Raw genomic sequence first — 44,981 nt, 5'->3', positions numbered from 1 at the left:
TACGGCGGCCGGCACGAGCTCGTCGAGGCCGTGCGCAAGATGCTGACGGCCTCGGACGGCGCGACGGTGGCCGAGATCGCCGAGCGGCTCTCGCCCGAGATCATCGCCCAGCACCTGTCGACCGCGGGGCAGCCGGACCCGGACCTCGTCATCCGCACTTCGGGCGAGCAGCGGCTCTCCGACTTCATGCTGTGGCAGAGCGCGCACAGCGAGTTCTACTTCGTGGTGGCGCTCGGCCCCGACCTGCGCGAGGTCGACTTCCTCCGCGCGCTGCGCTCCTACGGGCAGCGCCACCGCCGCTTCGGCAGCTGAGCAACCCCCCGCGGACGGCGCGCGACGCGCCGTAGGCTTGCCGACGCTATGACGACCATCGAGGAGTTCGCCGCTGGGTTCGACGAGGAGCCGGGCTACCTCGACTACGCCGCGTTCGGACCGTTCTCCCGCGCCGTTGCGGTGGAGACGGACTGGCAGCGCGAGGTCCTCACGCGCGCCCGCTTCGGCTCGACCGGCGCGGTCCTCGAGCAGGCGCCGCGTGCCCGCGCCGCCGTCGCCGACCTGCTCGGCTTCCGGGCGGATCAGATCGTCCTGCAGCCGGACACCAGTACCGCACTGATGCACGCCGTGTTCGGGCTCACCGGCGGGGTGCTGATGTCGCCGGGCGAGTACCCGAGCCTGTCCTTCGCTGCGGTCCGGGCGGAGCAGTCGCTCAGCGTCACCGCGCCTATCTGGCTCGAGACCGACCACGGCCGGGTGACGCCCGGCCTCGTCCGCGAGCAGCTGACGAGCACCACGACCGCGGTCGCCGTCTCGGCCGTCGACGCCCGCACCGGCTTCGTCGCCGACCTCGAGGGCCTCCGGCAGGTGATCGGCGACCGGCTGCTGATCGTCGACGCCGTGCAGGCGCTCGGCGCGGTGGACCTGCCCTGGACCGCGGCCGACGTCGTCGCGTGCGGCGGCCAGAAGTGGCTGCGGGCCGGGTACGGCACGGGGTTCCTGGCCGTGTCGGACCGGGCGGCGAACCGGCTCACCCCGGTCCTGTCGGGCACGGGCGGGTTCCCGGAGGGACTCGTCTGGGACGCGGTGCCCGAGCCCGCCGAAGGTGCCGCCGGGCTGCAGCTCGGCAGCGCGGACCAGTCGGCGGCCGGCCGGCTCGCCGCCGCCCTCGAGGATCTCGCCGAGGCGGGCGTCCCCGCCGTCGCAGCCCGCATCGCCGGCCACGTGTCCCGCATCATCGAGCTCGCGGACGAGGTCGCCGCGCCCGTCGTCTCGCCGCGCACGCGGGCCGAGCGCGCCGGCATCGTCGTGCTCGGGCCCCGGCCCGACCAGCTCACGGCGCTCACCGCCGCGCTGTTCAACCACGGCGTCTCCGTGACGATCCGCGGCGGCGCCGTGCGGATCGCCCCCCACGCCGGCACCACGGAGGAGACCCTCGGGCTGCTCCGCTCCGCCCTGCTCGCGTACGCGACCGCCCTCCGCCCGGTCGGCCGCTAGTCCGCCGCGGCGGGCAGCGGCCGCCGGCGTCACGTGGAATGGGGGCAGCGCGGCGCTGCCGCACCGTCGCACGGGTGAAGTACGGTGTCGCCAATCGGGTACCTCACCCGGTCCGGGACGTGCCCAACGGCCCGACAGAAGGAGGCGCGCGGCACGTCGCGGTAGACGCGAGATCCCCGTCGGAAGTCCGGCGGGTTGGAGGCCCGGTGCCTGAAGCGCTGTCGTCCGAGTCCGTGCGGCGTCCCGAGGAGGTGGCGACGCAGCAGCGCACCTTCGTGCTCGACACGTCGGTGCTCCTCTCGGATCCGAAGGCTCCGTTCCGGTTCGCGGAGCACGCCGTCGTGCTCCCGGTGGTCGTCGTCTCGGAGCTCGAGAGCAAACGCGACGACCCGGAGATCGGGTACTTCGCCCGGCAGGCGCTCCGCAACCTCGACGAGCTGCGGGTGCAGCACGAACGGCTCGACTTCCCGGTGCCGGTCGGCGACGGCGGGTCGCTCCGCGTCGAGCTGAACCACTCGAACCTCAGCGTGCTGCCGAACGGCCTGCAGCTCGGCGGCAACGACGCCCGCATCCTCGCGGTCGCGCAGAACCTCGCGAACGACGGCCTGAACGTGACGGTGGTCTCGAAGGATCTGCCGATGCGGGTGAAGGCGGCCTCCATCGGCCTCAGGGCGGAGGAGTACCGCGCGGAGCTGGCCGTCGACACCGGCTACACCGGCGTCGCGGAGGTCGCGCTCGGCTCGGACGCCATGAACCGGCTCTACGAGGAGCACCATCTCGCGCTCGACGAGGTCGACGGGCTGCACGTGAACACCGGCGTGGTGCTCACCTCCGACCGCGGTTCCGCGCTCGGCCGGGTCGTGCGCCGAGGCGAGGTGCGGCTCGTGCGCGGCGACCGGGACGTGTTCGGCCTGCACGGCCGCAGCGCGGAGCAGCGCCTCGCGATCGACCTGCTGCTCGATCCCGAGGTCGGCATCGTCTCCCTCGGCGGCCGCGCCGGCACCGGCAAGAGCGCGCTCGCGCTCTGCGCGGGCCTCGAGGCCGTGCTCGAGCGGCAGCAGCATCGCAAGATCATGGTGTTCCGACCGCTCTACGCGGTCGGCGGGCAGGACCTCGGCTACCTGCCGGGCGACGCCGCCGAGAAGATGAACCCCTGGGGCCAGGCGGTGTTCGACACCCTCGGCGCCGTCGTCTCGCAGAACGTGATCGACGAGGTCGTGGAACGGGGTGTTCTCGAGGTGCTGCCGCTGACGCACATCCGCGGCCGCTCCCTCCACGACGCGTTCGTGATCGTCGACGAGGCGCAGTCGCTCGAGCGCAACGTGCTGCTCACGGTGCTGTCCCGCATCGGCCAGAACTCCCGCGTCGTGCTCACCCACGACGTCGCCCAGCGCGACAACCTGCGGGTGGGCCGGCACGACGGTGTGGCGAGCGTCATCGAGACGCTGAAGGGCCACGCCCTGTTCGGGCACGTCACGCTCACCCGGTCCGAGCGAAGCGCGATCGCTGCACTCGTCACGGAGATGCTCGAGTCGAACGAGCTCACCTGAGCGGCGCGGGAGCCGCCCCGGGTCGCCGGGCGGCTCCCGTCGGCGACGGGCGGCGTCGCCGCGTGCACGCCGACGAGGTGCCGATCGCGAGCGAGACCGTTCGCGCGCTGGTCGACCAGCAGTTCCCGCGATGGCGGGGGCTCCCGATCCGCCGGCTGGAGACGGCCGGCACGGTGAACGCCGTGTTCCGCATCGGCGACGGGCTCTCGGCCAGGTTCCCTCGTCGGCCCGGCGAGCCCGAGGCGCTGCGTCGGACGCTGCTCGCCGAAGCGGAGGCCGCGAGGCGCATCGCCGCGGTCGCGACCGTGCCGACCCCGCTGCCGGTCGCAGTCGGGGACCCGGGCCCCGGCTACCCGATGCCCTGGTCGGTGCAGACCTGGCTCCCTGGTGCGACCGCCGAGGAGACCGATCCTGCGACGTCGGAGGCCTTCGCAGCGGACCTCGCCGAGCTCGTGGCGGCGCTCCGCGGCGCGGACACGAGGGGCGAGCGCTTCACCGGGGACGGGCGCGGGGGCGACCTGCGCGAGCACGACGAGGCCGTCGACGGCTACCTCGGACGGAGCGAGGGGCTGCTCGACGTCCCGCGGCTGCGGGCGATGTGGGTGGGCTTCCGGGAGCTGCCGAGGCGTGATCCCGACGCGATGACCCACGGTGACCTCATCCCGGGGAACGTGCTCGTGTCGTCGGCGCCCGCCGGGGTCCGGCTCGCCGGCGTCCTCGACGTCGGCGGGTTCGCCGCGGCCGATCCGGCGCTCGAGCTCGTCGGCGCGTGGCACCTCCTCGACGACGGGCCCCGCGCGGTGTTCCGCCGGGCCTGCGCGATCGACGACCTGCAGTGGGAGCGCGGCAGGGCGTGGGCGTTCGTGCAGGCGGTCGGGCTCGTCGAGTACTACCTCCGCAGCAATCCGCCGATGAGCAGGCTCGGCTCGCGCACCCTCGAGCGCCTCGTGGCGACGGGGTGAGCCGGAACGCGCCGGCGAGCGCGGGCTGTGGAGAACCGCCGGCCCACGAACCAGGACGTGGCTAGCGTGCGCGCATGTCCGCGCTCGCTCCCGCCGCTTCGCCTCGCCTCGGGCTGCGCGGTCACGAGTGGGAGGCGGTGCTCGGTGTGCTGCTCGCGCTCGGTGCGCTGGTCGCGGTCGGCCCGCGGCCGGCGATGCTCGGCCTCCTCCTCCTCGCCGCGATCACCCCGCGGCTGACGGCGATCGACATCGCGGAGCACCGCCTGCCCGACCGCCTCGTGCTTCCGGCGCTGCCCGTCGCACTCGCCGCGGCCCTCGCCGGGTCCGTGGCGGGCGGCACGCCGATCCTCGTCGCCGTCTCGGCCGGATCCGCCTACGCGGCGCTGCTGATGGTGCTCCACCTCGTCGGCGGCATGGGCCTCGGTGACGTGAAGCTCGCACCGGTGCTCGGCCTGACGGCCGCGGCCGTCTCACCGGCGGCCGCCGTCGCCGCGCCCCTCCTCGCCTTCCTGGCGGGCGGCGGCGTCGCGGTGGTGACCCTCGTACGGTCCGGCCCCGGCACCCGGATCCCGTTCGGTCCGGCGATGCTGCTCGGCGCCTGGACCGCGGTCCTCCTCGCCTGAGTTGCGACGTCCGGCGCCGCGAACCCAAGATGAGGAGCCACGCCGCCGACCAGAACGGGGACCGCCATCCGAGCCGTGCTCCCCACGCCGTCGCAGCAGCCGCTCGCGATCGGCGCCAAGCTGCGGGCGACCCGGCGCGCCCAGGGCTTCACCATCGGCCACATCGCCGAGGCCACGGGCCTCACGAAGGGCTTCATCAGCCGCGTCGAGCGCGACGAGACGTCGCCGAGCGTGGCCACGCTGCTCATGCTCTGCGAGGTGCTGTCGCTCCCCGTCGGGCGGCTCTTCGAGACGCCCGAGCGCGAGGTGGTCCGGCTCGCCGACGCGCCGCGCATCAACATGGGCGGCGCCGGGGTGGTGGAGCGGATGCTCACGCCCCGGCGCGAGGCGCGGCTCCAGCTGCTGCGCTCCACCCTGGAGCCCGCCGCGACCGGTGGCCCCGATCTCTACACCATCAACTGCGAGGTCGAGGTGGTGCACGTGCTCTCGGGTGCGCTCCGTCTCCGCTTCGTGACGGAGGAGATCGTGCTCGGCGCAGGCGACGCCCTGACCTTCGCGGGCCGCGATCCGCACACGTGGACGAACGGGTCCGACGGCCCGACCGACGTCGTGTGGATCATGTCGCCCGCCGCGTGGAGCGGATCCTCCTGAGCGGTCAGCGCTCCTCGTAGGCGACCGCACGCACGGGCGCGCCGTCCGTGCCGGCGAAGGCGATCGGCAGCAGCGACACCGTCGGATGCGCCGAGCGGATCGCGCCGAGGTTGGTGAGGTTCTCGCAGATCACGCCGGCGGCCTGCGCGATCAGGTGGTGCACCGGGAAGCCGACGCCCGGATGGTCGTCGTCGGGCGTCTCGTCGAGGTTGATCGCGTCGATCCCGATCGTGCGCACCCCGGCGTCGAGCAGGGCGCGGCACGCGTCGGCGTCCAGGTACGGATGGTCGAAGTACCGCTCCGTGCCGAAGTGCCGGCTCCAGCCGGTGTGCAGCAGCACGATCGTGCCGGGCCGCACCGCCGCGAGCGCGCCGGCGAGGTGCTTCCGCGTGACCGGGTTGCGGGCACCGACCTCCCGCACATCGGCGACGACACCCGGACCGAGGAACCGCGAGAGCGGCAGGGCGTCCAGGGTGGGGGCGTCGTCCTCGAAGTGGAAGGGCGCGTCCACGTGCGTGCCCGTCTGAGTTCCCATGTGCACGTTGAGGAGGTTGAAGCCGTCGCGCCCGACGGTGCTGTGCGGCGAGAACGCGAGCTGCGGATCGCCGGGGTAGGTCTGGATCCCCTCGCGCAGAGGGACGGAGAGATCGATCAGGTCGAGTATCGCCACGGTCAACCATCTTCGCTCAGGGGACACATTCGCGATACGCTCTCCCGCGATCTTCGGCCGCACTCGAGGAAGGCTCCGATGAGCAACGACGCTCGCACCGCATCTGCTCCGACCACCCCGCCGCCCCGCATCACCGAGGTCGAGCAGCACGGCGTCGACACCATCCCCGACGCGGAGCGCACCTCCCGGCCGCTCGACCTCTTCCGCATCCAGTTCGGCGGCGCGAACACGTTCGCCACCGTGCTGCTCGGCACCTTCCCGATCGCGCTCGGCCTCTCGTTCTGGCAGGCGGTGCTCGCCACGCTCCTCGGCGTGGCCGTCGGGGCGCTGATCCTCGCGCCCATGGGCCTGTTCGGGCCGCGCACGGGCACGAACAACGCCGTGTCCTCCGGAGCGCATGTCGGCGTGCGCGGCCGGGTGGTCGGCTCGTTCCTCTCCCTGCTCACCGCGATCGCCTTCTACTCGATCTCCGTGTGGGTCAGCGGCGACGCGATCGTCGGCGCCCTCGGCCGCCTGGCGGGGGTACCGGACTCGCCGCTGCTCCGCTCCGTGGTCTACGCCCTCATCGGGGCGCTCGTGATCGTCGTGGTCGTCTACGGCTACCAGTTCATGCTGTTCGTGAACAAGGTGGCCGTGATCGCGAACACGATCCTGTTCCTGCTCGCGATCGTCGCGTTCGCCGGCACCTTCGACGCCGGCTACGACCCGGGACCGTCGCACTACGCGCTCGGCGGCTTCTGGCCGACGTTCATCCTCGCCGCGCTCATCGTGATGAGCAATCCGATCTCGTTCGGTGCGTTCCTCGGCGACTGGTCGCGCTACATCCCGAAGGGCACGTCGACCCGGCGGCTGGTCGGCGCCACCCTGCTCGGGCAGGGCGCGTCGCTCATCCCGTTCCTCTTCGGCGTCGCGACCGCGACCCTCGTGTCGGGGAAGGTCGACTACGTCGTCGGGCTCGTGCAGGCGTCGCCGCTCTGGTACGCGATCGTGCTGATCGTCGTGGCGTTCCTCGGCGGCCTCTCCACCGGCACCACGTCGCTGTACGGCACGGGCCTCGACTTCTCCTCGGTGTTCCCGCGCTTCACGCGGGTGCAGGCGACGATCGGGATCGGCACCCTGGCGTTCCTGTTCATCCTCGTCGGACGCCTGGTCTTCGACCTGCTCGGGGCGGTCAACGCCTTCGTGGGGGCGATCGTCGTCACCACGACCCCGTGGATGATCATCCTGGCCATCGCCTACTTCACCCATCGCGGCTGGTACGACGAGCGCGACCTCCAGGTCTTCAACCGCGGTGAGACCGGCGGCCGGTACTGGTTCCGGGCCGGGATCAACTGGCGGGGCCTCATCGCCTGGCTGGTGGCGGCGGTGGTCGGCCTGCTGTTCTCGAACTACCCGCCCATCGTCGTCGGACCGTTCCGGGACCTCGCCGGCGGGATCGACCTCAGTCTGCTCAGCGGCATCGTCACCGCCGCCGTGCTCTACGTCGCGGCGCTCTGGATCTTCCCCGAGCCCGACTACGTCTTCGGCCCGGACGGCCCGCGCCTGGTGCCGAGCCGACCCGGCACGCCGCAGCCGATCGAGCAGGACCATGCGTCCGCCGCCGCCCGCGCGGCCGTCCGGCGGGCGAAGACGCTTGGCTGAGCCGACGTCCGACGAGGGGGCGGTCCTGCGCGCGGCCGCCGAGCTCGTCGCCGCCTTCGGCGCGCACGACGCCGCCGCGTACTTCGCCGCCTTCGCGCCCGATGCGACGTTCGTCTTCCACACGACGCCGGAGCGGCTGCCGGACCGTGGCGCCTACGAGCGGCTGTGGCGCCGGTGGGAGGCGGAGGACGGCTTCCACGTGCACGGCTGCGAGAGCCGCGACGCGGTGGTGCAGCTGCTCGGCGACGCCGCGGTGTTCGTGCACGACGTGACGACGGACCTCGAGCTCGGCGGCGTGCGCGAGACGGTGCGCGAGCGGGAGACCATCGTCCTCCAGCGGCGCGGATCGGCCTGGCTCGCCGTGCACGAGCACCTGTCACCCCGACCCGACGAGGAGGAGCACGGATGACGGACCCCATCGGACCCGCGGACGCGAGCCGCTCGCCCCGGTACGCCGGCATCGCGACCTTCGCCCGCCTGCCCCGGATCGAGGACGTCGAGCACGCGGACATCGCCGTCGTCGGGGTCCCGTTCGACAGCGGCGTGAGCTACCGCCCCGGCGCCCGGTTCGGCCCGGCGCACGTCCGAGAGGCGTCCCGGCTGCTGCGGCCGTACAACCCGGCGCAGGACGTCTCGCCCTTCGCGGTCCAGCAGGTGGTGGACGCGGGGGACATCGCGGTGAACCCCTTCGACATCGGGGAGGCGGTGGCCGAGATCGAGCGTGCGGCCACGGCGCTGACCGAGGGCGGCACCCGGCTCGTCACGATCGGGGGCGACCACACCATCGCCCTCCCGCTGCTGCGCTCCGCCGCCAGGCGGCACGGTCCTGTCGCGGTGGTCCACTTCGACGCCCACCTCGACACGTGGGACACCTACTTCGGCGCGGCGGTCACGCACGGCACCCCGTTCCGCCGGGCGTCCGAGGAGGGGCTGATCGACCGCACCGCGAGCCTGCACGTCGGCATCCGCGGTCCGCTCTACGACCGCGAGGACCTCCGCGACGACGAGCGGCTCGGCTTCGCGATCGTCTCGAGCGTCGACATCGAGACCGAGGGGGTCCCGGCGGCGATCGAGCGGATGCGCCGCCGCATCGGGAACGCGCCCGTCTACCTCTCGATCGACATCGACGTGCTCGATCCGGCGCACGCCCCGGGCACCGGCACGCCGGAAGCGGGCGGGCTGACGAGCCGCGAGCTGCTGCGGATGATCCGCGCTCTCGCCACGCTGCGCCTCGTCGGCGCGGACGTCGTCGAGGTCGCGCCCGCGTACGACCACGCGCAGGTGACCGGGATCGCGGCGTCGCACGTCGCGTACGAGATCGTCTCCGCGATGGGGGAGCGGCCCGTCAGGGCGTGAGGACGAGCTTTCCCTCCGTCCGGCGGCCGGCGAGGTCCTCATGGGCCTGCGCCGCGTCCTCGAGGGAGTAGGAGCCGCCGACGATCGGCTGCAGCACGCCCTCGGCGACGAGGCCGAGCAGCTCGCCGACGACGGAGGGCACGCGGTCGAGGTGGTCGACGAGCCAGAAGCCGGCGACCGTGCGGCTGCCGCCGATCAGTGCCACCGGATCCACCCGCGCCGACGGATCCCCACCCGCCGCTCCGTAGACGACGATGCGACCCCGCCGGTTCAGCACCTTCAATCCGGCGTCGAAGGCGGCGCCCGCGACGCCGTCGAGGACGAGGTCGTATCGCCGGTTCCCGGCGGCGGACCGCAGCGCCGCCTCGAGGTCGGGGGCGCCGGAGTCGACGGCCTCGTCGGCGCCGAGCCGCAGCGCCAGCGAACGCTTCCGCTCGGTCGAGGCGGTGGCGACGAGATGGCCCGCACCCCAGCGGCGCGCGAGCTGGATCGCGAGGCTGCCCACCCCACCCGCGCCCGAGTGCACGAGCACGGTGTCGCCGGCGGCCAGCCGGCCGACGTCCCGCAGCACCATCGCAGCCGTGGCGCCCTGCACGAGCAGGGAGAGCGCGACCCCGGCCGGCACGCCGTCGGGCAGCGGTACCGCCGAGCGCTCGTAAAGCAGCGCACGCTCCGCATAGGCGCCGGAGCTCGAGAACCCGAGCAGCCGGCGGCCGTCGGAGGTGCGACCGACGATCTCGGAGCCGGGGACGAACGGCAGCGTCGTGCGCTGCACGTAGGCGTCCCTCGTCTGCATCGTCTCGGCGAAGTTCACCCCGGCGGCCTCGACCTCGACGAGCACCTGGCCGGGGCCGGGCACCGGCTCGGGGACGTCGCGGACCACGAGGACCTCGGGTCCGCCGAACTCCGTCACCTGGATCGCACGCATGAGGCCCCTTCCCGTCCCCGCCGGTCAGCGGTACTCGGGATTCTGGTCCTTGGCGTTGCTGACGTGCTCCCAGCCCTCCGTGGTGTTGCCGACCGCGGGCAGCCCGCCTGCGGCGCGGAGCATCCGCGCGGTGTGCATGAGGTTCCAGGCCATGTAGGTGGCGTTGCGGTTCGTGAAGTCGTTGTCGTAGCCCACCGGGGGGCCGCCGCCCGGCAGCCGATCGCCGTAGCTGGGTCCTGGTCCGGCCTCCCCGATCCAGCCGCAGTCGGCCTGAGGCGGGATCATGTAGCCGATGTGCTGCAGGGCGTAGAGCAGGTCCATGGCGCAGTGCTTGACGCCGTCCTCGTTGCCGGTGACCACGCAGCCCGCCGTCCGGCCGTAGTAGAGCCACTGGCCGCGATCGTTGCGGCGCCCGCTCGAGGCGTACATCCGCTCGATCACGCGCGTCGCGACGCTCGACTTCTGGCCGAGCCAGATCGGCGTGCCGAGCACGAGGATGTCCGAGGCGAGGACCCGCTCCTCGATGCCGGGCCACTCGTCCTCGAGCCCGACGACGGCCCCGTCCTCGAGCATCCCGGTGGCGATGGCGTGCTCGAGCGCGTACACGTGCGTCACGTCGACGCCCTCGGCCTCGAGCACCCCCGCGACCCGGTTCAGCAGCCGCTGGGTGTGGGAGTCGGCCTTCCGCGGCGTGATGGAGCAGTTGATCAGGATCGCCCTGAGCGGATCGGATTCGGCCACGGCGACCTCCCTGTCGGGTCGGACGCTACCCCTTCGCGGCCCGGCTCATCCGGGGTGCGTCATCGACAGGACGTCGAGCGCCGTGTCGAGCTGCTCCTCGGTGACCTCGCCGCGATCGACGAACCCGAGGTCGATCACCGCCTGCCGCACGGTGACCCCTTCCGCCACCGCGTGCTTGGCCACCTTCGCGGCGGCCTCGTACCCGATCACCCGGTTCAGCGGGGTGACGATCGAGGGCGACGACTCGGCCAGGGCCCGCGCCCGCTCCACGTTGACGGTGAGGCCGTCGACGACCTTGTCGGCGAGCAGTCGCGACACGTTCGCGAGCAGCCGCGTCGACTCGAGCAGCGCGGTCCCCATGACCGGGATCGCGACGTTCAGCTCGAAGACGCCGGAGGCGCCTGCCCAGGCGATGGTGGCGTCGTTGCCGACGACCCGGGCCGCGACCATGAGCGCCGCCTCGGGGATGACGGGGTTCACCTTGCCGGGCATGATCGACGACCCCGGCTGCAGGTCGGGGATGTGGAGCTCGCCGAGGCCGGTGTTCGGCCCGGAGCCCATCCATCGGAGGTCGTTGCAGATCTTCGTGAGGCTCACCGCGAGCACGCGCAGTGCGCCGGAGGCCTCGACGAGCCCGTCGCGGGCGCCCTGGGCCTCGAAGTGGTCGAGCGCCTCCGTGATCGGCAGGCCGGTGGTCTCGGCCAGGATCGCGATGACCTTCGGGGAGAAGCCGGCCGGGGTGTTGATGCCGGTGCCGGTCGCGGTGCCGCCGAGCGGCACCTCGGCGAGGCGCGGGACGGCGGAGCGGATGCGCGCGATGCCGAGCCGGATCTGCCGCGCGTAGCCGCCGAACTCCTGGCCGAAGGTGACCGGCGTGGCGTCCATGAGGTGGGTGCGGCCGGGCTTCACGAGCGACCCCCACTCACCTGCGCGGCGCTCGAGCGCGGCGGCCAGGTGCTCGAGCGCCGGCACGAGATCGCCGAGCATCGCCTCGGTCGACGCGAGATGCACCGACGTCGGGAAGACGTCGTTGGACGACTGGGACGCGTTGACCGCGTCGTTCGGATGCACGGACCGCCCGAGGCGCTGCGACGCGAGCGCCGCCAGCACCTCGTTCATGTTCATGTTCGAGGAGGTGCCGCTGCCGGTCTGGTAGACGTCGATCGGGAACTGGTCGAGGTGCCGGCCTGCGACCACCTCGTCGGCCGCCCCCACGATGGCGTCGACCACGTCCTGCTGCAGCACGCCGAGCTCGCCGTTCACGAGTGCGGCGGCCCGCTTGATCCGCGCGAGGGCCACGATCTGCGCGTCCTCGAGCCCGTGCCCCGACACCGGGAAGTTCTCCACGGCGCGCTGGGTCTGCGCCGCCCAGAGGGCGTCCGCCGGCACGCGGACCTCGCCCATTGTGTCGTGCTCGATGCGGTACTCGCCGGTCATACGGCTCCTTCGACGTCCGGGTGCGCGCTACGCGAGGCCGACCGCGACGCGGCGCTCCACGCGCCCCTCGGCCAGCCGGTACTGCGCGCCGATCACCGCCAGGCTACCGTCGGCGACCGCGGCGGAGATCAGCTCCGACGCCCGCAGCAGCTCGGCCACGGTCGCCTCGAGATGGGCGCCGATCACGTCGGCGGCGTCGACCGGTTCATCGGGGTGCGCGCGCCGTACGGCGTCGATCGCGGGGCGGATGTGCGCCACGTGCGCGGCGATGAGCGGTGGCAGTGCGGGTGCGTCCGGCGACTCCGCGTCCACCGCGGCCGTGACGGCGCCGCACCGGTCGTGGGCGAGCACGACGACGACCGGGGTCGCGAGCACGGCGACGGCGTACTCGAGGCTGGCCACGGCGGCGTCGGAGACGATGTGGCCGGCGTTGCGCACGACGAACAGGTCGCCGAGGCCCTGATCGAAGAGGATCTCGGCGGCGACCCGGGAGTCGCTGCAGCCGAAGAAGGCGGCGAGCGGCGTCTGCGACGCCGCCAGCCTCGACCGCGTCTCGACGTCCTGCCGCGGGTGGTCCGGCTGGCCGACGAGGAAGCGGGTGTTGCCCTCCGCGAGCCGCTGCCAGGCGTCGGAGGGCGACGGGGCGGTCACGGGGCGGTCGCCGTTCCGGTCAGGCCCTTCGCGGCCGCCTGCGCCGCGAGCGCGGCGGCGAGCGAGCGTGTCTCGGCCGGGGTGGCGGTACCGGCGACGACGAGGTCGGTCGTGCCGATGCGCGTCGACAGGGCGTAGGCGACGTTGCCGGCCGCGTCGCCGAGGCTGCGCTGGTCGTACACGCGCCACGGCAGGCCGCCGATCGTGGTCGTGCCGCCCGCAGGCGCCGAGGCGAGCTGATCCGCGAGCCAGGTGCTGTTGCCGTTCAGCCCCTCGGTGTAGGAGAGGAACTCGTTCTTCGGCAGCACGAAGCCGACGTACCAGGAGGTGACCCCGTCCGCCGCGCGCAGCTCGGCGGCGTTCGGCTTCCAGGTGGCCGGCGTCGCCGGCGCGAGCAGCGGGTGGTGGACCGAGTCCTCGGACTGGCTCGCGAGCGATCGGTAGTCGACCGGCGGCTGGGCCGGTGGGGAGCCGCGCGGCACGGCGAGCACGATCACGACGACGAGGCCGACGCAGACGATCAGCGAGTAGGCGAGGTTGCGGGCGTTCTGCCGCTGCCGCCGCTGCCGCCGCCCCTCGGCGACGCGCGTCTCGGTCTCCTCCGGCGTCTCCGGTCGGCCGAGCTCCGCGACGACGCGCGCGGGCTTCGCGCTCACGCGTCGACGGGAGCGGTGCTGCGCGCGGCGTCGAGCCGAGCCCGGGCGCCGATCAGCCAGGTCTCGCAGCGGGCGGCGAGCGCCTCGCCGCGCTCCCAGAGGGCCAGCGACTCCTCGAGCGAGCTGCCGCCCCGCTCCAGCCGGTCGACGACGGCGACGAGCGCGTCCCGCGCGGCTTCGTACGACATCCCTTGGATGTCGTCGATCGGCGCTGCCGACATCCCTGGGATGTCGTCGGTGGGCGCGGCCGTGGACACCTCGACGGTCTCCTCGACCTCGATCAGGCGGACCTCGAGGTCATCGTCGCGGGCGTCGCTCATGGCGGTGATTCTACGAGCGGTCGCCGACAGGCGCGGGGCCCTCGCTGACGGCCGCGATCGCACCGTCGGTGACGCGGACGGTCAGACGGTGACCGGCCGGGGCGTCGGCGACGTGCCGGAGCGCGGTGCCCTCGTCGGTGAGCACGATCGCGTAGCCGCGGTCGAGGGTGCGCAGCGGCGACAGCGCGCGCAGGTGGCCACGGGCCTCGGCGAGGCGGCTCTCGGCGGCCACGACGGTGCGCTCGACGAGCTCGGCGCCCCGCGCGACGAAGCGGGTGAGCTCGTCCTCGCGCCCCGTGACGATCCAGTCGCCCTCGGACAGCACGCGGCGCGCGCGGAGACCCGCGATCTCGTCCGTCGAGCGGGCGAGGCGCTGCGTCATCCGGGAGAACATCAGCGTGCGCGCCTGGCGCACCCGGTTCAGCTCCTCGGTCACGTCGGGCACGACGCGCTTCGCGGCGTCGGTCGGCGTGGAGGCGCGCAGGTCGGCCACCTCGTCGAGGAGCGGCCGGTCGGCCTCGTGGCCGATCGCGCTGACGACGGGGGTGGTCGCGGCCGCGACGGCGCGCACCAGCCGCTCGTCGCTGAAGCCGAGGAGGTTCTGGAAGTCGCCGCCGCCCCGCGCGATGATGATGACGTCGACGGCCGGATCCGCGTCGAGGTCCCGGAGCGCCGACAGCACCTCCGGCACGGTGCGGTCGCCCTGCACGGCGGCGTGCACGACCCGGAACCGCACGTTCGGCCAGCGCAGCTGGGCGTTGCGGAGCACGTCCTTCTCGGCGTCGCTGTCCTTGCCGGTGATGAGGCCGATCGTGCCCGGCAGGAACGGCAGGCGCCGCTTGCGCTCAGGGGAGAAGAGCCCCTCCGACGCCAGCTGTCGCCGCAGCTGCTCCAGGCGCTCGAGCAGGTCGCCGAGGCCCACATGGCGCATCGCGAAGACCTGCATGCTGAGCGAGCCGCCCTTGACCCAGTAGTCGGGCTTCACGAGGGCCACGACCCGGTCCCCCTGCTTCAGGTCGTCGGGGAGCCTCGCGCGCACGGACGACCAGATCTGGAACGACACGGTGGCGTCGCGCTCGAGGTCCTTGAGCTTGCCGTAGACGTTCTGGCCGCGCGGACCCCACTGGGTGATCTCACCCTCGATCCACACCTGACCGAGCCGGTCGATCCAGCCCTTCAGCTTCTCGGCCAGCAGGCCGACCGCCCACGGCGCATCCGCGGTCCCCACGCCGTCCGTCATCCGTGCCCCTCGTAGAATCGGCGGTGTGTCCTCGCCCGCCGACCTCGTCGCTCCCGCCGCTGCGGCGGAGCGCCCCACGGTAGCCGACGGCACCGTCACCCCGACCAAGCGGGTGCTCCTCGCCGCTCCGCGCGGCTACTGCGCCGGCGTCGACCGCGCGGTCGTGGCGGTGGAGAAGGCCCTCGAGCGGTACGGCGCCCCGGTGTACGTGCGCAAGCAGATCGTGCACAACGTGCACGTGGTGAAGCGGCTCGAGGAGCAGGGCGCCGTCTTCGTCGACGAGGTCGACGCGGTGCCGCAGGGGGCGCACGTCGTCTTCAGCGCGCACGGCGTCTCACCGGCCGTGGTCGCCGCGGCCGCCGACCGCGGGCTCCGCGCGATCGACGCGACGTGCCCGCTCGTCACGAAGGTGCACCGCGAGGCCGTGCGGTTCGCCCGCGACGACTACGAGATCCTCCTCATCGGCCACCGCGGCCATGAGGAGGTCGAAGGCACGAGCGGCGAGGCCCCCGAGCGGATCACGCTCGTCGGTTCCCCCGACGAGGCCGACACGGTCGAGGTGCGCGATCCCGAGAAGCTGGTGTGGCTGTCCCAGACGACGCTGTCGGTCGACGAGACCATGGAGACGGTGCGCCGGCTGCGCACGCGGTTCCCGCACCTCGCGGATCCACCCTCGGACGACATCTGCTACGCGACGCAGAACCGGCAGGTCGCCATCAAGAAGGTCGCGAAGCAGTCCGACGTGGTGATCGTCGTGGGGAGCGCGAACTCCTCGAACTCGGTGCGGCTGGTCGAGGTGGCGCTCGAGCACGGCGCCCGTTCGGCGTACCGCGTCGACGACGCCGGAGAGCTCGACCCCGCGTGGCTCGACGGCGCGACGACGGTCGGGGTGACGAGCGGGGCGAGCGTGCCCGAGCGGCTCGTCACGGCGCTGCTCGGGCGGCTCGCGGAGGCCGGCTACGGCACCGTGGACGAGGTCCGCACCGCCGAGGAGGACCTGGTGTTCTCCCTGCCGCGGGAGCTGCGGCGCGACGCGTCGGGCGCCCGGGATCCCCGCGCGCTCGGCGGCCGGGTCTGACCCGGTGACCGAGACGAGGCGGCCGGCGCGGACCGTCCCCATCTGGGACGCCCCGATCACCGTCGGGCTGCTGGCGGTCGGCGTGATCAACACGGTTCAGGCGGTCGCGCAGGCCCGTGACCTTCCGGCGGTGCTCGACCGGATCTACCAGGCGAGGGGCATCAGCAGGTACACACCCGTCGACGTGGCGACGGGCATCGGCTGGGCGATGGCCGTCGCCGCGATCGCGAGCCTGGTGCTGGCGATCGGCTTCTCGGTGCCGCGGATCCGGGACCACCGGCTCGCGTTCTGGATCCCGCTCGCGGCCGGCGCGGCGAGCGCCGTCGTCACCGGCCTGCTCGTCACGGCCGCGATCCTCGCGGATCCCACCTACCTGGACTCGATCCAGCAGCTCCCGCCCACGCCCTGACCGGGGTGCGCCCGGCGGCTCAGGCCGACTGCGACTTCCCGGCCGAACCGAGCTGCTCGGTCGCCTCGACGACGCGCTTCGCCATCGCGGACTCCGCGATCTTGCCCCAGGCGCGCGGGTCGTAGATCTTCTTGTTCCCGACCTCGCCGTCGACCTTGAGCACGCCGTCGTAGTTCTTGAACATCGTGTCCGCGATCGAGCGGGTGAACGCGTACTGCGTGTCGGTGTCGATGTTCATCTTGACGACGCCGTTGCCGACCGCCTCCGCGATCTCGTCGGAGCTCGACCCGGATCCGCCGTGGAAGACGAGCTCGAGCGGCTTCGGGCCGTGGCCGTACCGCTCCGCGATGCCGGCCTGGATCTCGCCGAGCAGCTCGGGCCGCAGCTTCACGTTGCCGGGCTTGTAGACGCCGTGCACGTTGCCGAAGGTGAGCGCCGCGATGTACCGGCCCTGCTCGCCGAGGCCGAGCGCCTCGACGACCTTCTCGACGTCGCCGAGAGTCGTGTAGAGCGCCTCGTTGGTGCCCTCGTGGGCGACGCCGTCCTCCTCGCCGCCGACGACGCCGATCTCGACCTCGAGGATCGCGTCGATCGCCTTCGTGCGCTTCAGCATGTCGACGGCGATCTCGATGTTCTCGTCGAGCGGCACCGCGGATCCGTCCCACATGTGCGACTGGAAGATCGGCTGGCGGCCTGCCTTCACCTCCTCCTCGGATGCGGCGAGAAGCGGCAGCACGAAGGTCTCGAGGGCGGGCTTCGGGCAGTGGTCGGTGTGGAGCGCGACGGTGACGGGATAGTTCTTCGCGACCTCCGTGGCGAACTTCGCGAACGCGATCGCGCCGGCCGCGCGGTTCTTCACCGTCTGGCCGGCGAAGTAGTCGGCGCCGCCGGTGGTCACCTGGATGATGCCGTCGGAGCCCGCCTCGGTGAGGCCCTGCAGCACCGCGTTGATCGTCTGCGACGAGGAGACGTTCACGGCCGGGTAGGCGAAGCCGCCCGACTTCGCCCGGTCGAGCATCTCGGCGTACTGGTCGGGGGTGGCGACGGGCATCGGGGCTCCTTCAGGGGTGGGCCGGACGGCCCGCAGTCTAGTGACGGCGACCTCAGAGGGGCCGATGGGACGTCTCCCGGTAGCCTTCGAGCACGAACCGAGGAGGACCCCGTGCCCGAGCGTGTCGATCTCATGGCGGAGCCGGACCGGAACCTCGCCCTCGAGCTGGTGCGGGCCACGGAGGCGGCGGCGATCCGGGCCGTGCCGTTCATCGGGAAGGGCGACAAGCTCGCCGCCGACGGGGCCGCGGTCGACGCGATGCGGGCCTTCCTCGCGACCGTGCACTTCGCCGGGGTCGTCGTGATCGGTGAGGGCGAGAAGGACAAGGCGCCGATGCTCTTCAACGGCGAGCACGTCGGGAACGGGGACGGTCCGCAGGCGGACATCGCCGTGGATCCGATCGACGGCACGACGATGACGGCGCAGGGCCGGCAGAACGCGCTGTCGATGATCGCGGTCTCCGACCGGCACACGATGCTCGACGCCTCGAGCGTGTTCTACATGGAGAAGCTCGTCACCGACTCCCACGGCATCGGGGTCTGCTCGCTCGAGCAGTCCATCGGCGACAACATCCGCGAGCTCGCGAAGGCGAAGCGCAAGGACGTCGGCGACATGGTCATCGCGGTGCTCGACCGGCCGCGGCACCAGGAGCTGATCGAGGAGATCCGCGCGGCCGGCGCCGGCACCCGGCTGCTGCTCGACGGCGATGTGGCCGGCGGCATCAACGCGGCCCGTTACGAGACGCGGATCGACATCTGCGTCGGCACCGGCGGCAGCCCCGAGGGCGTGGTGACGGCGTGCGCGATCAAGGCCCTCGGCGGCTTCATCCAGGGTCGCCTCGCGCCGAAGGACGACGCCGAGCGGGCCCGCGGCGAGGCCGCCGGCCTCGACCTGGAGCGCATCTACGACGCGGACGGCCTCGTGTCGGGGAACAACACGATGTTCGTGGCGACGGGCGTGACCGACGGCGGGCTCGTCGAAGGCGTGCGGCGCAAGGGTCCGATCATCCGCACGGAGTCGATCGTGCTCCGGTCCCGGTCGGGCACGCTTCGCCGCATCGTCAGCGACCACGTCGCCGAGCGCTGGCTCTGACCCCTCCGCACGGATCCGGCGCTTCCGGCGTCGGGCGAGCCCGCGCTCCATCCCGGGAGTAGGCCTTCGTTCCCGGGTGTAGGCCGAACCGGGCACTCCCGGCCTACAGGCGGCACATCCGCCTACGCCCGGCACGGCCCTGCCGCCGGGCGCCCGCCCGCCCGCCCGCTCCTCACTCCACCGCGCTGAGCCGGGGCCGCTCGTCCGACACGAGCTCCGCCGCCGTCAGCGGCCGCGGCACGACGTCGATCGGCGTCGGCTCACCGAGCACCGCCGCCGCGTCGAGCCGGCTGATCTGCCGCGCCGTCACGAGCACGCGGGTCTCGAGCGTCGCGACGAACTCGTTGTACGCGCCGACCGATCGCTCGAGCGCGCCCCGCAGCTTGTCCGCCTTCGCCGCGAGGCCGCCGACGCGCTCGTAGAGCGTGCGCGAGAGGTCGAAGAGCTTCTTCGCGTCCTCGGTGAGCGCCTGCTGGGTCCAGGTGTAGGCGACCGTCTTCAGCACCGCCCAGAGGTTCACCGGGGAGGCGAGCGCCACCCGCTTGCCGAACGAGTACTCGAGCAGTGAGGGATCCGCGGACAGGGCCGCCGACAGCAGCGACTCGGACGGCAGGAACGCGACCACGAACTCGGGGCTGTCGAAATCGTTCCAGTACCCCTTCGCGGTGAGCGCGTCGATGTGGCTGCGCACCGCCTTGACGTGGTCCTTCATTAGCGCCTCGCGGCGGGCGCCCTCCGCGCCCTGCGCCGACGGCGGGATCTCGTTCGCCTCGAGGAACGCCGCGAGCGGAACCTTCGCGTCGACGGCGATGCACTTGCCCTCCGGAAGCCGCACGACGAGGTCGGGGCGGCGGGCGCCGTCCTGGTCGCGCGTCGTGACCTGCATGTCGAAGTCGACCCGGTTCGTGAGCCCGGCCGCCTCCACCAGCCGGCGCAGCTGGCTCTCGCCCCAGGCCCCGCGGACGGAGTTGCTGCGGAGCGCCCCCGCGAGCGACTCGGCGGTGGCCCGCACCTGCTCCGTCGTCTCCTGCGAGCGCGTGAGCTGCTGCTCGAGCGCCCCGTACTGGGCCGCGCGCTGCTGCTCGATGTCCCGCACCGTGCCCTGCATCGTGCGCAGCGTCTCCTGCACCGGAGCGAGCGCGGCGAGCACCCGCGACTGCTCCGCCTCGCGGAGGCGCTGCGCCTCCGCGTCCTGGCGACTGCGCTCGAGCAGCTCGCGATGCCGGTCCGCGGCCTCGGCGACCTGGCGCCGGAGTGCGCCGATCGTGGCCTCGTGGCTCGCCAGCTCGGCCTGCAGATCGGCCCGCTCGGCGGCCGCCTCGGTCTGCACCCGCAGCAGGTCGTTCTCGTGCCTGGCGTCGGTGAGGCGCGGGTCGGCACCGCGCGACCGCAGGGTCACGACGAGCGCACCGAGCGCCGTCCCGGCCAGCAGGCCGATGAGCAGGAGCAGCGGATCCATGGGCGGCACCGTGTCACGACGGTCCGACACGGGCCGATGCACTGTTGAAAGGAATCTTTCGAAAGGGTACTTTCGAAACATGGCCGAGCACCATCGCCCCGTCGACGATCTCCCCCTCGTCGACGACCCCCGTTCGCTGCGGGCGCTCGCGCATCCCATCCGGATCGCGCTGATCGAGCAGCTCACGGTGCGGGGTCCGCTCACCGCCACGGAGGCGAGCGAGCGGATCGGCGAATCGCCGAGCACCTGCTCGTTCCACCTCCGGCAGCTCGCGAAGTACGGCTTCGTCGAGGAGGCGGGGGAGCGGCACGGCCGGTCCCGGCCCTGGCGGGTGACGAGGCTCGGCATGCGCATCGACGGTGACGCCGGTGGCGCGGATGCGCGGGTGGCCGGCTCGATGCTGACGAGGATGCTGCGCGAGCGCCAGCTCGACCGCTACCGGCGCTGGCTCGAGACGCAGAGCGGCTACCCGCCCGAGTGGCGCCGAGCCGCCGAGGACTCCGAGTTCCTCTTCTGGCTGACCGCGGAGGAGCTCGCCGCCCTCGGCGACGAGCTCGTCGACCTGCTGCTGCCGCGCTTCCGCGAGCGGCTCACGGATCCGTCGGCCCGTCCCGCGGGCGCGCTACCGGTCGAGATGCTGGTGCTCGGCTACCCGATCGAGGCGCCCGAGGCCGGCGCATGAGAGCCCTGATGCGCATCCGCGACGCCCGGCTCTACCTCGTCGGGCAGGCGTTCTCGATGCTCGGCGACTCGGCGCTGCTGATCGCGGCGGCGATCTGGGTGAAGGAGCTCACGGGCTCGAACGGTGCGGCCGGCCTCACCTTCTTCTTCGTGGTCGCCCCGTCGCTGTGCGCCCCGCTCGCCGGCGTGCTCGTCGACCGCGTGCGCCGACGGGCGGTGCTGCTGTGGGGGAACGCGCTCACCGGCCTCGCCCTGCTGCCCCTGCTGCTCGTGCACGACGCGGGCCAGGTGTGGATCGTCTGGGTCGTCATGGTGCTCTACGGCGCCTCGTACACGGTGCTCGGCCCGGCGCAGTCCGCGCTGCTGCCGTCGATCGTGCCCGACGAGCTGCTCGCGGACGCCAACGCCCTGCTCCGCACGGTCCGCGAGGGGCTTCGCCTGTTCGCGCCGCTGCTCGGTGCCGGGCTGCTCACAGTCGCGGGCGGCGGTGCGGTCGCAGCGCTCGACGCGGCGACGTTCGTCGTCGCGGTCGTCTCCCTGCTCGCGATCCGGGTCGCCGAGCGCCCTCCCGACCGCGCCCAGCGGGAGCATTGGCTGCGCGAGGTCTCCGCCGGGTTCCGGCACGTGGCGGCGGTCCCTGCGCTGCTGCGGATGACCGTGGCGACCGCCGTCGTGCTGCTCGTGGTCGGCTTCCTGGAGACCGCGCCGTTCGCGGTGGTCGCGCAGGGGCTCCATCAGCCCCCGACGTTCCTCGGGGTGCTCCAGATGGTCCAGGGCGCCGGCGCCATCGCCGGCGGGCTCACCGCCGCCCCCGTCCTGCGGCGCCTGGGGGAGTCGGTGCTCGCCGGGCTCGGCATGGTGCTGCTGGCCGCAGGCAGCGCCCTGCTCATCGTGCCGTCCATGCCCGTGGTGATCGCGGGCGGCGTCGTGCTCGGGGCGTCGCTGTCATGGCTGCTCGTCGGTTCGAACACCCTGCTGCAGCGCCGCACCCCTGACCGCCTCCAGGGCCGCGTCTTCGCCGCAGTCGACCTCGCCACGAGCACGCCGCAGACGGTCTCCATCGCCGCGGGAGCGGCGCTCATCGCCGTCGTGCCCTACGGAGCGCTGCTCGGCGCGGTCGCGGTCGTCTCCGCCGGCGCGGGGCTCGCGCTGCTTCGCGGCGAGCGCCGGGATCAGGCGAAGGCCATGGGGCGGATGCCGCGCTCCGGATCGAGCGGCGTGAGCCGCGCGAGGCGCTCACCGACGGCCTCGAGCAGCTCCGGCACGTGAGCGGCGCCGTGGCGCCCGGCCGCGTGCACGACGATCGCGGCGCAGGCCTCGGCGTCCGCGATGGCGTCGTGGTGCGGGAAGTCCTCGAACCCGGCCGCCATGGCCGCCACGGGCAGACGGTAGGAGTGGAGCTCGTAGGTGCGGCGGGCGACCGCCAGGCTGCAGAAGTAGTCGAGGGACGGGGTCGGCACGCCGGTCGCGAAGCAGGCCGCGCGGATGACGCCCATGTCGAACCGGGCGTTGTGCGCGACGACAGGGCGGTCGCCGAGCGCCGACATCAGGTCGTCCATCTGCTCCGCCCATCCGGCCGCCTCGACCACCCGGTCGGGCGTGATGCCGTGGATGCGGATGTTCCACTCGCTGAACACGTCGTGCCCGGCGGGCGGCCGGATCAGCCAACCGCGCTTCTCGACGACCCGGCCGTCCTCCACCACCACCACCCCGACGGAACAGGCGGAGGCGCTGGACGGCCCCGCCGTCTCGAAGTCGACGGCGGTGAAATCCAGTGGCACGGGCGGCATGCTGGCAGCCCCCTCCGACACCGGCCGGGGCTCCCCGTCCGTCACTGATCGCGCCGTTGCGGAGACGCCGCGCGACACGCGGCCGGGACCTGCAGACCGGCGCTCAGGCCCTGCGCCGGCGTTCACGGCCGGACGCGGATCCGGCACCGTCTACGGTTGACGGCCGTGGCTCTCACGATCGGCATCGTCGGACTTCCGAACGTCGGCAAGTCGACCCTCTTCAACGCGCTCACGAAGAACACGGTGCTCGCGGCGAACTACCCGTTCGCCACGATCGAGCCGAACGTGGGCGTCGTCGACCTGCCCGACCCCCGGCTGCAGGTGCTCGCCGACCTCTTCGCCAGCGAGCGGATCGTGCCCGCCGCGGTCTCGTTCGTCGACATCGCGGGCATCGTGAAGGGGGCGAGCCAGGGCGAGGGCCTCGGCAACCAGTTCCTCGCGAACATCCGCGAGGCCGACGCGATCGCCGAGGTCGTGCGCGCCTTCGCCGATCCCGACGTCGTGCATGTCGCCGGCGGGGTCGACCCGGCCGGCGACCTGGAGACCATCGCGACGGAGCTGATCCTCGCCGACCTGCAGACGCTCGAGAAGGTGGAGCCGCGGGTCGAGAAGGAGGTGCGCGGCAGGCGCACGCCGCCGGAGGTGCTGGAGACGATCCGGGCGGCGCAGGCGGCGCTCAACGCCGGCACGCGGCTCGCGGGGTCCGGCATCGACCTCACCCCGATCAAGGACCTCGGCCTGCTCACCGCCAAGCCGGCCCTGTTCGTCTTCAACGTCGACGAGGCCGTGCTCGGTGACGAGGACCGCAAGGCGCAGCTCGCGGAGCTGGTCGCGCCCGCCCCCGCCGTCTTCCTCGACGCGAAGATCGAATCCGAGCTGATCGACCTCGACCCCGAGGACGCCGCCGAGCTGCTCGCCTCCACGGGACAGACCGAGAGCGGACTCGACCAGCTCGCCAGAGTCGGCTTCGACACCCTCGGGCTCCAGACCTACCTCACGGCCGGGCCCAAGGAGTCGAGGGCCTGGACCGTCCCCCGCGGCGCGCACGCGCCGGAGGCGGCCGGCGTCATCCACTCGGACTTCGAGAAGAAGTTCATCAAGGCCGAGGTCATCGGCTTCCAGGACCTCGTCGACGCCGGCTCCATCGCCGAGGCGCGGGCCCGCGGCAGGGCCCGGATCGAGGGCAAGGACTACGTCATGCAGGACGGCGACGTCGTCGAGTGGCGGCACGGATCGTAGTCCGGCGTCTGGGGCACTCGATAGCGTCGGCCCATGTGCGTTGACGACGAGGACCGAGAGATTGCGGCTACCGCCCGGCGACTGCTCGGGCCGAACGCTGTGCACGTGCTGCGGCTCATGGACGCGGCTTCAGCAGTCGATGACGAACAGGACAGACTCTTCCCGCGGTTGAACGACGAGTTGAGCGACGAGAGGTTCAACGAGGCGTGGGCAACGGCCTTCGTCGTCGATGACGAGACGCCGGATGATGTGCTGATGGCCGAGGTGGAGCGCATGGACCAACTCGCGGTCGCACGCCACCTGACCGCTTCGCTTGCGGCTGCCGGGTCCAGCGAGCCCGGCGAAGAAGGCGCAGCGTTCGCCGGGCGCCAGGACTACCGGGGCAACTGTGGAGACGCGGCCGAACGGGCGGCGTTCGCGCTTTCTGTCCGAGAGCGCCTCCCGCAGAGGATCTACGACGGGGGACGTTCGGCTTCAACTACTCCCGGGTGAGCGGAGCTGCCGACGAGGTAGATCGACTCCTTGCTGACGACCTCGATCTGCAGGCGGCGCTCGCCGAGCCTCTCGACGACCTTTTAGAGGTCGCCGGAGCCGACGACGAGTTGGTCATCGACTTCGGGGCGGTGCTTGACTGGTTCAACCGCTGGCGGACTGTCCGGGTGTCCCCGGCGGGCCTTTTGCTCGGCCTCAGCGCTGGTCTGACCTGGTGGGTCGCGGGCGCTGTCTCCGGCGTCGTCTCGCCGAGCCAGGTCCTGGACTCGGTTCGCACCGGCGCGGGGATGTACCTCGTGATCACCGCGTTCGAGGCGCGACGCGACGCGGACTTGCAGCTGGGGGTCAACCCTGGGCCAACGCCCGCGGTCGCTCCAGTGGGCAGCAGGGGCCGCGGCGAATAGATGGCCCTGTGTGCGATGCGGAACCACTACACGGGGCCGACCGCCTCACGAGCCCACGTCAGCGTGGAGGAGCCTACCGACGCGGCACGGATCACTGCTCTCCTGTGATCGACCAATCGCCGTTGCTTTCCACCTGGACGACTTCCGGGCCTTGAAGAGGCACGGTTCCTGAGTAGCTGCCGATTTCGTTGATGACCAAGCTGTCGGAGCCGCCGTAGGCCTGGAGGACGAAGTTGCTGTCGCCCCGGTTGGTGACCTTCGCGTCACCGATCGCGCTGCCGACCTCCACAACGTCGTCGCCGTGACCGGAGATTATGTCTCCGGTGCTCGTGAGCCGGGTGGTAATGGCGACGCTGGGGTTCTCCACTTTCAAGGTCCAGCGCGCGTCTGCCGTGATGGTGAGCTTGGTCAGAAGGCTTCCGTCTGACGTGTTGACGATGTGGCGGCCGTGGTACGAGCCGATCGTGTTGACCAACAGCGTGTCCATCCCGGAGTCGGTCTGCAGCACGGTGTTGCCGCTGCAGCCCGAGCAAATGAAGGAGAGGATGACGGGGTTGGAGTAGTTGACGTGCACAACGTCGTCTCCCGACCCGGAGTACGTCTTCAGAATTGCCACCGGCTTGGGCGTTGGCTTCGGCGTCGCCTTGGGGGCAGAAACCGCAGCTTTCGACGTTGGGGCAGCCGCGGGCGCCGCGGCAGTCGCAGGCGGGTCAGTGGCCGCGGCGTGCGCCTGGGGCGTCGTCTGCGACACGTTGCCCAGAGTGGCGCCTGAAACCGCCAACCCGGTCACGATCGCGACCACACCGAGGATGACCCCGGTTGCGGCGAATCCACGCCCTTGGACGCGGCGGCTGAGAGCGATGGCCCCTAGGACAATGGCAAAGACGGCCATGATCCAGGTGATGAACCCGAGGAACGGAACAAGCCCCAGGACGAAGGCAGCCACCGCGAGGACGAGCGCACCCGTCGCGAGCTGGTCGCGCCGTCGTCGCTGCTGAGGCTGGGGCGCTGGCCCGGCAGGCGCGTCAGCTGATGCGGCCGCAGGCGCAACGGAGATGAAGCCGGCCTCACGAGCCGGCGCGGCATCCGCAGGCGCAAGAGCAACAGGCTCTACTGCAGGTACGGGCGTCCCAGTGGGTGACGGCGGGGGAATGGGCGGGACAGCCGCGCCGGGCAGCGGTCGCGTGTGCTCGGTCCACCCGCGCCCAGACCACCAGCGAAGCGACCCCCGGCCATCGTCATACCAGCCTGGGGGCGTCTGGCCCGCTCCTGTGCTCACCGGCGAAGGCTACGGGCCGGTTTGGTATCCGGCCGCGGAAGCGAACGCTTGTCGTTACCGCTTCGTGATCAAAGACCCCGAGTGCCCCGGGCAGTACGCACGGAGCTCCGTGTCCGGCGGGGCGGCGCGAGCGCGCGGAAATCGATTGCCTGGACGACCGCTCGGCGCGGATGACTACCATGCCCACACTAACGACGACGACCTCGACAGCCACTGCCCGCAGTGCGAGGTGATCATGCTGCCGCGGGTGCTGCCGACCGGAGCCGTGATCGGCCGGTGCCGGAACTGCGGCACGGAGACGCTCTGTCGAGTGGCGGCACGGCTAGCGTCCCTCCGAGACGGGCAGCGGATCCGACCTCGCCTGCGCTGGCAGCGTGGGCGTGGCGGCACGACGCCGGCGAAGCCCGAGCGGCCCGCGGCCTCCGTGGGTCACGGGTGCGTCTCGCCGTTGGCGTCCGCCTCCACCCAGTCCACCGCACCGTCGGGCAGGAAGAACCCGCTCCCATCATCGTCATGGGCCCACCACGGGTCGCCGGGCATCGGGCCGCCCGTTCGCGCGATCTCGCTGACGATCTGACCGGGGACCGGTTCACCGTTGTGGTCGATCAGCCAGGACCGCGTCGCCGGCTCCAGCCGCGCCCACCACTGCTCGATTTCCATCAGGCGAGTGTGGACCTCCGCTGTGCCGCGGCACCCGGGTCGGCCCCGAGGCTCCCGGATCGCCCCGCCGCTGTGCACCGGCCGCACCTCGACGCCGCCGCCGGATCGCACCGCCGGGTTGGTCGCCGCGATCCGGACGGCCTCGTCGAGGTCGTCCGCCTCGAGCACGTAGACGCCTGCCACGACGTGCTCGGCGTCCACGAAGGGGCCTGGGGTGGCGGCGTCCCTCCGTACCGAGACGGCGTACTCGCGCGGTGTGAAGGCGTACGCGGCGAGCATCGCGTCGGCCGCGAGCAGCTCCTCCGCGTGGCCGTCGGGCTCCGCCAACTCCTCGGAGGAGGCGTCCGGCGCGTGGGCGGAATCGGCGGCGTAGATCAGGACGGCGAACTGGGCCACGGGCGGATCCTTCCGGTTCCCTCGTTCCTACACCCCGTGCCGTGCGTCCGGTTCGGGCATCCCGTGGGCTCGAGGGCGGTTCGACGGCGAGCCCCACGATGCGGGAGCGGGGGCGATCAGGTCAGCGCCGCGAGCCGCTCCGCCGAGCGCGTCAGCTCCGCGTCGACCACGGCACGGGCGTCGGCGAGCAGCCCGCGGACCTGCCCGGCCTCGCGATCCGGCCGGTCGTTCCAGGCGGTGAGCTCCCGCACGTGCAGCTCCGTGACGGAGGGGGAGCGGACCCAGTCCACCGGGCCGGTCGAGCGGTGCAGGGCGTGCCAGGTCGCCTCGACCGATGAGCGCAGCACGGGGGAGGCCGCGCCGCCGGATCCGGCGACGAGGGCCCCGACCAGGCAGGCGGCCGTGACGGCGTCGAGCGGGACGGTGTGCGCACCCGCGGACCCCGCGACGCAGCTGCGCCCGTCCGCGTCGCGCCAGGCGAACCAGCGGTCCTGCAGCCAGCCGCCCGCGAGGACGCCGTCCGCGACCTGGAGCGCATCCGTCGTCCGCACGAGCAGCGCCCGCTGCGCCGACAGCCGGTCGATCCCGCCGAGGCGCCGCCGCTCCCGCCGGTCCCGCGCGAGCGGGAGGTCGATCCGCGACCGGTCGAGCAGGCTCATCGAGGCATTGTCACCCCGGCGGCGTGCGACGGCCAGGGGGTGGCGTGATTGTCTTGCGCCATGCGTCCGATGGCCATGTTCCCCCTCGGCTCGGTGCTCTTCCCTCACATGCCGCTGCCCCTGCGGGTCTTCGAGCCGCGCTACCTCGCGATGCTCGCCGACATCCTCAAGGAGGAGCCGAGCGAGTTCGGGGTCGTGCTCATCGAGCGGGGGCAGGAGGTGGGCGGCGGAGACGTGCGGGTCGCCACGGGCACGCTCGCCCGGGTCGCGGACCTGGACACGGCGGACGAGGCGGTGCTGATGATCGCGCAGGGCGCCGCCCGGTTCGAGGTCCGGGAGTGGCTGCCCGACGACCCGTATCCGAAGGCCCTCGTCCGCGAGCTGCCGGATCCCGACTGGGACCCGGCGCTGCGCCCGGCGCTCGCCGATGCCGAGGCCCTCGTGCGCCGCGTGCTGAAGCGCCTCGCCGAGGAGGACCTGTCGCCGTGGCCCGCCGACGTGGGCCTGGACGAGGACCCTGCGGCCGCCGCGTGGCAGCTCGCCGCCATCGCGCCGCTGAACGCCCTCGACCAGCTCGAGCTGCTCCGCTCGGACTCCTACGAGCGCCTGCTGACGCGGCTCGTCGAGATGGTCACCGAGGTCGACGGGACCTACTGACGGGACCGTCGCGGCTGTCGGCCGCGCGGCTAGACTCGCGACCACAACCGAACACTTCCGGCCGTGAGGCCGACGCGGGAGAGCCGGCTCGTCCGGCACCGAAGGAGCAACCGCCCCGGCAATCTCTCAGGTCCAGTACCGCGTCGGTGTGGCCGCTCTGGAAAGCGGAGCAGCATCGTTCGCGGTGTGTCGGCTCCCGCCCACGGTGAAAGACGCCAGGCAGGCGTCGAATCTCTCAGGCGCAGCGACAGAGGGGGACCGGCCGGCGCGTCCGGCGCCACCGAGCTGAGAGAGCCCCCGCCCATGACCGATCCCGAACACGGCGACCCCGAACGCCGCCGTTCGCCGCTCCACGAGGTGCATGCCGCCGAAGGCGCCACCTTCACCGACTTCGCCGGCTGGAGCATGCCGCTCAAGTACGGCAGCGAACTCGCCGAGCACGCCGCCGTCCGCACCGCCGCGGGCCTCTTCGACCTCTCCCACATGGGCGAGATCGTGGTGCTCGGACCGGAGGCGGGCGAGGCGCTCGACGCCGCGCTGCTCGGCGAGATCTCCGCCGTCGAGACCGGGCGCGCGAAGTACACGCTGATGCTGAACGGCGAGGGCGGGGTCGTCGACGACCTCGTCGTGTACCGCACCGGGCCGGACCGGTTCCTCGTCGTCGCGAACGCGTCGAACCGCGAGACCGTCGCCGCCGAGCTCCGCAGCCGTGCCGTCGGCTTCCAGACCGAGGTGCAGGACGAGTCCGAGGACATCGGGCTCCTCGCGCTCCAGGGCCCGCTGGCGCTCGACGTGCTCACCGAGGTCGGCGGCTTCTCGGCCGACCAGGACGAGCGCACCGAGCAGCGGTTCGTCGAGCTGCTCACGGCCTTGCGGAACTACCGCTTCCTCGCCGCCTGGTACCGCGGGCATCCGATCCTCGTCGCCCGCACCGGCTACACCGGCGAGATCGGCTACGAGCTGTTCCTCGCACCGGCGCTGCTGCCCCAACTGTGGCGCGCGATCCGCGAGACCGGGGCCGGCTCCGGCGTCGTGCCCGTCGGGCTCGCTGCCCGCGACACGCTCCGGCTCGAGGCCGGCATGCCGCTCTACGGCAACGAGCTCACCCCGCTCACCCGGCCGCAGCAGGCCGGGCTCGGGCGGCTCGTGCGGGGCGAGAAGACGGCCGACTACGTGGGGCGCGACGCGGTGGAGGGCTTCGACCCGGCCGGCCAGCGGATCCTCGTCGGCCTCACCTGCGAAGGGCGTCGCGCCGGCCGCCACGGCTACCCCGTCCGCGCGGGCGACGACGTCGTCGGGGAGGTGACGAGCGGGGCGCTCAGCCCGAGCCTCGGCCATCCGATCGCCATGGCGTACGTGGATCCCGCCGCGGTCGCAGCCGATCTCGCCATCGACGTCCGCGGCACGGCGCTGCCCGCACGCGTCGTGCCGCTCCCCTTCTACAAGCGCCCGGAACGGAAGGCCTGACATGACCGGCGAGCAGGAGCTCAAGTACACCGCGGAGCACGAATGGGTGGACGCCGACGGCGACACCGCAACGGTCGGCATCACCGCCTACGCGGCGGCGCGGCTCGGCGACATCGTCTACGTCGAGCTGCCCGGCGTCGGGGACGAGGTCACCGCCGGCAGCGTCGTCGGCGAGCTCGAGTCGACGAAGTCCGTCGGCGAGCTCTACGCGCCCGTCACCGGGGTGGTGACGGAGGTGAACGACGAGGTGGCCTCGTCGCCCGAGGTCGTCAACAGCGACCCGTTCGGCGCCGGCTGGCTGCTCCGCGTCCGCATCACGGAGACGCCGGAGCTGCTCGACCACGCCGCCTACCAGCAGCTGACGGGAGAGGCATGACCGACCTCGCGATCCGGCCCAGGGCGCTCGCCGCGGCCGGCAGCGCCTTCGCCCGCCGCCACATCGGCACCACCCGGGACATGCAGGCGCGGATGCTCGCCGCCGTCGGGCAGCCGACCGTCGAGGCCCTGCTGGCCTCCGCGGTGCCCGACGCGATCCAGCTCGCCGCCGACGCGCCGACGACCCTGCCGCCCGCTGCGACCGAGGCGCAGGCCGTCGCCGAGCTGCGGCGCATCGCGGCGAAGAACACCGTGCGCACCTCGATGATCGGGCTCGGCTACTCGGGCACCGTGACGCCCGCGGTGATCCAGCGGAACGTGCTCGAGAACCCCAGCTGGTACACGGCGTACACGCCCTACCAACCCGAGATCTCGCAGGGCCGGCTCGAGGCGCTGCTGAACTTCCAGACGATGGTCGCCGATCTCACCGGGCTCACCACGGCGAACGCGTCCATGCTCGACGAGGCGACCGCCGTGGTCGAGGCGATGCTCCTCTCCCGCCGCGCGAGCAAGGCCGGCTCGAACCGCTTCGTCGTGGACGCGGACGTGCTCCCGCAGACGCTCGCCGTGCTGGAGGGCCGCGCCGCGGCGGTCGGCATCGAGCTCGTCGTCGCCGACCTCACCGTCGGGCTGCCCGCCGGCGACCTCTTCGGGTTGCTCGTGCAGTACCCGGGCGCCTCCGGCCGGGTTCCGGATCCGTCGCGGGTGATCGCCGAGGCGAAGGCGCGCGGCGGCCTGGCGGTCGTCGCCGCGGACCTCCTCGCGATGACGCTGCTCGTGCCGCCCGGCGAGCTCGGCGCCGACGTCGCCGCCGGCACCACGCAGCGGTTCGGGGTGCCGATGGCGATGGGCGGCCCGCACGCCGGCTACCTCGCCGTGCGCAAGGGCCTCGAGCGGCAGCTGCCCGGCCGGCTCGTCGGGGTCTCGGTCGACGCCGCCGGCGCTCCCGCCTACCGGCTCAGCCTGCAGGCCCGCGAGCAGCACATCCGCCGCGAGAAGGCGACGAGCAACATCTGCACCGCGCAGGTGCTCCTCGCCGTTCTGGCCGCGATGTACGCCGTCTACCACGGGCCGGAGGGCCTCACGCGGATCGCGGAGGACGTGCACGACACCGCCCGCCGTGCCGCCGCCTCGCTCGCCGCGCGCGGCGCCGAGATCCTCACCGAGACGTTCTTCGACACCTTCCAGGTGCGGGTGCCCGACGCCGACGCCGTGCTCCGCCGCGCGGCCGAGCGGGGCCTGTGGCTGCGCCGTGTCGACGCGACGACCGTGTCGATCGCCTTCGACGAGGTGACCGCCGGGGCGGCCTCGACCACCATCAGCCACCTGCTCGCGACACTCGATCTCGAGGACGCGCCCTTCGACGCGTCGGATCCGGTCGGGGCCGTGCTCGCGCATCCGCTGCACAAGGGCGATGCGCCCGTGGACGTGCCGCTCCCGCATCGGCTGCCACCGGGCCTCGGGCGCACCTCTGGGTTCCTCACCCATCCGGTCTTCACGACGTTCCACTCCGAGACGGCGATGATGCGGTACCTCAAGTACCTCGCCGACCTCGATTACGCGCTCGACCGCGGGATGATCCCGCTCGGCTCGTGCACGATGAAGCTGAACGCGGCGACCGAGATGGCGGCCGTCACGTGGCCGGAGTTCGCGGCGCTGCACCCCTTCGCGCCGGCCGAGGACGTGGCGGGCTCCCTCGAGCTCGTCGGGCAGCTGGAGGGCTGGCTGGCCGAGCTCACCGGCTATGACGCCGTGAGCCTGCAGCCGAACGCCGGGAGCCAGGGCGAGCTCGCCGGCCTGCTCGCGATCCGCGGCTACCACCGGGCGAACGGCGACGACGGCCGCGTCGTCTGCCTCATCCCGTCCAGCGCGCACGGCACCAACGCGGCGAGCGCCGTGCTCGCCGGCTTCAAGGTCGTGGTCGTCGCCTGCGACGAGCTCGGCAACGTCGACCTCCCCGACCTGCGCACGAAGATCGCGGAGCACGCCGACCGGCTCGGCGCCTTGATGATCACCTATCCGTCGACGCACGGCGTGTACGAGCACGAGGTGCGGACGGTCACGGATGCGGTCCACGCCGCGGGCGGCCAGGTGTACGTCGACGGCGCGAACCTCAACGCCCTGCTCGGCCACGCCCGGTTCGGCGACTTCGGCGGCGACGTGTCGCACCTGAACCTGCACAAGACGTTCTGCATCCCGCACGGCGGCGGCGGCCCCGGCGTCGGGCCTGTGGCGGCGAAGTCGCACCTCGCGCCACACCTGCCGTCGCACCCGTTCGCGCAGCGACCGGATCCGCTGTCGCACCTCCCGAGCGCCGAGGCGGCGCTCGGCGCGATGCCCGCGCGAGGCCCAGAAACGGGCCTCGCTCCACACGGACCCGCGCGCTTCGGCGGCACGCCCGTCTCGGCCGCACCGTTCGGCTCGCCGGGCATCCTGCCGATCTCGTGGGCGTACATCCGCATGATGGGGATCGACGGGCTGCGCGCGGCGACGGACGCCGCGGTGCTCGCCGCGAACTACGTGGCCGCCCGCCTCGGCGACGCCTTCCCGGTGCTCTACCGCGGGGACGAGGGCCTCATCGCCCACGAGTGCATCCTCGACCTGCGGCCGATGACCGCGGCGACCGGGGTGACGGTCGACGACGTCGCGAAGCGGCTCATCGACCACGGCTTCCACGCGCCCACCATGTCGTTCCCCGTGCCCGGCACCCTCATGGTCGAGCCGACGGAGAGCGAGGACCTCGCGGAGATCGACCGGTTCGTCGACGCGATGCTCGCCATCCGGGCCGAGGCCGACCGGGTCGGCGCGGGGGAGTGGCCGGCGGACGACAACCCGCTGCGGAACGCCCCCCACACCGCCCGTGCGGTGAGCGCGACGGAGTGGACCCACCCGTACTCCCGCGAGGAGGCCGCCTATCCGTTCGAGGGCGGCGTGCACGGCGCCGACCGGCTGCGAGCGGTGCGGGGCAAGTACTGGCCGCCCGTCCGCCGCATCGATCAGGCATACGGTGACCGCAATCTGGTCTGCGCCTGCCCTCCGCCGGAGGCGTTCGAGGACTGACCCTCAGCGCACCCTTGCCACTTTCTGACCTCATCCGGCCGTTTTGAGGGCGGAAAGTGGCAAGTGTGCGTTCAAGACAGCTCGGACACCGTCTTCGGGGTGCTGTCCCAGAGGCGGGCGCCGGTGACGCGGCACGGGATCGGCGAGGCGTCGATGCGCGTCAGCGCCTCGCCCAGGCGGTCGGCCTCGATGCGCCTGGCGAGGGTGACGTGGGGCGTCCAGGAGTCCGGCCGGGTCTGATCGACGACCTCGGCGTCGGGGGCGGCGGCGTCGATCGCACGATGGACGGCCGAGTGCAGGGTGACGAGCGGGCGGGACGGCACGACGAGGCGCGCCAGGACCCACCGCGACCGGTGGCCGCCGAACAGCACCGGGGGACCGACGACCACGGGCAGCCCGCGCTCGGCGAGATGCCAGCCGCGGAACACCGCGTTCAGCGCGTCCACCGCCGGCTCCAGCCCCGACTCGGCGACGGCGACCGTCACGTGCGGGCGGTTCGTGTCGCTGCTCCGGGTGGCGAGGCTCGGCAGGCCGGCGTCGGCGAGCGCCACCCACTCGTCGCGCACGAGCTGCTCCGCGTCCGGCTCGAGCAGCAGCTCGACGCTCTGCACCATGGGGGACGAGCCTACGAGCGGCCCATGCGGGTCAGCTGCACCTGCGTCTCGGCGTCCCGGAACCCGAGCCGCCGGTAGAGGGCGATCGCGGCGCCGTCGACGTCCGCGACGATCACGAGATCGCTGCATCCCCAGCGGCTCGCGGCGAGGGCGGCTCCGGCTCGTACGAGTCGGCCGGCGGCGCCTCGGCGGCGGTACGCGGCCAGCGTGCCGACGTTCTGGTACCGGGCGATCCCGCGCGGCGCGGGCAGCACGCCGAGGGCCGAGACGATGCGCCCGTCCTCGCGCAGGCCGAGCCAGGCGGCGCGGCCGGCCTGCACCGCCGTGCGCTCCGCATCGATGCGCCGCCCGACGAAGACGGCGTGGTCGGCCTCCCCGCTGCCGAGCTCCAGCTCGATCGCCTCGACGTCGGACCAGTCGGCCTCGCCGTCGACCTCCTCGATCGCGCCATCGGTGGCGGCGACCTCCGCGGAGGGGGCGCGGAGCACGATGGAGCGCTCCACCTCGAAGCCCGCGCCGCGCCACGCCTCCTCGTCGAACCGCGCGTGCGCGTCGTCGATGCCGACCGTGGTGAAGTCGAGCTCGGGGAACGCCTCGCGGTGGCGCCGCGCCCAGCCCTCGGGATCCGTGAGATCGGCGCCCGGGTCGGCCAGCACGAAGTTGCCCCACCGGAATGCCGGGTTCGCGGGCGTGCGGACGATCCGGCTGCCGTCGGCCTGCTCGACGGTGCCGCCCTCCGCGACGCGGGCGACGAGGTCCGTGGCGAAGGCGATCGATGCGGCCGTCACGGCAGCAGGTGGGGCGCGAGGGACTTCAGCAGGTCGTAGCCGACGAAGCTCACGAAGTCGAGCAGGAAGTGGGCGACGACGAGCGGGGCGACGCGACCGAACCGTCGGTAGACCAGGCCGAACACGACACCCATCACGGCGTTGCCGATGAAGCCGCCGAAGCCCTGGTAGAGGTGGTAGGAGCCGCGCAGCAGGGCGCTCGCGACGAGCACGGCCCACGGCCGCCACCGGAGGTCGTCGAGCTTCGCGAAGAGGAAGCCGACGACGATCACCTCCTCCTGGAGGGCCGCGCGCAGGGCCGAGAGGACGAGCACGGGGATCGCATACCAGTGCGGGTCGAGACCGGATGCGGCGACCTTCACGTCGAGGCCGAGGTGCACCGCGGCGAGGTAGAGCCCCAGGCCGGGGACGCCGATCACGAGGGCGAGCAGCAGCCCACCGCCCAGGTCGGCCGCCGGCCGCCGGCCGTCGAGCCCGATGCGGCGCAGCGCCGGCGCGCCGGGAGCAGCCAGCAGGTAGAGGGCCAGGAGCACCGGCACGAGGTCGAAGCCGATCCCGAGCAGCTGGTAGATCAGGTCGAAGACGGCCCGGTCGCTCTGGCTGGGGTTGAGCGTGGTCGTCTGCCCGCTGAGCGGTCCCCGGCTCAGCGTGTCCGCCAGCTGGACGACCGCGTACACCGCCGATGCGCCGAGGGAGACGCCGAGCACGAGCAGCAGCTCCGCGCCGGGACGGACGCGGCGGAGCGAGGCGTCCGGGATGGTGGATCCGGTCGCCGGGGCGTCCTCGAGCCGACTCATCGGGGCTCCTGGGAACCGCTGATGCCGTCCCTCGCAAGGTTCCGGCAGTTTCCCCAGCGTTCATCGGCTCGAGCACGGATCGTGCGCGAAGGCCAGGTTTTGCGCAACGATGTTGCCGCTCGCTGCGGATCCCCGCCGAAGACGGTTTCCGGCATGTAACGAATCCCCCGCTCGTTTTGGTCCCCGACTTCGCGATCCTTACGCTACCTTCGTCCTCGCCGGAGTCGACGTCGATCAGGTCACGAGCCCATCGACGCCTCGAAGTCGGGGATCCACCGATCGACAGCCAGCGGGACACCATCCGCTCCAGATCCGGAAAGGGGTTACGGCGATGACGCTGAGCGGCCCCACCGAACTCGAAGCCGTCGCCGCCGAGGACGGGCTGACCGGTGCCGGGCTCGACCCGGAGGGCGACCAGGCCCCCCAGGCCATCCAGGGCCGCTCGCTCTGGTCGATCGCGTGGCGGCGACTGCGGCGCGACAAGGTCGCGATGGCCGGCGGGATCGTCATCGTGCTGCTGGTGCTCATCGCCGTCTTCGCGCCCCTGCTGCAGGCGCTCTACGGGCAGGACTACCAGACCCTCCACCAGACCGACGGCCTGCTGGACCCCCTGGACTCCATGCCGAAGGGCGCGCTCGGTGGGGTGAGCGGCGCCCACTGGCTCGGCGTCACACCGGTCACGGGCCAGGACATCCTGACGCTGCTCATGTACGGCGCCCGCACGTCGCTGATCATCGCCGGCCTCGCGACCGCCCTCTCGCTCATCCTCGGCGTGACGCTCGGCCTCACCGCGGGCTACTTCCGCGGTTGGGTGGACCTGCTGATCTCCCGCACGATGGACGTGCTGCTGTCGTTCCCGACCCTGCTGCTCTCCATCGCCCTGATCACCGTCGTCGGCTACATCTCGGGCGCCGAGATCGTGCGCTTCGAGATCATCATCTTCGTGCTCGGCTTCTTCGGCTGGCCGTACATCGGACGCATCGTTCGCGGCCAGGTGCTGTCGCTCCGCGAGAAGGAGTTCGTGGAGGCCGCGCGCAGCCTCGGGGCCTCCAACCTGCGCATCATGTTCCGGGAGATCATCCCGAACCTGATCGGTCCGATCCTCGTGTACACGACGCTGACCATCCCGAACAACATGCTCGGCGAGGCGGGCCTGTCGTTCCTCGGCATCGGCGTCATCCCGCCGACGCCGTCCTGGGGGCAGATGCTCTCGGACGCGGGTCAGTACTTCCAGATCGATCCGCTCTACCTCTTCCTCCCCGGGCTCGCGATCTTCATCTCCGTCCTCGCGTTCAACCTCTTCGGCGACGGCCTGCGCGACGCGCTCGATCCCAAGTCCGGGCGGTGACCGCCGCAGAGCCGGCCGCCGACGTCGGCGACCCACCAGACGTGCGAAGGAGCGCGGTGCACACATCGCGATCCGTCGCCGGGCCTGACACGCCCATCCACCCGCCAGCCGCACCGCTGACGGACACAGCACACGAGGACGAGAGGACATCTCGATGAGGTTCAAGAAGAGGGCGCTGGCACTCGCCGGCGTCGCAGTCGCGGGAGCGATGCTCCTCGCGGGCTGCTCCGGCGGCGGAGGCACGACCTCGCCGAGCAGCAGCAGCGGCTCCGGCGGGCTTCAGCCCGCGTTCAACGCCGCCGTGAACGGCGTCGTCAACCCGAGCACCAAGACCGGCGGCACGTTGAAGCTGCTGAGCACCAACGACTGCGACTCGTGGGACCCGGCGCGCACCTACTACGGCTTCTGCTGGAACATGCAGCGCCTCTTCACGCGGCAGCTCGTCGGCTACTCCAAGGTCAACGGCACGAAGTTCACGCTCGCGCCCGACCTCGCGACGGGCCTCGGGAAGCACAGCGCCGACAACAAGACGTGGACCTACACGCTGAAGTCGGGGATCAAGTACTCGGACGGCAAGACGATCACGCCCGCCGACATCAAGTACGCGGTCGGCCGCATCTTCGCGTCCGACGTCATCAACGGCGGCCCGACCTTCTACTTCACCGGGCTCATCAACGCTCCGGCGGGCTACAAGGGCGTCTACAAGGGCGGTGAGCTGCCCGACTCGGCGGTCTCCATCTCCGGCCAGTCGATCACGTTCCACCTCAAGAAGCCGTTCGCGGACTTCGACTACCTGATGGCCCTGCCGACCACGGCGCCGGTCCCGGACAAGGTCGAGGGCGGCTCCGGCTTCGTCGGTGGCACCTACACCAAGCACCCGGTCTCCTCCGGCCCGTTCGTGTTCAGCTCCTACACGCCGAACAAGTCGGTCGTGTTCACGCGGAACAAGTACTGGAAGCAGAGCACCGACACGATCCGCAAGCCGCTGGTCAACGAGGTCGACTTCACCGTCGACACGAACCCGTCGGACATCGACCAGAAGCTGAAGGCCGGCACGGCCGACGCCAAGGCGAACACGATCATCGGTACGACGCTGCAGGCGCAGGTGCTGTCCAGCCCGACCCTGAAGAAGAATGCGGATGACGGCGCCGGTGACTCCTTCAGCTACCTCGCTGTGCCGGACACCGTGGTCACCAACGTGCACTGCCGCCTCGCGATCGCGTACGCGACCAACAAGGCCGGCCTGCTGCAGGTCACGGGTGGCGCGGCCGCCGGTGTGGTCGCCGGTTCCGTGACGCCTCCTGGTGTCGCGGGCTACGACCCCTCCTACGACCCGTTCCCGACCGGCAAGGACCACACGGGTGACGTCGCGGCGGCGAAGTCGGAGCTGCAGAAGTGCGGCAAGCCGAACGGCTTCTCGACGAACTTCGCGTACTCCACGCCGAGCGAGACCGGTGGCAAGCTCTTCCAGACGGAGAAGGCCGCCCTCGCCCGGGTCGGGATCACCCTCTCGCCGAAGACGGCCGACGGTTCCAGCTACTACTCCACCTTCGCGGGCTCGCCGGCGAACGTGAAGTCGCAGGAGCTCGGCATCATCTCGGCCGGATGGGGTGCCGACTTCCCGACGCCGTACGGGTTCTACGCCAACATCGCGAACGGAGCGGCCATCCTGCCGACGGGCAACAGCAACTACTCCAACCTCAACGATCCGACGGTGAACCAGCTGCTGGACGACACAGGTACGAAGTGGACGCAGGATCGCGGCCTCCAGCTGAACAAGGCGATCATGGCCACCGGCCAGATGCTTCCGTACTCGTTCGGCAAGTACCTCTACTACCGCAACCCGCGGATGACGAACGTGACGGCGAACTTCGCCCTCGCCTTCGGCATCTACGACTTCGTCAACGCGGGCGTCTCCGGCTGAGCTCCTCGGCCCTGACCCCCCGTCCATCGATGCGCTAGAAGGAGTGCAACCCCGGGTGGCCGGCCGGACCACGGTCCGGCCGGCCACCCGCCTGCGTCAGCCATGATCCGTTTCATCATCTACCGACTGCTCGGCGCGATCGTCGTGATCTGGATCGTCAGCGTCGTCACGTTCCTGATCTTCCAGGCCGTGCCGCTGCTGTCGCACACCAATCCCGTGTACTTCTACACGGGCAAGGTGCCCTTCAAGCCCGGCTCGCCCCAGCTCAAGGCGCTGACGCACCGGTTCGGTTTCGACCTGCCGCTGTACGCCCAGTACTGGCACTACCTCTCCGGCATCCTCTTCGGCCAGACGATCACCGACGGGGTGAGCGTGCCGATCAAGTGCCCGGCCCCCTGCTTCGGCTACTCGTTCCGGCAGAACGAGCTCGTCGGCACCCTCATCGCGCAGGCCGTCCCCGTCAGCCTCAGCCTCATCGTCGGCTCGGCCATCCTGTGGCTGGTCGGCGGCGTCAGCGTCGGCACGATCTCCGGCCTCCGTCCCGGCTCGGCCATCGACCGCATCGGCATGACCGGCTCCCTCGCCGCCGTGTCGCTCCCCATCTTCTTCACCGGACCGGTGCTGCTGCTCATCTTCGAGTACACGCTCGGCTGGCTGCCCGACGTCAGCTATGCCCCCATCACGCAGAACCCCGTGCAGTGGCTGCGGAGCATGATCCTGCCGTGGGTCTCACTCGCGTTCCTCTTCGCCGCCCTGTACGCCCGGCTGACCCGCTCCAACATGCTCGAGACGATGAGCGAGGACTACATCCGCACCGCACGCGCGAAGGGCCTCGACCGGCGCACGGTCGTGATCAAGCACGGGCTGCGCGCGGCGCTCACCCCGATCGTCACCATCTTCGGCATCGACGTGGGGACCCTCGTCGGCACGACGGTGATCACGGAGAACGTGTTCAACCTGCGCGGCCTCGGCTTCCTCACGATCTCGTCGATCCAGCAGCAGGACCTGCCGATCATCCTCGGCGTCACGATCGTGGCCGCCGTCGCGCTCGTCGTCGCGAACTTCGTGGTCGACATCCTCTACGCCGTCGTCGACCCGCGCGTCACGGTCTGACCGTTCCCGACGAGAATCGGATGCAATGACCATCACCAGCCCAGTCCCGTCCGCCGCCTCCACCGATCCGGGCGTCTTCCTCTCCGTCGAGGACCTGCGCGTGCACTTCCCGACGGACGACGGCCTCGTCAAGTCCGTGGACGGGCTCACCTTCGACCTGCGCCGTGGCGAGATCCTCGGCATCGTCGGCGAGTCCGGATCCGGGAAGAGCGTGACGGCGCAGGCGATCCTCGGACTCCACAAGGGGTCGAAGGCGAAGATCTCCGGCCACATCTGGCTGGACGGCCAGGACCTCGTGCCCGCCTCCGAGGACGACATGCGCGCCGTCCGGGGCAGCGAGATCGCCATGATCTTCCAGGACCCGCTGTCGAGCCTGCACCCCTTCTACACGATCGGGAACCAGATCTCCGAGGCGTACCGGGTGCACAACAAGGTGTCGGGGCGCGACGCGAGGAAGCGCACCATCGAGATGCTCGAGAAGGTCGGCATCCCGAACGCGGCCGCCCGCTACAGCGACTACCCGCACCAGTTCTCCGGCGGGATGCGGCAGCGCGCGATGATCGCGATGGCCCTCATCTGCGAACCGAAGCTGCTGATCGCCGACGAGCCCACCACCGCGCTCGACGTGACGGTGCAGGCGCAGATCCTCGAGCTGATCAAGGAGCTCCGGAACGAGCTGAACTCCGCCGTCATCCTGATCACGCACGACCTCGGCGTCGTGGCGGAGACGTGCGACCACGTCGTCGTCATGTACGGCGGCCAGGCCGTGGAGAAGGGACCGGTCGCCGACCTCTTCGACGTGCCCGAGATGCCCTACACCTGGGGCCTGCTGTCGTCGATGCCGCGCATGGACAGGGTGCGGCAGACCCGTCTCACCCCGATCCCCGGCTCGCCGCCCTCGCTCATCCAGGTGCCGAAGGGGTGCGTGTTCAACCCGCGATGCCGGTTCTCGGACCGTGTCGAGGGGAACCGCTGCTTCACCGTGCACCCCGACCTGCTGCCGACCGCCCCGGGGCACGAGGTGCGCTGCCACATCGATCCCGAGGAGCGGCGCCAGATCCTGCTCACCGAGATCCGCCCGAACCTCTAGCGACAGACGAAGGATCGCCACCATGACGACCGAGACCGCAGCCGTCCCCGCCAGCCCGGCGGCGCCCGGCGCGCCGCTGCTCGAGGTGACCGACGTCCGCAAGCACTTCCCCGGACGGAGCGTCGGGCTCCTCGGCCGCAGGAGCAACCCCGTGAAGGCCGTCGACGGGGTCTCGTTCACGGTGCACCAGGGCGAGACCATCGGCCTCGTCGGCGAGTCCGGGTGCGGCAAGTCGACGACCGGCCGCGTCGTGTCGAAGCTCATCGAGCCCACCAGCGGATCGATCCGGTACGAGGGCAGGGAGCTGGCCGGGCTCCGGCCGGGCCAGATGCGCCCGCTCCGCCGGGAGATCCAGATGATCTTCCAGGACCCCTACTCCTCGCTGAACCCCCGGCACACGATCGGCACCATCGTCGGCTCGCCGTTCCACATCCAGCGCACGAAGCCGGAGGGCGGCGTGAAGAAGGCCGTCCAGGGCCTGATGGAGCGCGTCGGGCTGAACCCGGAGCACTACAACCGGTACCCCCACGAGTTCTCCGGCGGCCAGCGGCAGCGCATCGGCATCGCACGGGCGCTCGCTCTGCGCCCGAAGCTCATCGTCTGCGACGAGCCCGTGTCCGCGCTCGACGTGTCCGTGCAGGCGCAGGTCGTGAACCTGCTCGAGGACCTGCAGAGCGAGTTCGGCCTCGCCTATCTCTTCATCGCCCACGACCTCTCCGTCGTGCGGCACATCTCCGACCGCGTCGTCGTCATGTACCTCGGCAAGGTGATGGAGACGACGGACCGCGACACGCTCTACGAGTCGCCGATGCACCCGTACACGCACGCCCTCCTGTCGGCGGTGCCGATCCCGGACCCGACCGTGGAGAGCCGGCGCGAGCGGATCCTGCTCACCGGGGACCTGCCCAGCCCGTCCAACCCGCCGTCGGGCTGCGTCTTCCACACCCGCTGCCCGAAGTACCGCACCCAGCTCTCCGAGACGGAGCGCGAGCGCTGCCGCAGCGAGGAGCCGGTGCTGGAGGAGAAGCGGCCCGGCCAGTCGGTCTACTGCCACTTCGCCGAAGCGCGCACCGACCTCATCGACGGCGAGGCCGACCTGCCGACGACCAGCGGCCTCCGCGAGACCCGGCCGCGTTCGGCCGCATGACCGTGGCGCGCCACCATGTGCCGGGTCCGGTGCACCGGCTCTGGACCCCCGACCACGAGCCCGTCCTCGAGGTGTCCGACGGCGAGGTGATCGAGTTCGACGCGCAGGAGTGCGCGGCCGGGCAGCTGGACGACTTCCGGAACGGCCAGGAGGTCCCGGCTCTCGACTACGACCTGCTCTACCCGCTCGTCGGGCCGGTGCTCGTCGCGGGTGCCGAGCCGGGTGACGCGGTCGAGCTCGAGGTGCTCGAGTACCGTTCCGGCAGCTGGGGCTGGACGAGTGTGCTCGAGGACTTCGGCCTGCTCACCGAGGACTTCCCCGACCTGCATCTGCACCGGTGGGAGCTGGGGGAGCGGACCGCCGACTTCCAGGGGGTCGCGACCGTTCCGCTGCGGCCGTTCCTCGGCGTGATGGGGGCGACCCCCGACACGGCCGAGCCGCTGTCGCCGTTCCCGCCCGGCACGTTCGGCGGCAACATCGACACCCGGGACATCACCGCGGGCTCGAGCATCCTGCTCCCCGTGCAGGTGCCCGGCGCTCGCATCATGGTCGGCGATCCGCACGCAGCCCAGGGCGACGGCGAGGTGTGCGGCGCGGCGATCGAGGCGAGCCTGTCCGGCGCCCTGCGGGTGACCCTGCACAAGGGGCTCACCCTCCCGGCGCCGCAGTTCCGCACCCCCGGCCCGCTGCGAGCCGGCATCGAGGACCAGGGCTACTACGCCACGATGGGCGTCGGACCTGACCTGATGCGTGCCTCGCAGGACGCGGTGCGGGCGATGATCGAGCACCTCGGGCGCACATACGGGATCGAGCCGGTCGACGCCTACGTGCTCGCGAGCGTCGTGGTCGACCTGAAGATCAGCGAGGTCGTCGATCAGCCCAACTGGGTGGTCAGCGCGTACCTCCCGCTCAGCGTCATGCGCGCCGGAGCTTAGGCCGCGGGGCCGGCAGGCGCCGATCCCTACGAGGCGTCGCCGCGGAGCCGGCTGAAGATCACGAGGTCGCGCCAGGCGCCGTCGCGGAACTGCGCGTGCCGCAGCACGCCCTCGCGCGTGTAGCCCGCCTTCTCGAGGGAGCGCTGCTCGGCGAGGTCCTCGACGTCGGTGCTCGCCTCGAGCCGCTCGACGAGCGTGGTGCTGAAGAGGTGCTCGGCGATCAGGCGCTGCGCCGTCGTGCCGAAGCCCTTGTACCGATGCTGCGGGAAGAGGTAGATCCCGATGGTCAGGGCCCGCGCGACGGATCCGGGACCGTGATGCACCGCGCACCAGCCGACGTCACCGACGAGGCCGACGGCGTCGACGACGACGGCCAGGTTCCCGCGGTCCTCGCCGATCATGCCGTCACGGGCGTACCGCGACCGGAACGCGTTGGTCGACCGGAAGCCGTAGAACTCGAAGGCCCCCGGCGTCTGCTCGTCGACGTCGAACGCCTGCGCGTCCTCCTCGTGATAGGGCCGGATCCGCACCTCGGGCATGCGCTCACGATATCCGCGCGCTCCCGGGGCGGCGGAATACCTGGTCCCGCTACGATCGTTGTCTTGGACGGTGCCGCAGACGGCGCCAGGAGCGGCACTGCCCTCCATCTCTGACGGCGCATCGCCCCGCACAGCGGAGCGCGCCGCCCGGCCGCAGCGCGGCCGGCCTCTGACAGACAGGACTCGAAGCATGGCGCACGCCGCCCGCACCGATCTGCGCAACGTCGCGATCGTCGCCCACGTCGACCACGGCAAGACGACCCTCGTGGACGCGATGCTGAAGCAGACGCACTCCTTCGCCGACCACGCCCACGTGGACGACCGCGCCATGGACTCCAACGAGCTCGAGCGCGAGAAGGGCATCACCATCCTCGCGAAGAACACCGCGATCACGTACCGCGGTGCGCACGCGACGGACGGCCCCGTCACCATCAACGTCATCGACACCCCCGGCCACGCCGACTTCGGCGGCGAGGTCGAGCGCGGCCTGTCCATGGTCGACGGCGTCGTCCTGCTCGTCGACGCGTCCGAGGGGCCGCTTCCGCAGACCCGGTTCGTGCTCCGCAAGGCCCTCGAGGCGAAGCTGCCCGTCATCCTGGTCGTGAACAAGACGGACCGGCCCGACGCCCGCATCGAGCAGGTCGTCGAGGAGTCGCACGACCTGCTGCTCGGTCTCGCCTCCGACCTCGCCGACGACGTGCCCGACCTCGACCTCGACGCGATCCTCGACGTGCCGGTGGTCTACGCCTCCGGCCGCAACGGCGCCGCCAGCTGGAACAAGCCCGAGAACGGCACCCTGCCCGACGCCGATGACCTCGAGCCGCTCTTCGACGCGATCCTCAAGCACATCCCCGCGCCCGTCTACGACGACACCCACCCGCTGCAGGCGCACGTCACCAACCTCGACGCCTCGCCGTTCCTCGGTCGTCTCGCGCTGCTGCGCGTCTTTAACGGCACGCTGAAGAAGGGCCAGACCGTCGCCTGGGTGCGCGGCGACGGCACCGTCTCGAACGTCAAGATCACCGAGCTGCTCGCGACCCGCGCGCTCGAGCGCTACCCGACCGAGTCGGCGAAGGCCGGCGACATCGTGGCGGTCGCCGGGTTCCCGGACATCACCATCGGTGACACGCTCGCCGACCCCGAGGACGTGCGGCCGCTGCCCGCCATCCACGTCGACGACCCCGCCATCTCGATGCTCATCGGCACGAACACCTCGCCGCTCGCCGGCAAGGGCGGCAAGGGCCACAAGGTCACCGGCCGCCTGGTGAAGGACCGTCTCGACCGCGAGCTCGTCGGCAACGTCTCCATCCGAGTGCTCGACGTTGGCCGGCCGGACGCCTGGGAGGTGCAGGGCCGCGGCGAGCTCGCGCTCGCGATCCTCGTCGAGCAGATGCGGCGCGAAGGCTACGAGCTCACGGTGGGGAAGCCGCAGGTGGTCACGCGGGTGATCGACGGCAAGATCCACGAGCCCTACGAGCAGCTGACGGTCGATGCGCCCGAGGAGTACCTCGGCGCGATCAC

At 72.0% G+C, this 44,981-nt stretch carries 46 protein-coding genes, 1 pseudogene and 1 riboswitch; of the genes and pseudogenes, 28 read left to right on the top strand and 19 right to left on the bottom strand.

Translation table 11 applies throughout. The features are described from left to right. The 6 genes from JWQ92_RS03320 to JWQ92_RS03295 form a co-directional block, all read left to right on the top strand. Positions 1-312, top strand: a 312-nt coding sequence (locus tag JWQ92_RS03320) for an undecaprenyl diphosphate synthase family protein (protein WP_297343035.1), incomplete at its 5' end; no start/stop codon positions are given. Positions 313-360: 48 nt separating this feature from the next. After that, complete coding sequence (locus JWQ92_RS03315; protein ID WP_297343034.1) at positions 361-1,491, top strand: aminotransferase class V-fold PLP-dependent enzyme; 1,131 nt, start codon at positions 361-363, stop codon at positions 1,489-1,491. A 206-nt stretch (positions 1,492-1,697) separates the two neighbouring features. Continuing rightward, positions 1,698-3,041, top strand: coding sequence for a PhoH family protein (locus JWQ92_RS03310; protein WP_297343033.1), 1,344 nt, complete (start codon positions 1,698-1,700; stop codon positions 3,039-3,041). 62 nt (positions 3,042-3,103) lie between these two features. Continuing rightward, positions 3,104-4,003, top strand: a complete 900-nt coding sequence (locus JWQ92_RS03305) for an aminoglycoside phosphotransferase family protein (protein WP_297343032.1) — start codon at positions 3,104-3,106, stop codon at positions 4,001-4,003. 74 nt (positions 4,004-4,077) lie between these two features. Next, a complete protein-coding gene (locus JWQ92_RS03300; protein ID WP_297343031.1) occupies positions 4,078-4,626 on the top strand; it encodes a prepilin peptidase in 549 nt (182 codons plus the stop codon). A gap of 66 nt (positions 4,627-4,692) precedes the next feature. Next, positions 4,693-5,277: a helix-turn-helix domain-containing protein gene (locus tag JWQ92_RS03295; protein WP_297343039.1), complete on the top strand. Its 585-nt coding sequence runs from the start codon at positions 4,693-4,695 to the stop codon at positions 5,275-5,277. 4 nt (positions 5,278-5,281) lie between these two features. On the opposite strand, the gene JWQ92_RS03290 is transcribed toward JWQ92_RS03295, so the two are convergent. Further along, entirely contained in the window at positions 5,282-5,947 is a 666-nt protein-coding gene (locus JWQ92_RS03290; RefSeq protein ID WP_297343030.1) for a cyclase family protein, read from the bottom strand. A 78-nt stretch (positions 5,948-6,025) separates the two neighbouring features. Between JWQ92_RS03290 and JWQ92_RS03285 the strand changes: the two genes are divergently transcribed. Genes JWQ92_RS03285 through speB form a run of 3 tightly spaced genes read left to right on the top strand, consistent with a single transcriptional unit; the run spans position 6,026 to position 8,944 of the window. Then, positions 6,026-7,588 (top strand): cytosine permease, encoded by a 1,563-nt coding sequence (locus JWQ92_RS03285; protein ID WP_297343029.1) that lies wholly within the window; start codon positions 6,026-6,028, stop codon positions 7,586-7,588. Then, entirely contained in the window at positions 7,581-7,997 is a 417-nt protein-coding gene (locus tag JWQ92_RS03280; protein ID WP_297343028.1) for a nuclear transport factor 2 family protein, read from the top strand. The genes JWQ92_RS03285 and JWQ92_RS03280 overlap by 8 nt, the downstream gene beginning before the upstream one ends. After that, on the top strand, positions 7,994-8,944 hold the full coding sequence (gene speB / locus JWQ92_RS03275; protein ID WP_297343027.1) for an agmatinase: 951 nt from the start codon (positions 7,994-7,996) through the stop codon (positions 8,942-8,944). The genes JWQ92_RS03280 and speB overlap by 4 nt, the downstream gene beginning before the upstream one ends. Here speB and JWQ92_RS03270 read toward each other — a convergent pair. From JWQ92_RS03270 to xseA, 7 genes are all read right to left on the bottom strand, one after another. Further along, positions 8,934-9,872, bottom strand: a complete 939-nt coding sequence (locus JWQ92_RS03270) for a zinc-binding dehydrogenase (RefSeq protein ID WP_297343026.1) — start codon at positions 9,870-9,872, stop codon at positions 8,934-8,936. The genes speB and JWQ92_RS03270 overlap by 11 nt on opposite strands. 24 nt (positions 9,873-9,896) lie before the next feature. Further along, positions 9,897-10,613: a flavodoxin family protein gene (locus tag JWQ92_RS03265; protein ID WP_297343025.1), complete on the bottom strand. Its 717-nt coding sequence runs from the start codon at positions 10,611-10,613 to the stop codon at positions 9,897-9,899. Between the two features lie 45 nt (positions 10,614-10,658). Next, entirely contained in the window at positions 10,659-12,050 is a 1,392-nt protein-coding gene (locus JWQ92_RS03260) for an aspartate ammonia-lyase (RefSeq protein WP_297343024.1), read from the bottom strand. A gap of 27 nt (positions 12,051-12,077) precedes the next feature. Then, complete coding sequence (locus JWQ92_RS03255; RefSeq protein ID WP_297343023.1) at positions 12,078-12,701, bottom strand: carbonic anhydrase; 624 nt, start codon at positions 12,699-12,701, stop codon at positions 12,078-12,080. Next, positions 12,698-13,357, bottom strand: coding sequence for a DUF4245 family protein (locus JWQ92_RS03250; protein WP_297343022.1), 660 nt, complete (start codon positions 13,355-13,357; stop codon positions 12,698-12,700). The genes JWQ92_RS03255 and JWQ92_RS03250 overlap by 4 nt, the downstream gene beginning before the upstream one ends. Further along, complete coding sequence (locus tag JWQ92_RS03245) at positions 13,354-13,578, bottom strand: exodeoxyribonuclease VII small subunit (RefSeq protein WP_297343038.1); 225 nt, start codon at positions 13,576-13,578, stop codon at positions 13,354-13,356. The genes JWQ92_RS03250 and JWQ92_RS03245 overlap by 4 nt, the downstream gene beginning before the upstream one ends. Positions 13,579-13,687: 109 nt before the next feature. Next, positions 13,688-14,917: an exodeoxyribonuclease VII large subunit gene (gene xseA / locus JWQ92_RS03240; protein ID WP_297343021.1), complete on the bottom strand. Its 1,230-nt coding sequence runs from the start codon at positions 14,915-14,917 to the stop codon at positions 13,688-13,690. Between the two features lie 25 nt (positions 14,918-14,942). Here xseA and JWQ92_RS03235 point away from each other — a divergent pair, with 25 nt between their 5' ends. Together JWQ92_RS03235 and JWQ92_RS03230 are read left to right on the top strand one after the other, a co-directional pair. Further along, positions 14,943-15,995 carry a 4-hydroxy-3-methylbut-2-enyl diphosphate reductase gene (locus JWQ92_RS03235; protein WP_297343020.1) on the top strand — a complete coding sequence of 351 codons (1,053 nt, stop codon included), beginning with the start codon at positions 14,943-14,945 and terminating at the stop codon, positions 15,993-15,995. Beyond that, positions 15,967-16,404, top strand: a complete 438-nt coding sequence (locus JWQ92_RS03230; RefSeq protein WP_297343037.1) for a DUF6264 family protein — start codon at positions 15,967-15,969, stop codon at positions 16,402-16,404. Before JWQ92_RS03235 ends, JWQ92_RS03230 begins: the two co-directional genes overlap by 29 nt. Positions 16,405-16,423: 19 nt before the next feature. Here the strand turns inward: JWQ92_RS03230 and fbaA are convergent, their stop codons facing one another. Next, complete coding sequence (fbaA, locus tag JWQ92_RS03225) at positions 16,424-17,455, bottom strand: class II fructose-bisphosphate aldolase (protein WP_297343019.1); 1,032 nt, start codon at positions 17,453-17,455, stop codon at positions 16,424-16,426. Positions 17,456-17,587: 132 nt separating this feature from the next. Here fbaA and glpX point away from each other — a divergent pair, with 132 nt between their 5' ends. Continuing rightward, positions 17,588-18,547, top strand: coding sequence for a class II fructose-bisphosphatase (gene glpX / locus JWQ92_RS03220; protein ID WP_297343036.1), 960 nt, complete (start codon positions 17,588-17,590; stop codon positions 18,545-18,547). Between the two features lie 172 nt (positions 18,548-18,719). On the opposite strand, the gene rmuC is transcribed toward glpX, so the two are convergent. After that, positions 18,720-20,006 carry a DNA recombination protein RmuC gene (gene rmuC / locus JWQ92_RS03215; RefSeq protein ID WP_297343018.1) on the bottom strand — a complete coding sequence of 429 codons (1,287 nt, stop codon included), beginning with the start codon at positions 20,004-20,006 and terminating at the stop codon, positions 18,720-18,722. Positions 20,007-20,085: 79 nt separating this feature from the next. Between rmuC and JWQ92_RS03210 the strand changes: the two genes are divergently transcribed. Together JWQ92_RS03210 and JWQ92_RS03205 are read left to right on the top strand one after the other, a co-directional pair. Then, complete coding sequence (locus JWQ92_RS03210; RefSeq protein WP_297343017.1) at positions 20,086-20,688, top strand: helix-turn-helix domain-containing protein; 603 nt, start codon at positions 20,086-20,088, stop codon at positions 20,686-20,688. Continuing rightward, positions 20,685-21,956, top strand: coding sequence for an MFS transporter (locus tag JWQ92_RS03205; RefSeq protein WP_297343016.1), 1,272 nt, complete (start codon positions 20,685-20,687; stop codon positions 21,954-21,956). The genes JWQ92_RS03210 and JWQ92_RS03205 overlap by 4 nt, the downstream gene beginning before the upstream one ends. On the opposite strand, the gene JWQ92_RS03200 is transcribed toward JWQ92_RS03205, so the two are convergent. Continuing rightward, positions 21,860-22,468, bottom strand: coding sequence for an exonuclease domain-containing protein (locus JWQ92_RS03200; RefSeq protein ID WP_297343015.1), 609 nt, complete (start codon positions 22,466-22,468; stop codon positions 21,860-21,862). The two genes, JWQ92_RS03205 and JWQ92_RS03200, sit on opposite strands and share 97 nt — an antisense overlap. Before the next feature lie 174 nt (positions 22,469-22,642). Here JWQ92_RS03200 and ychF point away from each other — a divergent pair, with 174 nt between their 5' ends. Genes ychF through JWQ92_RS03185 form a run of 3 tightly spaced genes read left to right on the top strand, consistent with a single transcriptional unit; the run spans position 22,643 to position 24,612 of the window. Beyond that, positions 22,643-23,716, top strand: a complete 1,074-nt coding sequence (gene ychF / locus JWQ92_RS03195; RefSeq protein ID WP_297343014.1) for a redox-regulated ATPase YchF — start codon at positions 22,643-22,645, stop codon at positions 23,714-23,716. A gap of 33 nt (positions 23,717-23,749) precedes the next feature. Continuing rightward, positions 23,750-24,208 (top strand): hypothetical protein, encoded by a 459-nt coding sequence (locus tag JWQ92_RS03190; RefSeq protein ID WP_297343013.1) that lies wholly within the window; start codon positions 23,750-23,752, stop codon positions 24,206-24,208. Continuing rightward, positions 24,205-24,612, top strand: a complete 408-nt coding sequence (locus JWQ92_RS03185) for a hypothetical protein (protein WP_297343012.1) — start codon at positions 24,205-24,207, stop codon at positions 24,610-24,612. The genes JWQ92_RS03190 and JWQ92_RS03185 overlap by 4 nt, the downstream gene beginning before the upstream one ends. A gap of 91 nt (positions 24,613-24,703) precedes the next feature. Here the strand turns inward: JWQ92_RS03185 and JWQ92_RS03180 are convergent, their stop codons facing one another. The 4 genes and pseudogenes from JWQ92_RS03180 to JWQ92_RS03165 all read right to left on the bottom strand — a co-directional run bounded on the left by JWQ92_RS03180 (position 24,704) and on the right by JWQ92_RS03165 (position 27,606). Next, complete coding sequence (locus tag JWQ92_RS03180) at positions 24,704-25,558, bottom strand: DUF4190 domain-containing protein (RefSeq protein ID WP_297343040.1); 855 nt, start codon at positions 25,556-25,558, stop codon at positions 24,704-24,706. Positions 25,559-25,786: 228 nt separating this feature from the next. Beyond that, positions 25,787-25,891: pseudogene (locus tag JWQ92_RS03175) on the bottom strand (DUF2510 domain-containing protein); the annotation flags it as partial. Between the two features lie 429 nt (positions 25,892-26,320). Beyond that, on the bottom strand, positions 26,321-26,947 hold the full coding sequence (locus JWQ92_RS03170; RefSeq protein ID WP_297343011.1) for a YciI family protein: 627 nt from the start codon (positions 26,945-26,947) through the stop codon (positions 26,321-26,323). Positions 26,948-27,063: 116 nt separating this feature from the next. Beyond that, positions 27,064-27,606, bottom strand: coding sequence for a hypothetical protein (locus JWQ92_RS03165; protein WP_297343010.1), 543 nt, complete (start codon positions 27,604-27,606; stop codon positions 27,064-27,066). Between the two features lie 69 nt (positions 27,607-27,675). On the opposite strand from JWQ92_RS03165, the gene JWQ92_RS03160 reads away from it, so the two are divergent. From JWQ92_RS03160 to gcvP, 4 genes are all read left to right on the top strand, one after another. Continuing rightward, positions 27,676-28,263, top strand: coding sequence for an LON peptidase substrate-binding domain-containing protein (locus JWQ92_RS03160; protein ID WP_297343009.1), 588 nt, complete (start codon positions 27,676-27,678; stop codon positions 28,261-28,263). Between the two features lie 65 nt (positions 28,264-28,328). After that, positions 28,329-28,414, top strand: a riboswitch (glycine riboswitch). Between the two features lie 152 nt (positions 28,415-28,566). Further along, positions 28,567-29,730, top strand: a complete 1,164-nt coding sequence (gcvT, locus tag JWQ92_RS03155) for a glycine cleavage system aminomethyltransferase GcvT (RefSeq protein ID WP_297343008.1) — start codon at positions 28,567-28,569, stop codon at positions 29,728-29,730. A gap of 1 nt (position 29,731) precedes the next feature. Further along, positions 29,732-30,106 (top strand): glycine cleavage system protein GcvH, encoded by a 375-nt coding sequence (gcvH, locus tag JWQ92_RS03150; protein WP_297343007.1) that lies wholly within the window; start codon positions 29,732-29,734, stop codon positions 30,104-30,106. Continuing rightward, positions 30,103-33,165 (top strand): aminomethyl-transferring glycine dehydrogenase, encoded by a 3,063-nt coding sequence (gcvP, locus tag JWQ92_RS03145; RefSeq protein ID WP_297343006.1) that lies wholly within the window; start codon positions 30,103-30,105, stop codon positions 33,163-33,165. Before gcvH ends, gcvP begins: the two co-directional genes overlap by 4 nt. Positions 33,166-33,236: 71 nt before the next feature. Here gcvP and JWQ92_RS03140 read toward each other — a convergent pair whose 3' ends face one another. The 3 genes from JWQ92_RS03140 to JWQ92_RS03130 are packed head-to-tail and all read right to left on the bottom strand — an operon-like array spanning position 33,237 to position 35,364. Then, positions 33,237-33,779, bottom strand: coding sequence for a 2'-5' RNA ligase family protein (locus JWQ92_RS03140; protein WP_297343005.1), 543 nt, complete (start codon positions 33,777-33,779; stop codon positions 33,237-33,239). A gap of 11 nt (positions 33,780-33,790) precedes the next feature. Next, the gene (locus JWQ92_RS03135) at positions 33,791-34,567 is read right to left on the bottom strand and encodes a GNAT family N-acetyltransferase (RefSeq protein ID WP_297343004.1); all 777 of its coding nucleotides are present in this window, start codon (positions 34,565-34,567) and stop codon (positions 33,791-33,793) included. Then, positions 34,564-35,364: a CPBP family intramembrane glutamic endopeptidase gene (locus tag JWQ92_RS03130; protein WP_297343003.1), complete on the bottom strand. Its 801-nt coding sequence runs from the start codon at positions 35,362-35,364 to the stop codon at positions 34,564-34,566. Before JWQ92_RS03130 ends, JWQ92_RS03135 begins: the two co-directional genes overlap by 4 nt. A gap of 331 nt (positions 35,365-35,695) precedes the next feature. Here JWQ92_RS03130 and JWQ92_RS03125 point away from each other — a divergent pair, with 331 nt between their 5' ends. From JWQ92_RS03125 to JWQ92_RS03100, 6 genes are all read left to right on the top strand, one after another. Next, entirely contained in the window at positions 35,696-36,712 is a 1,017-nt protein-coding gene (locus tag JWQ92_RS03125; RefSeq protein ID WP_297343002.1) for an ABC transporter permease, read from the top strand. A gap of 154 nt (positions 36,713-36,866) precedes the next feature. After that, on the top strand, positions 36,867-38,636 hold the full coding sequence (locus JWQ92_RS03120) for an ABC transporter substrate-binding protein (RefSeq protein WP_297343001.1): 1,770 nt from the start codon (positions 36,867-36,869) through the stop codon (positions 38,634-38,636). Positions 38,637-38,738: 102 nt separating this feature from the next. Next, positions 38,739-39,749: an ABC transporter permease gene (locus JWQ92_RS03115; protein WP_297343000.1), complete on the top strand. Its 1,011-nt coding sequence runs from the start codon at positions 38,739-38,741 to the stop codon at positions 39,747-39,749. A gap of 25 nt (positions 39,750-39,774) precedes the next feature. Further along, on the top strand, positions 39,775-40,839 hold the full coding sequence (locus JWQ92_RS03110; RefSeq protein ID WP_297342999.1) for an ABC transporter ATP-binding protein: 1,065 nt from the start codon (positions 39,775-39,777) through the stop codon (positions 40,837-40,839). Between the two features lie 22 nt (positions 40,840-40,861). Continuing rightward, complete coding sequence (locus JWQ92_RS03105; RefSeq protein ID WP_297342998.1) at positions 40,862-41,986, top strand: ABC transporter ATP-binding protein; 1,125 nt, start codon at positions 40,862-40,864, stop codon at positions 41,984-41,986. Next, positions 41,983-42,921, top strand: coding sequence for an acetamidase/formamidase family protein (locus JWQ92_RS03100; protein WP_297342997.1), 939 nt, complete (start codon positions 41,983-41,985; stop codon positions 42,919-42,921). Before JWQ92_RS03105 ends, JWQ92_RS03100 begins: the two co-directional genes overlap by 4 nt. A gap of 26 nt (positions 42,922-42,947) precedes the next feature. On the opposite strand, the gene JWQ92_RS03095 is transcribed toward JWQ92_RS03100, so the two are convergent. Then, a complete protein-coding gene (locus tag JWQ92_RS03095) occupies positions 42,948-43,460 on the bottom strand; it encodes a GNAT family protein (protein WP_297342996.1) in 513 nt (170 codons plus the stop codon). 190 nt (positions 43,461-43,650) lie between these two features. On the opposite strand from JWQ92_RS03095, the gene JWQ92_RS03090 reads away from it, so the two are divergent. Then, positions 43,651-44,981 (top strand): GTP-binding protein (locus JWQ92_RS03090; RefSeq protein ID WP_297342995.1); only part of this gene is annotated, 1,331 nt, incomplete at its 3' end.

The organism is Amnibacterium sp. (assembly GCF_025463795.1).
Taxonomy (GTDB): Bacteria; Actinomycetota; Actinomycetes; order Actinomycetales; family Microbacteriaceae; genus Amnibacterium.
Note: the sequence above shows the minus strand (reverse complement) of the source record. Positions and strands in the feature narration are given on the sequence as shown.

Excerpts from the sequence above, each read along its gene's own strand:
- JWQ92_RS03315 (WP_297343034.1), top strand. The coding sequence starts at position 361 with ATGACGACCATCGAGGAGTTCGCCGCTGGGTTCGACGAGGAGCCGGGC.
- JWQ92_RS03300 (WP_297343031.1), top strand. The coding sequence starts at position 4,078 with ATGTCCGCGCTCGCTCCCGCCGCTTCGCCTCGCCTCGGGCTGCGCGGT.
- JWQ92_RS03285 (WP_297343029.1), top strand. The coding sequence starts at position 6,026 with ATGAGCAACGACGCTCGCACCGCATCTGCTCCGACCACCCCGCCGCCC.
- speB (WP_297343027.1), top strand. The coding sequence starts at position 7,994 with ATGACGGACCCCATCGGACCCGCGGACGCGAGCCGCTCGCCCCGGTAC.
- JWQ92_RS03270 (WP_297343026.1), bottom strand. The coding sequence starts at position 9,872 with ATGCGTGCGATCCAGGTGACGGAGTTCGGCGGACCCGAGGTCCTCGTG.
- JWQ92_RS03260 (WP_297343024.1), bottom strand. The coding sequence starts at position 12,050 with ATGACCGGCGAGTACCGCATCGAGCACGACACAATGGGCGAGGTCCGC.
- JWQ92_RS03245 (WP_297343038.1), bottom strand. The coding sequence starts at position 13,578 with ATGTCGGCAGCGCCGATCGACGACATCCAAGGGATGTCGTACGAAGCC.
- xseA (WP_297343021.1), bottom strand. The coding sequence starts at position 14,917 with ATGACGGACGGCGTGGGGACCGCGGATGCGCCGTGGGCGGTCGGCCTG.
- fbaA (WP_297343019.1), bottom strand. The coding sequence starts at position 17,455 with ATGCCCGTCGCCACCCCCGACCAGTACGCCGAGATGCTCGACCGGGCG.
- glpX (WP_297343036.1), top strand. The coding sequence starts at position 17,588 with ATGGCGGAGCCGGACCGGAACCTCGCCCTCGAGCTGGTGCGGGCCACG.
- rmuC (WP_297343018.1), bottom strand. The coding sequence starts at position 20,006 with ATGGATCCGCTGCTCCTGCTCATCGGCCTGCTGGCCGGGACGGCGCTC.
- JWQ92_RS03210 (WP_297343017.1), top strand. The coding sequence starts at position 20,086 with ATGGCCGAGCACCATCGCCCCGTCGACGATCTCCCCCTCGTCGACGAC.
- JWQ92_RS03205 (WP_297343016.1), top strand. The coding sequence starts at position 20,685 with ATGAGAGCCCTGATGCGCATCCGCGACGCCCGGCTCTACCTCGTCGGG.
- JWQ92_RS03190 (WP_297343013.1), top strand. The coding sequence starts at position 23,750 with ATGTGCGTTGACGACGAGGACCGAGAGATTGCGGCTACCGCCCGGCGA.
- JWQ92_RS03165 (WP_297343010.1), bottom strand. The coding sequence starts at position 27,606 with ATGAGCCTGCTCGACCGGTCGCGGATCGACCTCCCGCTCGCGCGGGAC.
- JWQ92_RS03160 (WP_297343009.1), top strand. The coding sequence starts at position 27,676 with ATGGCCATGTTCCCCCTCGGCTCGGTGCTCTTCCCTCACATGCCGCTG.
- gcvT (WP_297343008.1), top strand. The coding sequence starts at position 28,567 with ATGACCGATCCCGAACACGGCGACCCCGAACGCCGCCGTTCGCCGCTC.
- gcvH (WP_297343007.1), top strand. The coding sequence starts at position 29,732 with ATGACCGGCGAGCAGGAGCTCAAGTACACCGCGGAGCACGAATGGGTG.
- gcvP (WP_297343006.1), top strand. The coding sequence starts at position 30,103 with ATGACCGACCTCGCGATCCGGCCCAGGGCGCTCGCCGCGGCCGGCAGC.
- JWQ92_RS03140 (WP_297343005.1), bottom strand. The coding sequence starts at position 33,779 with ATGGTGCAGAGCGTCGAGCTGCTGCTCGAGCCGGACGCGGAGCAGCTC.
- JWQ92_RS03130 (WP_297343003.1), bottom strand. The coding sequence starts at position 35,364 with ATGAGTCGGCTCGAGGACGCCCCGGCGACCGGATCCACCATCCCGGAC.
- JWQ92_RS03125 (WP_297343002.1), top strand. The coding sequence starts at position 35,696 with ATGACGCTGAGCGGCCCCACCGAACTCGAAGCCGTCGCCGCCGAGGAC.
- JWQ92_RS03120 (WP_297343001.1), top strand. The coding sequence starts at position 36,867 with ATGAGGTTCAAGAAGAGGGCGCTGGCACTCGCCGGCGTCGCAGTCGCG.
- JWQ92_RS03115 (WP_297343000.1), top strand. The coding sequence starts at position 38,739 with ATGATCCGTTTCATCATCTACCGACTGCTCGGCGCGATCGTCGTGATC.
- JWQ92_RS03110 (WP_297342999.1), top strand. The coding sequence starts at position 39,775 with ATGACCATCACCAGCCCAGTCCCGTCCGCCGCCTCCACCGATCCGGGC.
- JWQ92_RS03105 (WP_297342998.1), top strand. The coding sequence starts at position 40,862 with ATGACGACCGAGACCGCAGCCGTCCCCGCCAGCCCGGCGGCGCCCGGC.
- JWQ92_RS03100 (WP_297342997.1), top strand. The coding sequence starts at position 41,983 with ATGACCGTGGCGCGCCACCATGTGCCGGGTCCGGTGCACCGGCTCTGG.
- JWQ92_RS03095 (WP_297342996.1), bottom strand. The coding sequence starts at position 43,460 with ATGCCCGAGGTGCGGATCCGGCCCTATCACGAGGAGGACGCGCAGGCG.